The sequence below is a fragment of the Aquitalea sp. genome (assembly GCF_030150775.1).
Lineage (GTDB): Bacteria > Pseudomonadota > Gammaproteobacteria > Burkholderiales > Chromobacteriaceae > Aquitalea > Aquitalea denitrificans.
In genome coordinates, this window is record NZ_JASLFG010000025.1 from 1 (window position 1) to 57671 (window position 57671).

Annotated in this window: 49 protein-coding genes (1 of these 49 running past the window's edge); 21 read left to right on the plus strand and 28 right to left on the minus strand. The window is 58.8% G+C overall.

Translation table 11 applies throughout. From position 1 onward, the window contains the following. The first annotated feature begins 171 nt into the window (after positions 1-171). The 4 genes from panB to QVF59_RS07930 all read left to right on the plus strand — a co-directional run bounded on the left by panB (position 172) and on the right by QVF59_RS07930 (position 2788). On the plus strand, positions 172-963 hold the full coding sequence (gene panB / locus QVF59_RS07915; protein ID WP_045847077.1) for a 3-methyl-2-oxobutanoate hydroxymethyltransferase: 792 nt from the start codon (positions 172-174) through the stop codon (positions 961-963). Between the two features lie 17 nt (positions 964-980). After that, the gene (gene panC / locus QVF59_RS07920) at positions 981-1814 is read left to right on the plus strand and encodes a pantoate--beta-alanine ligase (protein WP_159878599.1); all 834 of its coding nucleotides are present in this window, start codon (positions 981-983) and stop codon (positions 1812-1814) included. Positions 1815-1838: 24 nt separating this feature from the next. Further along, positions 1839-2219 (plus strand): aspartate 1-decarboxylase, encoded by a 381-nt coding sequence (gene panD / locus QVF59_RS07925; protein ID WP_287878670.1) that lies wholly within the window; start codon positions 1839-1841, stop codon positions 2217-2219. 155 nt (positions 2220-2374) lie between these two features. After that, a complete protein-coding gene (locus QVF59_RS07930) occupies positions 2375-2788 on the plus strand; it encodes a GFA family protein (RefSeq protein ID WP_240902499.1) in 414 nt (137 codons plus the stop codon). Positions 2789-2796: 8 nt separating this feature from the next. Here QVF59_RS07930 and rraA read toward each other — a convergent pair whose 3' ends face one another. The 8 genes from rraA to QVF59_RS07970 form a co-directional block, all read right to left on the minus strand. Further along, complete coding sequence (rraA, locus tag QVF59_RS07935) at positions 2797-3276, minus strand: ribonuclease E activity regulator RraA (RefSeq protein ID WP_287878674.1); 480 nt, start codon at positions 3274-3276, stop codon at positions 2797-2799. Between the two features lie 272 nt (positions 3277-3548). Further along, a complete protein-coding gene (locus QVF59_RS07940) occupies positions 3549-5027 on the minus strand; it encodes a DegQ family serine endoprotease (RefSeq protein ID WP_159878593.1) in 1479 nt (492 codons plus the stop codon). Positions 5028-5126: 99 nt separating this feature from the next. Next, the gene (gene nth, locus QVF59_RS07945) at positions 5127-5759 is read right to left on the minus strand and encodes an endonuclease III (protein WP_287878677.1); all 633 of its coding nucleotides are present in this window, start codon (positions 5757-5759) and stop codon (positions 5127-5129) included. Positions 5760-5868: 109 nt separating this feature from the next. After that, positions 5869-6636 (minus strand): RnfABCDGE type electron transport complex subunit D, encoded by a 768-nt coding sequence (locus QVF59_RS07950; protein WP_287878680.1) that lies wholly within the window; start codon positions 6634-6636, stop codon positions 5869-5871. Next, entirely contained in the window at positions 6633-8540 is a 1908-nt protein-coding gene (locus QVF59_RS07955) for a 4Fe-4S dicluster domain-containing protein (RefSeq protein WP_287878683.1), read from the minus strand. The genes QVF59_RS07950 and QVF59_RS07955 overlap by 4 nt, the downstream gene beginning before the upstream one ends. Continuing rightward, positions 8537-9115, minus strand: coding sequence for an electron transport complex subunit RsxB (gene rsxB, locus QVF59_RS07960; protein WP_287878686.1), 579 nt, complete (start codon positions 9113-9115; stop codon positions 8537-8539). Before rsxB ends, QVF59_RS07955 begins: the two co-directional genes overlap by 4 nt. Further along, the gene (locus QVF59_RS07965) at positions 9112-9663 is read right to left on the minus strand and encodes a hypothetical protein (protein ID WP_159878585.1); all 552 of its coding nucleotides are present in this window, start codon (positions 9661-9663) and stop codon (positions 9112-9114) included. The genes rsxB and QVF59_RS07965 overlap by 4 nt, the downstream gene beginning before the upstream one ends. A 95-nt stretch (positions 9664-9758) precedes the next feature. Beyond that, positions 9759-11603 carry a putative nucleotidyltransferase substrate binding domain-containing protein gene (locus tag QVF59_RS07970; RefSeq protein WP_287878688.1) on the minus strand — a complete coding sequence of 615 codons (1845 nt, stop codon included), beginning with the start codon at positions 11601-11603 and terminating at the stop codon, positions 9759-9761. A gap of 425 nt (positions 11604-12028) precedes the next feature. Between QVF59_RS07970 and QVF59_RS07975 the strand changes: the two genes are divergently transcribed. Continuing rightward, positions 12029-12946 (plus strand): bestrophin family protein, encoded by a 918-nt coding sequence (locus QVF59_RS07975; RefSeq protein ID WP_159878573.1) that lies wholly within the window; start codon positions 12029-12031, stop codon positions 12944-12946. 139 nt (positions 12947-13085) lie between these two features. On the opposite strand, the gene acs is transcribed toward QVF59_RS07975, so the two are convergent. The 3 genes from acs to QVF59_RS07990 form a co-directional block, all read right to left on the minus strand. Further along, the gene (acs, locus tag QVF59_RS07980; protein ID WP_159878571.1) at positions 13086-15050 is read right to left on the minus strand and encodes an acetate--CoA ligase; all 1965 of its coding nucleotides are present in this window, start codon (positions 15048-15050) and stop codon (positions 13086-13088) included. A gap of 68 nt (positions 15051-15118) precedes the next feature. Beyond that, positions 15119-16798, minus strand: coding sequence for a cation acetate symporter (locus tag QVF59_RS07985; RefSeq protein WP_159878569.1), 1680 nt, complete (start codon positions 16796-16798; stop codon positions 15119-15121). Next, complete coding sequence (locus tag QVF59_RS07990) at positions 16795-17106, minus strand: DUF485 domain-containing protein (RefSeq protein WP_159878567.1); 312 nt, start codon at positions 17104-17106, stop codon at positions 16795-16797. The genes QVF59_RS07985 and QVF59_RS07990 overlap by 4 nt, the downstream gene beginning before the upstream one ends. A gap of 315 nt (positions 17107-17421) precedes the next feature. On the opposite strand from QVF59_RS07990, the gene QVF59_RS07995 reads away from it, so the two are divergent. From QVF59_RS07995 to QVF59_RS08030, 8 genes are all read left to right on the plus strand, one after another. Continuing rightward, a complete protein-coding gene (locus QVF59_RS07995; RefSeq protein WP_159878565.1) occupies positions 17422-18318 on the plus strand; it encodes a LysR family transcriptional regulator in 897 nt (298 codons plus the stop codon). 27 nt (positions 18319-18345) lie between these two features. Continuing rightward, positions 18346-18813: a hypothetical protein gene (locus QVF59_RS08000; RefSeq protein ID WP_159878563.1), complete on the plus strand. Its 468-nt coding sequence runs from the start codon at positions 18346-18348 to the stop codon at positions 18811-18813. A 46-nt stretch (positions 18814-18859) separates the two neighbouring features. Then, the gene (locus QVF59_RS08005) at positions 18860-20320 is read left to right on the plus strand and encodes a protein adenylyltransferase SelO (RefSeq protein ID WP_287878693.1); all 1461 of its coding nucleotides are present in this window, start codon (positions 18860-18862) and stop codon (positions 20318-20320) included. Positions 20321-20742: 422 nt separating this feature from the next. Beyond that, positions 20743-21957 carry a D-mannonate dehydratase ManD gene (manD, locus tag QVF59_RS08010; protein ID WP_287878696.1) on the plus strand — a complete coding sequence of 405 codons (1215 nt, stop codon included), beginning with the start codon at positions 20743-20745 and terminating at the stop codon, positions 21955-21957. A 15-nt stretch (positions 21958-21972) separates the two neighbouring features. Next, complete coding sequence (locus tag QVF59_RS08015) at positions 21973-22992, plus strand: Zn-dependent oxidoreductase (protein WP_287878699.1); 1020 nt, start codon at positions 21973-21975, stop codon at positions 22990-22992. Positions 22993-23039: 47 nt separating this feature from the next. After that, positions 23040-24416: an MFS transporter gene (locus QVF59_RS08020; RefSeq protein WP_287878701.1), complete on the plus strand. Its 1377-nt coding sequence runs from the start codon at positions 23040-23042 to the stop codon at positions 24414-24416. Between the two features lie 50 nt (positions 24417-24466). Then, complete coding sequence (locus QVF59_RS08025; RefSeq protein ID WP_287878703.1) at positions 24467-25957, plus strand: mannitol dehydrogenase family protein; 1491 nt, start codon at positions 24467-24469, stop codon at positions 25955-25957. Between the two features lie 151 nt (positions 25958-26108). Beyond that, the gene (locus QVF59_RS08030; protein WP_287878705.1) at positions 26109-26756 is read left to right on the plus strand and encodes a GntR family transcriptional regulator; all 648 of its coding nucleotides are present in this window, start codon (positions 26109-26111) and stop codon (positions 26754-26756) included. Positions 26757-26849: 93 nt separating this feature from the next. Here QVF59_RS08030 and QVF59_RS08035 read toward each other — a convergent pair whose 3' ends face one another. From QVF59_RS08035 to ppk2, 6 genes are all read right to left on the minus strand, one after another. Next, on the minus strand, positions 26850-28514 hold the full coding sequence (locus QVF59_RS08035) for an L-lactate permease (RefSeq protein ID WP_159878553.1): 1665 nt from the start codon (positions 28512-28514) through the stop codon (positions 26850-26852). 193 nt (positions 28515-28707) lie between these two features. Next, complete coding sequence (locus QVF59_RS08040; protein WP_287878708.1) at positions 28708-30294, minus strand: methyl-accepting chemotaxis protein; 1587 nt, start codon at positions 30292-30294, stop codon at positions 28708-28710. Between the two features lie 260 nt (positions 30295-30554). After that, positions 30555-31292 carry a UDP-2,3-diacylglucosamine diphosphatase gene (locus tag QVF59_RS08045; protein WP_287878710.1) on the minus strand — a complete coding sequence of 246 codons (738 nt, stop codon included), beginning with the start codon at positions 31290-31292 and terminating at the stop codon, positions 30555-30557. 104 nt (positions 31293-31396) lie between these two features. Continuing rightward, complete coding sequence (locus QVF59_RS08050; protein WP_159878547.1) at positions 31397-31888, minus strand: peptidylprolyl isomerase; 492 nt, start codon at positions 31886-31888, stop codon at positions 31397-31399. Between the two features lie 81 nt (positions 31889-31969). Next, complete coding sequence (locus QVF59_RS08055; RefSeq protein WP_159878545.1) at positions 31970-32527, minus strand: peptidylprolyl isomerase; 558 nt, start codon at positions 32525-32527, stop codon at positions 31970-31972. A 114-nt stretch (positions 32528-32641) separates the two neighbouring features. After that, positions 32642-33499 (minus strand): polyphosphate kinase 2, encoded by an 858-nt coding sequence (gene ppk2, locus QVF59_RS08060; protein ID WP_287878918.1) that lies wholly within the window; start codon positions 33497-33499, stop codon positions 32642-32644. A gap of 310 nt (positions 33500-33809) precedes the next feature. On the opposite strand from ppk2, the gene QVF59_RS08065 reads away from it, so the two are divergent. Then, the gene (locus tag QVF59_RS08065) at positions 33810-35576 is read left to right on the plus strand and encodes a SulP family inorganic anion transporter (protein WP_287878713.1); all 1767 of its coding nucleotides are present in this window, start codon (positions 33810-33812) and stop codon (positions 35574-35576) included. Between the two features lie 8 nt (positions 35577-35584). Here the strand turns inward: QVF59_RS08065 and QVF59_RS08070 are convergent, their stop codons facing one another. Then, positions 35585-36925, minus strand: coding sequence for an HD-GYP domain-containing protein (locus tag QVF59_RS08070; protein WP_287878716.1), 1341 nt, complete (start codon positions 36923-36925; stop codon positions 35585-35587). A gap of 121 nt (positions 36926-37046) precedes the next feature. Further along, positions 37047-39329 carry a YgiQ family radical SAM protein gene (locus tag QVF59_RS08075; protein ID WP_287878718.1) on the minus strand — a complete coding sequence of 761 codons (2283 nt, stop codon included), beginning with the start codon at positions 39327-39329 and terminating at the stop codon, positions 37047-37049. Between the two features lie 297 nt (positions 39330-39626). Between QVF59_RS08075 and kdoO the strand changes: the two genes are divergently transcribed. The 6 genes from kdoO to QVF59_RS08105 all read left to right on the plus strand — a co-directional run bounded on the left by kdoO (position 39627) and on the right by QVF59_RS08105 (position 47440). Continuing rightward, complete coding sequence (gene kdoO, locus QVF59_RS08080) at positions 39627-40481, plus strand: Kdo hydroxylase KdoO (RefSeq protein ID WP_287878721.1); 855 nt, start codon at positions 39627-39629, stop codon at positions 40479-40481. A 142-nt stretch (positions 40482-40623) separates the two neighbouring features. Further along, on the plus strand, positions 40624-42309 hold the full coding sequence (locus tag QVF59_RS08085) for a glutamine--tRNA ligase/YqeY domain fusion protein (RefSeq protein ID WP_287878723.1): 1686 nt from the start codon (positions 40624-40626) through the stop codon (positions 42307-42309). A 236-nt stretch (positions 42310-42545) separates the two neighbouring features. Further along, a complete protein-coding gene (locus QVF59_RS08090) occupies positions 42546-43763 on the plus strand; it encodes a 6-phosphofructokinase (RefSeq protein ID WP_287878725.1) in 1218 nt (405 codons plus the stop codon). 164 nt (positions 43764-43927) lie between these two features. After that, positions 43928-45301 (plus strand): cysteine--tRNA ligase, encoded by a 1374-nt coding sequence (cysS, locus tag QVF59_RS08095; protein WP_159878531.1) that lies wholly within the window; start codon positions 43928-43930, stop codon positions 45299-45301. A 162-nt stretch (positions 45302-45463) separates the two neighbouring features. Then, positions 45464-45679 (plus strand): 50S ribosomal protein L31, encoded by a 216-nt coding sequence (rpmE, locus tag QVF59_RS08100; protein ID WP_045847109.1) that lies wholly within the window; start codon positions 45464-45466, stop codon positions 45677-45679. Positions 45680-45784: 105 nt separating this feature from the next. After that, entirely contained in the window at positions 45785-47440 is a 1656-nt protein-coding gene (locus QVF59_RS08105; RefSeq protein ID WP_287878730.1) for an ArnT family glycosyltransferase, read from the plus strand. 88 nt (positions 47441-47528) lie between these two features. Here the strand turns inward: QVF59_RS08105 and QVF59_RS08110 are convergent, their stop codons facing one another. The 9 genes from QVF59_RS08110 to QVF59_RS08150 all read right to left on the minus strand — a co-directional run bounded on the left by QVF59_RS08110 (position 47529) and on the right by QVF59_RS08150 (position 57420). Next, positions 47529-47933, minus strand: a complete 405-nt coding sequence (locus tag QVF59_RS08110; RefSeq protein WP_159878527.1) for a hemerythrin domain-containing protein — start codon at positions 47931-47933, stop codon at positions 47529-47531. 171 nt (positions 47934-48104) lie between these two features. Next, complete coding sequence (locus tag QVF59_RS08115; protein WP_287878733.1) at positions 48105-50066, minus strand: acetoacetate--CoA ligase; 1962 nt, start codon at positions 50064-50066, stop codon at positions 48105-48107. Between the two features lie 55 nt (positions 50067-50121). After that, entirely contained in the window at positions 50122-51015 is an 894-nt protein-coding gene (locus QVF59_RS08120) for a hydroxymethylglutaryl-CoA lyase (protein ID WP_287878736.1), read from the minus strand. A gap of 18 nt (positions 51016-51033) precedes the next feature. Next, the gene (locus QVF59_RS08125; protein ID WP_287878739.1) at positions 51034-53001 is read right to left on the minus strand and encodes an acetyl-CoA carboxylase biotin carboxylase subunit; all 1968 of its coding nucleotides are present in this window, start codon (positions 52999-53001) and stop codon (positions 51034-51036) included. Further along, positions 52994-53122 carry a hypothetical protein gene (locus tag QVF59_RS08130; RefSeq protein WP_287878742.1) on the minus strand — a complete coding sequence of 43 codons (129 nt, stop codon included), beginning with the start codon at positions 53120-53122 and terminating at the stop codon, positions 52994-52996. The genes QVF59_RS08125 and QVF59_RS08130 overlap by 8 nt, the downstream gene beginning before the upstream one ends. Positions 53123-53132: 10 nt before the next feature. Then, a complete protein-coding gene (locus QVF59_RS08135; protein WP_287878745.1) occupies positions 53133-53930 on the minus strand; it encodes an enoyl-CoA hydratase/isomerase family protein in 798 nt (265 codons plus the stop codon). 9 nt (positions 53931-53939) lie between these two features. Beyond that, positions 53940-55538 (minus strand): carboxyl transferase domain-containing protein, encoded by a 1599-nt coding sequence (locus QVF59_RS08140; RefSeq protein WP_287878748.1) that lies wholly within the window; start codon positions 55536-55538, stop codon positions 53940-53942. A gap of 168 nt (positions 55539-55706) precedes the next feature. After that, on the minus strand, positions 55707-56876 hold the full coding sequence (locus tag QVF59_RS08145) for an isovaleryl-CoA dehydrogenase (protein ID WP_287878751.1): 1170 nt from the start codon (positions 56874-56876) through the stop codon (positions 55707-55709). A gap of 139 nt (positions 56877-57015) precedes the next feature. Further along, a complete protein-coding gene (locus QVF59_RS08150; protein ID WP_159878513.1) occupies positions 57016-57420 on the minus strand; it encodes a MerR family transcriptional regulator in 405 nt (134 codons plus the stop codon). 196 nt (positions 57421-57616) lie between these two features. Between QVF59_RS08150 and QVF59_RS08155 the strand changes: the two genes are divergently transcribed. Beyond that, positions 57617-57671, plus strand: partial view of an AMP-binding protein gene (locus tag QVF59_RS08155; protein WP_287878755.1) — the start only. 1634 nt of this gene lie beyond the right edge of the window; the window shows 55 of its 1689 coding nt (coding positions 1-55); its start codon is at positions 57617-57619; its stop codon lies off the right edge, out of view.

Below are 57671 nucleotides of genomic sequence, written 5' to 3' on the forward strand. Positions count from 1 at the left end.
CCCTTGCTGATCGTCAATACCGACCATCTGGAGTTGGTTGATGGTAACGAGGATTTCGAGCTATTGTTGCGCTGCATCAGCGAGATGCGCGGACAGCGCAGCTACTTCAACAAGAGCGTCTGAATACAAGTGACGCCTTGCATTTCCCGACCACACCGAGGAAGTACAGGTATGAAAATTACCGTCAACACCCTGCAGAAGATGGCCGCCGAAGGCCAGAAGATCGTCATGCTCACCAGCTATGACGCAAGCTTTTCCACCCTCCTTGATCAGGCCGGGGTAGAGATTCTGCTGGTGGGCGATTCTCTGGGCATGGTGATCCAGAATCGTGATTCCACCCTGCCGGTGACCATGGAAGAAATGGTCTACCACACCCGTTGCGTTGCCGCTGGTGCTGGCGATGCCATGGTACTGAGCGACCTGCCGTTCGGCAGCTACCAGGAAAGCCCACAGCAGGCTTTTGCCAGTGCCGCCCGCCTGATGCAGGCCGGTGCCCATATGGTGAAGCTCGAAGGCGGCGGTTTCATGGCAGAAACCACCCGTTTCCTGGTGGAACGCGGCATTCCGGTCTGTTCCCACATCGGCCTCACCCCGCAGTTCGTCAACACCTTTGGCGGTTATCGTGTGCAGGGCAAGACCCAGAGCGATGCCGAGCGCCTGCTGGATGATGCCCGCAAGCTGGCTGATGCCGGTGCCAGCCTGGTGCTGATGGAATGTGTACCCGCCGAACTGGCCGCCCGCGTGACCGAGGCGGTTGCCGTGCCCACCATCGGCATTGGTGCCGGTGCCGATGTCAGCGGCCAGGTACTGGTATTGCACGACATCCTCGGCGTGTATCCGGGCAAGAAAGCCCGTTTCGTCAAGAATTTCATGAATGAGGCCGGCAGCATCCAGGGTGCGGTCGAAGCCTACGTCAAGGCAGTCAAGGCAGGGACGTTCCCGGCTGCCGAACATACCTTCTAAGCCAAAAGGGTAAGGAAATGGAAATCATCCGCAGCGTGGCAGCCATGCGTGCATGGCGTCGCCAGGCCGGTAAGCTGGCCTTTGTTCCCACCATGGGTAATCTGCACGAGGGACACCTCGCGCTGGTTGCCGCCGCGCATGAACATGCCGACAAAGTGGTGGTCAGCATTTTTGTCAATCGCCTGCAGTTTGGTCAGGGCGAGGATTTTGATGCCTATCCGCGTACTTTCGATTCCGACTGCGCCAAGCTGGAAGCCGCAGGTGTGGATGCACTGTTCTTCCCCACTGAGCAGGAGTTGTACCCGCGTGTGAAGCAGGATTTCAACGTAGAACCGCCGCACATCCAGAACGAGCTGTGCGGTGCCTTCCGTCCCGGCCATTTCCGTGGCGTGGCTACGGTGGTGAGCAAACTGTTCAATATCGTGCAGCCTGATGTGGCCTGTTTCGGCAAGAAGGACTTCCAGCAACTGCATGTCATCAAGGCGATGGTCGACGACCTGAACATCCCGGTGGCTGTTATCCCGGTGGATACTGGTCGCGCCGAAGACGGCCTGGCGTTGTCCTCACGCAATGGCTACCTGACGGCGGAGGAACGTGCCGAAGCGCCGCGCCTGTACCGTAACCTGTCGGCCATGCGTGATGCGTTGCAGGCTGGAGACAGCGACTATGCGGCGCTGGAAGCCAAAACCAGTGCTGATCTGCAACAGGCAGGCTGGACGGTGGATTATGTCGAGGTACGCCATGCCGATACCTTGGAAGTGGCCCATGCCGGCGAGAAGCGCCTGGTGGTGCTGGCGGCAGCCCGTCTGGGACGTACCCGTCTGATCGATAATGTGGAAGTGTCCCGCTAAGCCGGGCAAGGAAAGACCAGAACCATGCAACGTATCATGCTCAAGTCCAAGCTGCACCGCGTCACCACCACGCATGCAGAACTGCATTACATCGGCTCCTGCGCCATCGACGAAAACCTGCTGGAAGCCGCCGATATCCGCGAGTACGAGGAAGTCCAGATCTGGAACGTCAATAACGGCGAGCGTTTTGCCACCTATGCCATCAAGGCCGAACGCGGTTCCGGCGTGATCTCGGTCAATGGCTCGGCCGCGCGCCGTGCTGCGCCGGGCGATTTGCTGATCATCGCTTCCTTTGCCCAGTACGAGGATGTCGAACTGGCCAATCACCAGCCCAAGCTGGTGTTTGTGGACGAAAACAATCAGATGACGGCGTTGGATAACAAGACACCAACCCAGCCGGCCTGAATACAGACTGAGCCGGACCAAAACGATGCTGCGGCATCGTTTTTTTTGGTCATGTGACATTTTGCAAGATTGCTTATAGCTGTCTATAGTTCCTGAACGAGCCAATCAAGTGTCGGTGCATGGCCAGGCCACACACCTGGCCGCAGGAGACCAGCATGAGCAGCATTCTGAACGGCGGCTGCCTGTGTGGCGCGGTGCGCTATCGGGTAAATGGCCAGCCTTTTCATGTTACACACTGCCATTGTCAGAGCTGCCGCAAGGCTAGCGGTGCCGCCTTTCTCACTTGGTTTACCGTACGCTTGATCGAATTGGAATGGCTTAGTGAAAAACCGATGTACTACCATTCATCTGCTGCCGTGCAGCGCGGCTTCTGCCCGCATTGCGGGGCGACACTCAGTTATCAGCATGAGTCCGATCCGGACGATATCGACATCACGGCGGCTACGCTGGACGTGCCGGAGCAGTTGACTCCAGAGTTCCATACCTGGTGGCAGGAACATCTGGGCTGGGGCGAACCGGCCGAGCAGGCAGCCCTGCCGGTACACGCCCGCAGCCACGATGGTGTCTGACCGCCTGCTTACAGCAGTGCTGCGGACGAGACGATCACGCCATCTTCATCGGCATACAGCCACTCACCGGAGGTAAAGGTGACACCGCCAAAGCAGACTGGCAGATCACGCTGACCTTCGCCGCGTTTAACCGACTTCAGCGGATGAGTGTTCAGCGCACGGATTCCCAGCGGCAACTGGTTCAGTGCCACGGAGTCACGGATGCAGCCGTAAATCACTACCCCTTCCCAGCGATTGGCTACCGCCAGGTCGCCGATCTGGTCACCCAGCAGCGCACAACGCAGCGAACCGCCGCCATCCACCACCAACACCTTGCCATGGCCGTCCTGAGCCAGGGTTTCGCGCACCAGGGTGTTGTCTTCAAACAGCTTGAGGGTGACGATTTGTCCGGCAAAGCGGGCATGGTTGCCATAGCGCTGGAACATGGGCTCGACCACGCGCACCCGGCCTTCATTGGCATCACACAGATCAGTTGTCAGAAAACTCATTTTCTCTCCTTTGCTTTTGCTGGTTTATTGGATGTCGGCAGCCGTGAAAAAGCCGCCTTGCGGCGGCTTTGGTTTGTTGACAATACCCATCTCGCTTTCAGACAGGAAAGCGAGGCTCCCTTGCAGGGCAAGGGCGGGGGGATTGGGAATAAACGGTAAGGCTGCCAACGCAATCACTTCCTCGAAAGGCCCGGCTTTGCCGGGTCCGGAGGAGATTCATCAAATTATGATGTTAGCAGCCTGAAGCCGCCTTGCGGCGGCTTGTCGGCATATCAATCGAGGCGGAGCGGTACGAACAGCGTGTTGTCCTGGCGCCGTACCAGCAAGGCTATCTTGCCATGTGCACTTGACAGGGCTTTTTCGAAACTTTTTACCGTGGTGATTTCATTCTGGTTCAGCCCCATGATCACATCACCATGTTGCAGGCCGGAACGGGCCGCCGCGCCTTGCGCTTTCTGTACCAGCAAGCCGCCGTTGAGGCCCAGCTCGGTACGCTGGCGCGTGGTGAGTTCGGTCACCGTCAATCCCAGCTTGCTGAACTGGTAGTTCTGCGGCGCGGCTTCATCTTGCTGCTTGGCTTGCGGAGTGGCTTCGGGAGCCAGTTCACCCAGCGTGGCCTGGATGGTTTTTTCTTCGCCCTTGCGCCACACCGACAGCTTTACCTTGGCACCTGGTTGTAGCGAGCCAACCATCATCGGCAGGTCTTTGGAGCTTTCGATGCTGCGGTCATCCATTTTCAGGATGATATCCCCGGTCTGCAGGCCAGCTTTGCCGGCAGGGCCTTGCGGATCTACTCGCACGACCAGCGCACCGCTGGGGCGCGGCAGGCCGAAGGACTGTGCCAGCTCTTGTGATACTTCCTGGATATTGATGCCCAGCTGACCACGGCTGACCTTGCCCTTGGCCTTGATCTGCTCGGCCACATTCATGGCCAGATCAATCGGGATCGCAAAGGAAATGCCCATGAAGCCACCAGAGCGGCTGTAGATCTGTGAGTTGATGCCAACCACTTCACCGCGCAGGTTGAATAGCGGTCCGCCGGAGTTGCCTGGATTGATGGCAACATCGGTCTGGATGAAAGGAACGTAGTTTTCATCGGGCAGACTGCGGCCCTTGGCCGACACAATGCCTGCGGTGACGGTGTTTTCAAAGCCAAAGGGTGCGCCGATGGCGGCTACCCACTCGCCCACTTTCAACTGGGACGGGCTGCCCACCTTGACCACCGGCAGGCTGGATGCATCCACCTTCAGCAGGGCCACGTCGGTGCGCTTGTCCAGGCCCACCAGGCGCGCCTTGAGTTCGCGCTTGTCGGTCAGCATCACCTTGATCTGGCTGCCGCCGCTCACCACGTGGGCATTGGTCATGATGAAGCCGTCATCGCTGATGATGAAGCCGGAACCATAGGACACGCTTTCTTCCGGTGTTTGGTCCTGCTGGTTAGGCTGATTGGGAATGAAGCGCTTGAAGAAGTCGAACAGCGGGTCGTCTTCCGGTACCGGGAAGGGCAATTCACTTTGCTGTGGTGCTGCCTCTGTGCGGTTGGCCTGAATGTTTACCACTGCGGGGCCGTCACGTTCGACCAGCTGGGTAAAGTCGGGCAGCAACATGGCGACACGCCCGTCCGACTGTGCAGGCACGGCTACCGGGGCCGGCTGGCTCTGCTTGTGGAACAGGCTTTCGATCTTGTCGCAACCCGAGAGCAACGACGCAGCCAGAAGGGCGCCGACAATGGGGCGAAGATACGGAGTCACAGAATTATCCTTTCGGGGAAGCTTTCAGACCGATATAGGGACGATCCGCTGTATTTCCAGGGAACTGCGGCCAGACTGCAGCAGGCCGCATTGATTCAATCATACCGGTTTTGCCGGGTATTCACACAGATCGGCAATCACGCAGCGATGGCATTCCGGCTTGCGCGCCTTGCATACATAGCGACCATGCAGAATCAGCCAGTGGTGGGCGTCTACCTTGAATTCAGCCGGTACGTAGCGCACCAGTTTGTCTTCAACCTCACGCACGTCCTTGCCCGGTGCCAACCGGGTGCGGTTGGCTACGCGGAAAATATGGGTATCCACCGCAATGGTGGGGTGGCCAAACGCGGTGTTTAGTACCACATTGGCGGTTTTACGGCCAACGCCGGGCAGGGCTTCCAGTGCTTCGCGGTCATCCGGAACTTCGCCGCCATGCTTTTCCAGCAGCAAACGACAGGTGGCGATGACATTCTTGGCCTTGGTACGGTACAAGCCGATAGTCTTGATGTAATCGGCCAGGGTTTCCTCACCCAATGCCAGCATGGCTGCCGGGGTATTGGCCACCGCATATAGCGGGCGGGTGGCTTTGTTGACGCTTACATCGGTTGCCTGGGCTGACAGCAATACGGCAATCAGCAGCTCGAACGGTGTGCGGTATTCCAGTTCCGTGCTGGGCTTGGGCGTGTGCTCGCGCAGGCGGCGGAAGATTTCGTAGCGCTTGGTGGCATTCATGTTGGTCGGCCTGGGGCGGGTTTGGTACTTGGGCTGCCGGTGCAAGTGAGGGGCGGGCAGGCCTGCTATTGTAGCGCAGGCCATGCCAAGCCCGAACAGCCTGCGGTTTCTACGTGCGGGATGGCGGCGACAGCAGCAGCCGGTCAAGCAGCGGCGCACACGCGCTGAGCAAGAGCAGGCTGGCTGCCAGCACGCTGCCGATGTTCATCCAGCTGTCTTGCAGACTCAGACCTCCGCAGAGCAATCCGGCGGCCACGCCATGCAGTAGCCGGCCACGCGGGGTAATGGGGGTGCTGTTGCCGTCAGTCATCACCCAGCCGGCCAGCAGCCACAATGCCGGCTGCAGCAACATCCAGCCGGTTCCCTGCGGCAGGCTGAGCAGCAGTACCAGCACCACGCCCGTCGGAGCCTGCCAGGCAAGCAGATGTCGCCAAGCCAGCCATAGACAGCCCATCAGCAAGGCCAGCGACAGCGGCAGATTGGTAACCGGCAGGGCCGTCGGCAGCCACGGTGCCAGCAGAAGCAGGCTGACCGTTACCGGATGAAAGGGACCGTTGCTTAACTGGCGCAGCAGGACGGCTGCCATACAGGCAGCGATCAGCACTACAGGAGAGCTGGCCGCAGGGAACAGCAGGCTGAGCAGTACCCCGCTCAGCAGGCTGCTTGCTTGCTGCCAGGCTTGGGAGATGGTCTGTTTGCGCAGGTAGAGACAGGCGATTTCCCCAAGCAGGCTGCAGGATAGGGCCAGCAGCAGGCTGAATAGTGCCGGCTCGCCTTGCTGGGCCAGCCAAACCAGTACGGCAGGCAGCAAGGCCAGCAGCGTCTGGCGTTGGCGGCAGGCCAGGGTAGGGGCAAGACGTATCGTGGTGGATATCATGGGTTCTCCGGTCCGTTTGCCTTGTCTGTCGGGGCTGTATTGTCTTCTTGTTGCGCAGCCTGCTGTGCGGTTTTTTGCGCGGCGGCACGCTGCATGGCGGCTGCGATCAGGGCTTTCTTGTCCGCATCCATGCTGGTGGGGGCGGTGGCGGCCTGTGCTGATTTCTGAGCGGCGGCACGCTGCATGGCAGCTTCAATCAGTGCTTGCTTGTCGCTGATTGCGTTGGCTGGCACTGACGGATGGTGCGTATCAGTGCTGACAGCCTTGGCGGCATCCTGCGCAGCCTTGCGTGCTGCCGCACGTGCCATGGCGGCATCGATTGTCGCCTGACGGCTGGCGGCAATGGCGGCGGCGCGTGCATCCGGCTGGCTGTCGTCACGGTGGCCAGTGGACTGCTTTTCCTGATGCTGGCTGTTGCGCTGCGCAGCCCGTGCCATGGCGGCAGCGATGGCCGCCTGTTTGTCTGCGCTATCGGTGGTGGCCTTGGCGGCTATTTGTGGCGTACTGGCTGCCTGCTCGCGTTTTGCTGCCTGTTCTGCCGCCCGTTCTGCCAGTCGTTGGGCTTTTTCCTGCTTGTCCCGTTCCAGACGGAGCTGGCGAAAACGATGCCGCTGCCGGGCCTGGTCTGCCACCTGTTGTTGTTGCTGTGCGCTACGGTATTGCAGTGCACTGTGGCGGAACTGCTCCAGCAAAGGCAGTTGACTGGGGCAGACTGCGCTGCACAAACCACACAGGCTGCAATCTGGCAGGCCCCATGTCAGTGCCTGTGCCGTGTCCTGCTGGCGGCAGTGCCAGTAGAGTTCCTGCGGCTGTAGCTGACTGGGGCAGATGCGTGCGCAATCGCCGCAACGGACACAGTCTTGAACGGAGGGCGCGCTAGCCAGCGCAATTGCTTGCAGGCAGTTGCTGTGCCAGTGCAAGCCAAGCGCATCGGCTTGGGCGGCAGGCAGGGTATAAGCGCGCAAGCTACCGCCGTGGCCGATGTCCTGGCAGGCAGCTGCGCCGGCAAACGCCATCACATGGCTGAGTGGAGTGCCCAGTAGTGCCAGTACATTGCTGGGGCGGGCTAATTTGCCGCCCAGGCTGACCATGCGGCTGATGCAGGGCTGTCCTTGCAGGATGGCGGCACCGGCGGCGGCAACTGCATCCACCGGCAGGCACAGGCTGAAACGGGACTCTTCCGGCCGGGCCAGCAGTGTGCACAGGCTAGCTTCATCCGCCGCCGGGTAGGGTGCGGTAATGGTTGCGATATGCCAGTTGCGTCCGGCTGCGGCGGTGTGCATGGCCTTGAGAGCCGCATGCTGTTGTTGCTGGATGGCAATGGCAATACGTGTTGGCTGCAATACCTGTTCCAGCATGGCAATTGCGGCCACAACCGCGTCTGCCTGTGCGCTCAGCAGTGTGCTGACGGCAGCAAGGCCGGGTTCGTCTTCGACGGCATTGATTATCAGCAAGGGCAGGGCTTGCTGCTGTGTGGCCCACTCCAGTGGCAGCAGCGGACCGTGGTTGCCAGTTACTCCCATTTCCTGCAGTTGCAGGGCAAGGTCGAGCCGGGTCAGTTGCGCTGGGGAGGCCGGGTTCAGTGGCAAAGCTGCGTCGTGGCCGTCCACTTCCAGTATCAGGCTGCTGGCCAGCGGTGTACCGGGCAAGGCCTGTACTTGCTGGCGGATGGCAATGATGCGGCCGGATGTCGGCGCATGCAGGGCGGTGCCGTATTGGCTGTCGGCATTGGCCAGCTGCTGGTATTTCAGCACTTGTTGGCCAATGCTCACGCAGGGCTGGCTGTCTTGCAGCGCCAGCACCAGCTGCGAAGGAAGCGGCAGGGTGCTCAGCGGCACGGAGGGGTGATCCTCTGCCTGCAGGGGCAGTTTGAAACCACCTGATAAGGAGACAAAGTGCCTCATCTCATGGCCTCGCTCTTTACTGCCTTGATGGCAATCACCGGGTAGCCCCAGCGCCAGTCTGCCGGTGTTGTGGCGGGGCGCATGCTGATGCAGTCCACCGGGCAGGGTGTCAGGCAGAGTTCACAGCCGGTGCATTCATCAGCCAGTACGGTGTGCATCTGTTTGGCCGAACCCAGAATGGCGTCGACCGGACAGGCCTGGATGCACAGGGTACAGCCGATACAGGTGCTTTCATCGATCAGGGCGACGGCCTTGGGTTTGCCGGGCGGAGCATCGGCGGCAAATGGCAGATAGTCCACGTGCAGCAGGGCGGCCAGTTTGTGGATGCCTTCCTCACCGCCGGGTGGGCAGCGGTTGATGCGGTCTTCGCCCTTGGCCAGGGCATCGGCATAGGGTTGGCAGCCGGGATGGCCGCACTGGCCACACTGGGTTTGGGGCAGGATGGCGTCAATACGTTCAGCCAGAGAACGTAGATCGTCAACTGCGGGTTGTTGACGGGCGGCAATGTGGCGCAACAGGCGTAGCAGCAGGATGCCGGCCAGTAACAGCAGGGTGAACTGGATGGCAATACTCATGACAGATGGGCTCCTAGACGGTGCAGGGCCAGCGCCAGCAGCAGCGCGCATGCCAGCAAGGCGGGCTGGCCACGCAGCGCTGCTGGCAGATTGCAACGCTCCAAGCGTTGCGGCAGGGTGGCAAACTGCGCCAGCAGCAGGCTGAACAGCAGTACCGGCAATAAGGTTAGCAGGCTGCCAGCCAGCGTGCCGGAAGGGATGGTAGAGCTGAACAGGGGCAGGCCTAGCAGCAGATTGTCCAGCAACAGCCAGTACCAGCGCAGGCCGAGCCAGCGTGCCTGGGTGGCAGCAACTTGCAGCAGCAATGCATTCAGCAGTAGCGGACAGACTGTGCCGACCAGCAGCGCCGGCCATAGGGAGTGGCCGCTGCCGTTTAGCTGGCCAGCCATGGCTAGCAGGATTGTACCCAGTAGCAGGCTGATCAGGCAGGCAAGACCGGTGGCGGCTGCACTCAGCAGCAAACGGCCAACATCATTGGCCTGCCGCTGGCTGAGATGCTGGCAAAATGCCAGTGCGACCAGCAGCGGCAGATAAAGCCCAGAATTCATGGCTGGAAAACCCGGAAAGCAAAACCGCAAAATTATCCGGGTTTCGTGGCTGCTTCACAACCTTGCCCGCCGCGTAGTGGGGCGCAATCTGTTGTTCAGGGCAGATGCTGACCCAACCAAGCCTGCAGTTTACGGGCCTGGCGCAGTGTTTCCTTCAGGATGCGGGCGTCCAGAGTCCCCAGTTGCTGCGGATCGATCAGGTTGTCCAGGCGTTCGCCATTTTCCTGGCATGCAAGTTGATGTCGCAGACGCAGATCCTGCAGGAAACGGGCGCTGTCGGCGAAGCTCTGGCAATCGCTGCTGCTCAGTCCAGGCAGATCTGCAGCTGCAGCAAAGCGCTCGCAGGTGCGGCTGGCCGCCGAGCCGGCCTGTAATGCCAGAATGCGGGCACCGTCGACAAACAGGTCCAGCGCTGGCTTGAGGTCGAGCTTGTCATCCTGGTTGGTTTGCAGGCGACCACTCCAGCCTAGCGGCGGCTGATAGCTGCGGGCATTGCGGCTGAGTGCCCGCAGCACGGCAGGGTCGGTGGCACGCTGACGTAGTGCGCTGGCCAGCTCCAGACCCAAGGTATGCTGCCCCCAGGCAGGGCGCATATCCAGATACAGACCGACATGACCGGCACTATCCGGTGACAGCATCAGCTGGCTGAGAAAGGTATCGCTCCAGTCCTCAAGCGACAGGCAATGGCTGGGGTTGCCAGCCATGACGCCATGACGGCACAAGGGAATGCCGCAGGCGCTAAGTGCCGAACAGATGCGCTGGGCAATAGCTGGCAGCTGCTGGGAAAGCTGCTGCTGGCGCAGCGGGCTGCTGCTGCGAAATACCAGCCCGCTGTCCTGATCCGAGGTCAACGTGTTCTCTTGGCGGCCACTGCTGCCAAATTGCAGCCAGCAGACTTCCACGTCTTCCAGTCCGGCCTCGGCCAGATGCAGCTGGCACAGCCGTGCCAGTAACTGGTCATTGAACAGGCTGAGCAAGCGGGTGCTGGCATCTGCATCCATGCCTTGCTTGAACAGGGCGACTACCTGACGACGAAAGGTGGCCGCTACGCCGGCCAGCGCCGCAGTGCTGTCACAGCGGCTCAGGCGTTGCAGCATCTCCTTCATGTCCAGCCGCGACAGGCGATACAGGTCGTGCTCGGAAACAATACCCACCAGCGTGCTGCCCTCGCACACCATCACATGGCGTTCACCACTTTGCACCAGTGCCAGCATCGCTTCGCTGGCCAGGGCGCTGGGGGGAAGGATGCAGCCAGGCTGGCGCATCATGTCTTTTACCGGGGTGTCGTCTCCCCGGCCTGCCAGATGCGCACTCAGTAAGTCACGCAGGGTAAACAGCCCGAGCAGGCGCTGTTCAGGGCTGGTGATCACGACCGAGCCCACCCCCTCAGTCTGCATCTGCTCCAGCAGGGGGCGCAGGGGGGTATCTGGCCGGCAGGTGACCGGTGGCCGCTGGATGACAGCAGACAGCGGTGTATGCAGGCTGAGTCCCTGTCCGCCCAGTGCCGAGGGGTGCAACTGTCTGGCGCGGGACAGCAGGTTGGCCAGGCGTTGGGTACAAAACAGTTGGAAAGCTGGTGCTTCTGCACAAAGCGCGACAAAGGCTGCGCGTGGCAGTTGCAACACCATGCAGTCGCTGTCGACGCGGTAATGATTGCTTACCGGTCGCTGTGCCAGCAGGGCACCTAGCGGAAACATGTCGCCCTGACCCAGCATGGCAAAAGGCTGGCCGCTATAGATGTCTTCTGCCAGTACCTGGCCGTCCACCACGATGAACAGCTGGCTGGCTGGCCCGGCCTGCGGGCTAGTCAAGCTGCTGCCGCGTGAAAAATGTTGTCGGCGTGCATGACTGGCCAGTAAGGCTAGCTGTTCCTCTGTCATGGCGGCAAAAGGTTCGTGCAGGAGCAGTGCCTGCCAGTCGGCCGGGAAGGGGGTGGGCATGGTTGGGCTCCGCAGTTGGCCAAAACGGCGTTCAATATAAAGATGGCATACCGGGTCGGATATTGGGGAAATCCGCTTTCTCCTGGTATCGACCTTGGCCACACGGGTACCGGCGGGCGCTATGGTGCCGCAGCGCTCTGGGGGCAATCGCGTTATCCACGCAGTTTGAGATTTCTCGGAATAAGACCCGTATGGGCAGTAGGTTTTACCGCCCGTTCATACTGGCAGGCAAATTAAGCTGCTTGCTCTCGTGGTAGATGGCTAAGTGCCTTGGCGCAATGCCTGCCTCGCAATATGGCGTGCTTAGCATATTGGCAGATTATGTTAGCCGACATTGAATGCCAGGGTGAGTGAATGTTTTGCACTGCAACATAAACGGCAATGTCTTATCATGACAGCTTCACCACCTTTTACTGATATTGCCCATGATTGTCCGTTCCTCCCTCAGCTGGTTCCGTCTGCTGTTTGTCTGGCATGGCTCGGTTTTGCCGCGCATCCTGCCACGGCTGTTGCTGGTCTTGCTGATTGCGGTGCTGGCGGCATCGGTACGCCATTGGTGGCTCAGCAGTTTCGGAGACTCTGCGCTCAGCATTCCCACCTTTACCCTGCTGGGCGTGTCGCTGGCTATCTTCCTTGGTTTTCGCAACTCGGTCAGTTATGAACGCTTTTGGGAGGCGCGCAAGCTGTGGGGCGGCTTGCTGATTGTCAATCGCTCGATTACCCGGCAACTGCTGTCGGCGGTGCCGCGCCATCCGCTCACTGCCGAGGCCGCAGACTTGCTGTGTGCCTTTGCCTATGCGCTGAAAGCACAGCTGCGACTGGAGCACGATTGCCAACACCTGCTGCGGCTGCTGCCTGCCAGTCTGCAGGACGAAGTGCTGGCTGCGCGTTTTGCACCTGCCATCATCCTGCGACGCCTGGGAGAGCTGATCCAGCAATTGCAGCGCGAAGGCTGCATCAGCGAGTTGCAGTGGCATGCGCTGGACCACAAGCTGAACACCATGTCGGAAATCCTGGGCGGTTGCGAGCGCATCGACACCACACCGATTCCTTATACATACCGCGTTCTGTTGAACCGTACGGTCACCATTTACAGCCTGCTGCTACCGATGGGGCTGGTCAGCAGCATAGGCTGGCTGACTCCGCCCATTGCGGTATTCATTGCCTACACTTATCTGGCACTGGAGGTGATAGGGGAAGAGCTGGAAGAACCGTTTGGCCGTGAAGGCAATGATCTGCCACTGGCTGCGCTATGTCATACCATCGAATCTGCAGTACGGGAGATGCAGGGTCTGCCGGTTGGGGTGGAAGCGCCACAGCCAGAAGGGGTTTATCTGCATTGAGTGATGCACTATGGCTGGCTTGCATGCCGGTGGGCAAAATCTCTGCTAGTGATGTACTGTGCTGTGCGGCCAGTTCTGCACAATAAAAAAAAGCCCGGTGAAATCACCGGGCTCAAGGTCAGTGTGCTCCTGAACTGATTCAGATGGGGTTTTGCAGCTGGCCCAGAATCTGCGGGTTTTCCAGCGTGGAAACGTCCTGTGTGATTTCCTCGCCCTTGGCGATCGAGCGCAACAGACGGCGCATGATCTTGCCGGAGCGGGTCTTGGGCAGGTTTTCGCCAAAGCGGATGTCGTCCGGCTGGGCGATCTTGCCGATTTCGTGGGCCACCCAGTTCTTGAGTTCGGCCGCAATCTTCTTGGCTTCATCGCCTTCCGGACGGGCACCCTTCAGTACCACGAAGGCCACCACGGCTTCACCCTTCACTTCATGCGGTTTGCCCACCACGGCGGCTTCGGCCACCAGCGGGTTGGCCACCAGTGCCGATTCGATTTCCATGGTGCCCAGACGGTGGCCGGATACATTCAGCACATCGTCGATACGGCCCATGATCCAGAAGTAGCCGTTTTCGTCGCGGTTGGCCGAGTCGCCAGCCAGGTAGTACTGGCCGTTGAACTCGTCCGGGAAGTAGGTTTTCTTGAAGCGGTCCGGGTCGTTCCAGATGGTACGTACCAGAGACGGGAAGGGCTTTTTGATCACCAGGAAGCCACCGCGGCCCGGTTCCACCTGCGCGCCCGATTCGTCCACGATATCGGCAATGATGCCCGGTAGCGGCAGGGTGCAAGAGCCCGGCTTGGTGGGTACGGCACCCGGGATCGGCGCAATCATGGCCGAGCCGGTTTCGGTTTGCCACCAGGTGTCCACGATAGGGCAGCGGCCACCGCCCACCACTTCGTAGTACCACATCCAGGCTTCCGGATTGATCGGCTCGCCCACGGTGCCCAACAGGCGCAGGCTGGACAGGTCGAACTGCTTGGGCAGGTCGTTGCCCAGTTTGATCAGCGAGCGGATGGCGGTCGGTGCCGTGTAGAAAATGCTGACCTTGTGCTGCTCGATCATGCGCCAGAAGCGACCGGCATCCGGGTAGGTCGGTACACCTTCGAACACCACCTGGGTGGCGCCGATGCCCAGCGGGCCGTAGCAGATATAGGAGTGACCGGTGATCCAGCCCACATCGGCGGTGCACCAGTACACATCATTCGGTTTGTAGTCAAAAGCCCAGCGGAAGCTGTTGATGGCACCCAGGAGATAGCCAGCGCTGCTGTGCTGGATGCCTTTTGGTTTGCCGGTAGAGCCGGAGGTGTACAGGATGAACAGCGGGTCGTCAGCCAGCATCCATTCCGGTTCGCAGGCTTCGGCCTGGCCTTCCACCAGCTTGTGCCACCATACGTCGCGGCCTTCGGTCCACTGTGCGCCGCCATTGGTGCGCTGGTAAACCACTACGTTCTGTACAGATTCGCAGCCTTCCAGTGCCAGGGCTTCGTCCACGGTGGCCTTCAGCGGAACGGTTTTGCCGCCGCGCAGGCCTTCATTAGCGGTAATCACCAGCTTGGCACCGGCATCCTGGATACGGTCGCGCACGGCACCTGCTGAGAAACCACCGAATACCACAGAGTGGATGGCACCGATACGGGCGCAGGCCTGCATGGCCACGATGGCCTCAATCACCATCGGCATGTAGATGACCACACGGTCGCCCTTGCCAATGCCCAGGCTCTTCAGGCCATTGGCAAACTGGCAAACGCGGCGGTGCAGTTCGGAATAGGTAACCCGGGTCACTTCACCATCATCAGCTTCGAAGATCAGGGCGATCTTGTTGGCGTTGAGCGGCAGGTGACGGTCCAGGCAGTTGTAGGAGACGTTCAGAACGCCATCGTCAAACCATTTGAAGAAAGGTGCGTTGCTATCATCCAGAACCCGCGAGAAGGGCTTTTTCCAGGTGATCAGTTCGCGGGCAAGGTCCCCCCAGAACGACAGGTAGCTGTCATCAGCCTGTTCGCACAGTGCGTTGTAGGCTTCCATGCCCGAAACCGTAGCCTTGTGGCGGAAGTCGTCGGACGGCGGAAAGCTGCGGGTTTCTTTCAGAATGGACTCGAGGGTGGACATTACCTTCTCCTTTTATGTTTTGTCGTGCTGTAGCCGCATCCCGCAGGATGCGGCCCAGGGTGAAACGATTAGTGCTTGGAAGCGCCGGAGGCACCAATGCCGGTCATGGAGCGGACGAACTGGGCATCGAACTTGGCTTTTTCTTCAGCAGCAGACTTGGAGTTGTCGGTCACCGAGAACAGCCAGGTGGTTACGAACGCCAGGGTGATGGAGAAAATGGCCGGGTTCTTGTACGGGAACAGGGCGGCTTTGTGTTTCATCACATCCACCCATACTGCCGGTCCCAAGACAATCAGCACCACGGCAGTAGCCAGGCCGATGAAGCCGCCGATTACGGCACCGCGAGTGGTCAGACCTTTCCAGAACATGGACAGGAACAGTACCGGGAAGTTGGCGGAAGCCGCGATCGAGAAGGCCAGACCCACCATGAAGGCAATGTTCTGCTTTTCGAACACCAAGCCCAGCACGATGGCGATGACGCCCAGTGCCACGGTAGTGATCTTGGATACACGGATTTCGTCAGCTTCGTTAGCCTTGCCCTTCATGATGACGGAGGCGTACAGGTCGTGCGAGACAGCAGAGGCACCGGACAGGGCCAAACCTGCTACAACGGCCAGGATGGTGGCGAAAGCAACCGCAGAGATGAAGCCCAGGAACATGTCACCGCCAACAGCATTGGCCAGGTGAATGGCGGCCATATTGCTGCCACCAACCAGTTGGGTGATTTGCTTGCCATCTTTGGTGATGGTTTCCATCATGCCCGGCTGGTTCAGCACCAGCATGATTGCGCCAAAACCGATGATGAAGGTGAGGATGTAGAAGTAGCCGATGAAGCCAGTTGCGTAGAATACCGACTTGCGTGCTTCCTTGGCGTCAGACACGGTGAAGAAGCGCATCAGGATGTGCGGCAGACCGGCAGTACCAAACATCAGCGCCATGCCCAGCGAAATGGAGTCAACCGGATCAGCCTTGCCCGGTGCCATGATGGCGGCGTGCTTGGCGTGAGCGGCAACTGCCTTCTCGAACATCAGTTCCGGGCTGAAACCCACGGTGGATAGTACCATGAAGGCCATGAAGGACGCGCCACACAGCAGCAGCACAGCCTTGATGATCTGTACCCAGGTGGTAGCCAGCATGCCGCCGAACAGCACGTAGCACACCATCAGGATGCCCACCATCACCACGGCGGAAGAGTAGTTCATGCCGAACAGCAGCTGGATCAGCTTGCCGGCACCAACCATCTGGGCAATCAGGTACATGGCAACCACGACCAGGGTGGAAGTGGCAGCAAACATGCGTACCGGAGTCTGTTGCAGGCGGTAGGACGCTACGTCGGCAAAAGTGTATTTGCCCAGGTTACGCAGACGTTCGGCTACCAGGAACAGGATGACCGGCCAGCCAACCAAGAAGCCCATGGAGTAGATCAGGCCGTCATAGCCCTTGTCGAACACCATGGCGGAAATACCCAGGAAGGAGGCTGCCGACATGTAGTCACCGGCAATAGCCAGGCCATTCTGGAAGCCGCTGATACCGCCGCCTGCGGTGTAGAAGTCCGAAGCGGAACGGGTACGGCGTGCTGCCCAGTAGGTAATGCCCATGGTAAAGGCCACGAACACCACGAACATGATGATGGCGTGCCAGTTGGTGGCCTGCTGTTTGACATCACCTTCGATGGCGCCGGAGGCAAAAGCCAGGGCAGGGAAAAGCGTTAATGCTGCCAGAGCGAGAGAGCCAGTGCGTTTTGTCATTGTTGTGCCTCCTCTACAATCTCGCGGTTGAGCTGGTCAAACTCGCCGTTGGCTTTGCGCACGTACAGGCCGGTCAGCACGAAAGCAGAAAGAATGATCAGAATCCCTACCGGGATGCCTACAGTCATGGTCATGCCGGGGCCGAGCGGTGCGCCCAGCGTAGACGGCGAAAATGCCAGTATCAGAATGAAGCCATAGTAAATGACCAGCATTACGATGCTGAGCTGCCAACCCAGGCTTGTCTTCTTGTGAACAAGCTCTTTGAACTTCGGGTTGGACTGTACTTTCTTGAGTACGTCCTCGTTCATTGCATCCTCCTTTGTCGTAACGATCGTCTGACCGCTGGAGGAAACATAAGGGACGAAAGGCTGCGCCTGCTAATCGCTTTTTTTGATTGATTAAATTTGCCAGACGGATGCTGCAATGCAAAAAATAATAATAAACAATGAGTTATAGTGGTATTTTTACTCGATTTACCATGTTGTGGTTACGGTTTTTTTTGAAAAAAATACGTGAAAATGTTGTGGAACAGCGTGTAATGACCGCAAAATGTTGTCCACGATAAGGTCGGTAAAACAGACGAATGTAGTCCGCTCGCTACAGGCAGGGAGAACAGGCCGTACATGGAAATCTATCAGTTGAGGACCTTTGTCACCGTAGCCCAGCAAGGGCACCTGACGCAGGCCGCAGAGTTACTGCATTTATCCCAGCCCGCCGTGACCGCACAGATCAAGGCACTGGAAGAAGAAGTGGGCATGCCCTTGTTTGAACGCACTGCCGGCGGCGTCACCATGACACGGGCAGGGCAGGAGCTGCTGCCCCAGGCTCAGTCCATCCTGGCTTCGGCGCGGGAAATCATCAACCATGCCAAAAGCCTCAAAGGTCAAACCGGAGGTAAGGCGCAGATCGGCCTTACCCTGACGCCAGCCACCCTGAAAATGGGCGAGTGGGTAGCGGCGCTGGTGGAAAAATACCCGCTGCTCGATTTGCGTCTGCAGCACGGGGTGACCGGTGAAGTCCTTAACCTGGTACGCAAGAAAGAGCTGGATGCTGGCTTCTATCTGGGTAAAAACCCCTACGTCAACGTCAATACCGTACTGTTGACCAATCTCCCCTTCCGTATCGTCATCCCCAAAAACTGGGATAGCCGAATCGATCTGACCAATCATAAAGATCTGGGGCGTTTGCCGTGGATTGGCCTGTCTCAGTTCTCCAGCCTGTCCAAAATTACAGCTGAACTCTGGCGCGAACTGAATATTTCACCGAAGAAAGTCGCAGAAAGCGACAATCTGGCCTCCATTCTGGAACTTGTCGCCTGTGGAGTGGGCATTGCGCTGGCCCGTGAAGAGGAAGCGCTGGAGTGGGAAGCCGCCGGGCGATTGACGGTTGTCCCCGGTGTGCGCAAACTGGCCGAGTTGCAGTTCGTCTATCCCTCGGACCGGGTGGGTGACCCGATTCTGGAGGCGCTGCTGCAGGAGTTGATCCGTGTCTGGGCACTCAGCCCGGGCGCGGCACATTGAGTGTTGTCCAACAGACAAGGACGATTCATGGCCTACGAGTGGTTTGCCAGCGCTTTCCAGCGTTACCTTAGCACCATGGAGTTGAGCCAGCGCCGCTTGCTGGATGCCCAGCAGGATGCCTGTCTGAGCTGGACTGCCGCCTGGCTGCCCGGTTACCCGCTGGCCGATGCCGATTTGCAAGGCCGGATTGATGGCAGCCTGCTGGGCGGTGTGTCCCTGCTGCAGGCTCAGGCCGACAATCAGCGCGACCTGATGCTGGCAACGGAGAAGTCACTCAATGACATGCACCGCCGCCTGCTGCAGCAACTGGAACAGTCAGGCAACCACCCATCTTTCAGCGTGATGAAGCAGGCTTTGCAGCTGGGACAAAGTTCTGGCAGCGCAGTCAGCAAAATGAGCCGGCAAGTCGGCCACTTTGCTGCCACCAGCTTCTCCTCGGCCTCGCTCAATGCTGCCCGTGACATGCGTCGGGTCTGGCGTCGGCAAAAACCCTGATTGCCTTCTGGTGTTTATCTGCCCGGCTCACGTCTAGAATCGGGCCATGCAAGCCCTTTCTTCTCTGGCCTTTGGCCAACGCTTTCTGGAACTGCCGCCGGCCTTCTATCGCCGGGTACAGCCCCAGGCGCTCAGTCAGCCGTATCTTGTTGCGGCAAATGCTTCCCTGTGTGCAATGCTGGGCATCCAGCCGGATACGCTAGCTCAGCCAGCAGCGCTCGCGTTGTTGTCCGGCAACCGGCTTGCCGACGACATGCAGCCCACTGCTGCCATGTATGCAGGACATCAGTTTGGGGTGTATGTACCCCAGCTGGGTGATGGCCGCGCGCTATTGCTGGGTGATACATCAGATTCCCATGGGCAGCGCTGGGAATGGCAGCTCAAGGGAGCCGGGCTTACCCCGTTTTCACGCATGGGAGACGGGCGAGCCGTATTGCGCTCTACCATTCGTGAATACCTGTGCAGCGAAGCCATGCATGGCCTGGGCATCCCCACCACCCGGGCGCTGGCCATGATCGGCTCGCCAGATCCGGTTTACCGGGAGAGGCCGGAGACGGCGGCCGTGCTCACCCGTCTGGCGGAAAGTTTTGTCCGCTTTGGTAGTTTCGAGGTGTTCTACCATCGCGGCCTGCACGATGAAATCCGGCTGCTGGCCGACTTCATCATCCGGCATCATTTTCCTGACTGTGCGCAGCAAGAACAGCCCTATGCAGCACTGTTCGCCGAGATTGTCAGCAAAACGGCGCGGATGATTGCTCAGTGGCAGGCTGTCGGCTTCTGTCACGGCGTAATGAATACCGACAATATGTCCGTGTTGGGGCTGACGCTGGATTACGGCCCGTTTGGCTTTATGGATGGTTTCAACGCAGCACATGTATGTAATCACAGTGACCATGCCGGGCGCTATGCCTACAACCAGCAACCCCAGGTTGGTTTATGGAATCTGCATTGCCTGGCCTCGGCATTCCTGCCGCTGGTGAGTGAAGCGCAATTGCTGGAAGCACTCTCCGGCTATCGGGAGCAGTACTCACAACACTGGCAGGAGCTGATGCGCAACAAGCTGGGCCTTGCTGTGCCGGATGAGGGTGATGACGCACTGATCGAAGCGCTACTGTTGGCCATGCATGCGCATCAGACCGATTACACCGTATTCTTCCGCCGGCTGGCCGACTTTGACAGCGCGGGCGACAACCACGCATTGCGGGACATGTTCCTGGATCGCAGCCTGTTTGATGACTTGGCTGCACGCTACACTGCGCGCCTGCAGCTGGAAACCAGGCCGGCTGCCGAGCGCAGGTCTGCTATGCTGGCGGTCAACCCCAAATATATCCTGCGCAATTATCTGGCCGAGCAGGCGATTCAAGCCGCTCAGCAGGGGGATTTTTCACAAATCGCCAGCCTGCATCACTGTCTGCAGCACCCCTTTGACGAGCAGCCGCAGTATCAGGCTTACGCCGCCGAGCCTCCTGCCTGGGCGCAGGAAATCAGCGTTAGCTGTTCCAGTTAAACCGGCGCTCGGTTTTCATCCCGATGCTTGTCAGGTGCCGTGCCATACCTGGCTGTCACTCTTTCCTCTTTTTAGCGCCCTGTTACCAGCTCTTTTCCTGATACCCGCGGGTAGCAGGGCGCATAGCCCCCTCCAGTATTTTTCTTATCGGTTTGCTCAGTATGTCATTCATGCCAAGCAGCTAATTCACCGCAGAAGCTATTGATCTCACTAGTCATCGCACCATCAATCGGAAATATCAAAAAAATCTCTTTGATATTTTGATATTTCCGATTGTAATAATTTCAAAAAATATATTTTGAAATTATTTTCAATTTTTAAATTATGGTCTGGTATTTTGGGCAGTGTGAAATACTTGTATGGCAGATGCTTGTGTATTAATTTTCATTGCTGCGTTTTGCTAATGGCTGCTGGAGCATTCAATGAAAATAATCAAGGCAGATGTGTTCGTAAGTTGCCCTGGGCGAAATTTTGTTACGCTAAAAATAACAACGGAATCTGGGTTGAGCGGTGTGGGCGATGCTACCCTGAATGGGCGGGAACTCTCCGTTGCTGCGTATCTGCGTGACCATCTGTGCTCACAGCTTATTGGACGGGATGCGCAGAAAATAGAAGATATCTGGCAATATTTTTATAAAGGCGGCTACTGGCGACGTGGTCCGGTAACCATGTCCGCTATTTCTTCTATTGATATGGCCTTGTGGGATATCAAAGGAAAAGCAGCAAACATGCCAGTGTATCAACTGCTGGGTGGTGCTTCACGCGAAAAAGTCATGGTGTATGGCCATTGCACGGGAAGTACCATTGATGCCGTGCTGGATGATTATGCCAGGTTGCTTGAAATAGGATTCCAGGCGATACGTGTGCAATGTGGAATTCCTGGTGTGTCATCTGCTTATGGGTTGGCAAAACAAAAAGGTGGTAAGTATGAGCCGGCAACTAAAGGGGTTTATCCTGAAGAGCAGTTGTGGTCAACGGAAAAGTATCTGAATTTTATACCAACAGTATTCGATAAGATTCGTAATAAATTTGGCATGGATTCTTGCCTATTACATGATATACATCATCGCCTGACACCGATAGAAGCTGCACGTTTCGGTAAAGATGTTGAGCCATATCATTTATTCTGGATGGAAGATCCTACGCCGGCAGAGAATCAGGAATGTTTCCGCTTGATAAGACAGCATACCGTTACGCCAATTGCGGTTGGGGAAGTGTTCAATAGTATATGGGATTGCAAACAATTAATCGAGCAGCAGTTGATTGATTTTATTCGCACGACAGTGACGCATGCGGGTGGGATCAGTGGTATGCGCCGTATTGCTGATTTTGCTTCACTTTATCAAATACGCACCGGCTCTCATGGCGCGAGCGACTTGTCTCCGATCAGTATGGCAGCCGCTTTGCACTTTGATTTATGGGTTCCCAATTTTGGTATTCAGGAATATATGGGCTATTCGGAAATCATGCTGGAAGCATTTCCTCGAAACTGGATATTTAATAATGGTTATATGCACCCAGGAGATGCGCCGGGTTTGGGGGTGGATTTTGATGAAAAGATTGCTGAGAAATATCCCTATGAAGCAGCTTGTCTACCGATAGCCAGGCTGGAAGATGGCACGATGTGGAATTGGTAACGAAGGGGAGCCGTGATGAAAAGCATAGTCATTAGTCAGCCTGGTGTGCTGGAAATACAGCAGCGCGAGATGCCACAACCTGCCGATGATGAGGTAAGAGTAAAAGTCATCTATGCCGGGGTGTGTGGTTCTGATGTCCATATTTATCATGGGCATAACCCATTTGCCAGATATCCACGGGTAATCGGGCATGAATTTTTTGGTGTTATTGACCAGGTCGGGAGTGACGTGATGCCAAGCAGGATTGGCCAGCATGTAGTTATCGATCCGGTGGTCAGTTGTGGGCAATGTTATCCCTGCTCGGTTGGACGACCTAATGTCTGTCTGAATTTACAGGTGATTGGGGTACACCGTGATGGTGGATTTAGTGAGTTTGCCTGTGTGCCTGCCAGCAATGCCCATATTGTTCCAGAAACAATCCCTGCACTGCATGCGGCGCTGGTTGAACCATTCAGCATCGCGGCCAATATCACCGCACAATTAAAGCCAACAGCGCAGGATGTCGCCTTGGTTTATGGTGCCGGTCCCATGGGGCTGGCGGTGATTCAAGTATTGAAAAAAGTATTTGGTGTGGCACATCTTGTTGCGACTGATCGTATTGCATCAAGGTTGGATCGTGCCATCGAGTGTGGTGCAGATCAGGTTGTGACTAATCAGGATGCTTATTTATTGGACTATTTTCAGGAGTATGGACGCACGCCTACCCTGATTGTGGATGCAGCATGTCATCCAGCCATTTTGCAGCAGTCTATCGAATTGGCTTCGCCTGCAGGGAGGATTGGAATAATGGGTTTTTCTGATGTGCCATGCATGATCAGCCAGAAAGATCTGACCAGCAAGGAACTTTCCATTTTTTCATCACGCTTGAATAGCGCGCGTTTTCCTCAGGTGATTTGCTGGATGGGTGATGGAAAGTTAAATCCTGATGCTTTAATTACGCATAAGCTTGATTTTAATCAGGTGGGTGTGGCATTGCATTTGTTTGAAAATGAGCCAGCGGAGTGTTGCAAAATCTTATTGGAATTTCCTGGTTAATTCAATTTACCGATACATGATGGTAATGATGTTTTGGAGTAAATGTAATGAATACGGCAAAAGTGTTGGAGCAGGATCTGGATGGAAAAGAGACATCTGGTTTGGTCAAGGCTGCAGTTTCGGGTTGGTTGGGTACTGCATTAGAGTTTATGGATTTCCAGCTGTATTCGCTTGGTGCTGCATTGGTTTTCCATGAAATTTTCTTTTATGGCCAGAGTAAGGCCATGGTTCTCATTCTGGCAATGGGTACTTATGGTGCTGGTTATCTGGCCCGTATTGTGGGCGCTTTTGTGTTTGGCCGGATGGGCGATTCAATTGGCAGGAAAAAAGTATTATTCATTACAATTACCATGATGGGAGTGTGTACCACACTGATTGGTGTGTTGCCCACCTATGCGCAAATTGGCATTATGGCGCCAATTTTATTAGTATTGCTGCGAATTGTACAAGGTCTGGGTGCCGGTGCTGAAATATCCGGTGCTGGCACCATGCTGGCTGAGTTTGCCCCGGTGGGGCGGCGCGGTATTATTTCCTCTTTGGTTGCCATGGGAACCAATTGCGGTACTTTGGCAGCTACTGCAATTTGGGCTCTGGTATTTTATACCTTGGATAGACAGCAATTGATGGAGTGGGGATGGCGTATTCCCTTTCTATCCAGTGTTGTTGTCATGATTTTTGCTATCTGGTTGCGTGCCAATCTGAAGGAGAGCCCGGTATTCGTTCAGGAAAAAGAAAATAATATCCAAGTTGCTGCCGCTACTGATCATGTTGTGGCTGATGATCGTTTCGTTTCCATGTTTCGTAGTCGATCATTTTGGATTGCTACCGGCCTGCGTTTTGGCCAGGCGGGTAACTCTGGGCTGATACAGACTTTCCTTACGGGTTATCTGGTTCAAACATTGTTATTTGATAAAAGCATTCCTACTGATGCCTTGATGATTAGTTCCGTGGTTGGGTTTTTTAGTATTCCACTATTGGGTTGGCTTTCTGATAAATTTGGTCGGCGGCTGCCTTATATTGTGTTGAATGTAATGGCTATTTTTCTCATATACCCCTTGCTCTCTTTGATAATGGAGCCGAATCATGGGGTCGGGCTAGTCATGGTATGTATTATTGTGATTCACAATATTGCGGTGTTGGGCTTGTTTGCGCTGGAAAATATCACGTTGGCAGAGTTGTTCGGTGCTCGTCAGCGTTTTACCCGTATGGCAATTTCTAAAGAAACGGGCGGGCTGGTTGCGGTAGGTTTTGGCCCCTTGCTGGCAGGTATTTTCTGTCATCTTAGTGGTAGTTGGTGGCCGATTGCCGTGATGGTGATGGCTTACTCTGCGATTGGCTTGCTTGCGGCACTGCTGATGCCGGAGGTGAAGGATCGCGATTTGAATCTGCTTACGGACGCTGCAGACTTACATGGCAGGGGCTAGGGCTGGTGCCGTGCAGTTTGGTCTCATCATCCTATTCATTGGGTAATCTCATGAGTCAGTCGATTGCGACAGCATTAGTCCCGCAGCCTGGATATCCTCGGCAGGATCTGCGTCCGCGGCTCTTGCACCTGGGGTGCGGGGCATTTCATCGTGCCCATCAGGCAGTTTATGCAGATGAGTTAGCTGCTCGGCATGGCAGTGATTGGGGGTATTGTGAAGTCAGCTTGTCGGATAGCAGCGGTACCATTCGCGCGCTGAAGCAGCAGGATTTACTGTATTCGGTGTCTGATATTGATGGGCAGGGCTGGCATTGCCGCGTTGTTGGCATTGTTTGCCAGGCACTATCGCGGACTGAGGATGGCCTGCTGGCGGTGCTGGAGGCGCTAGCACATCCGGAGCTGGCGATCGTGACCTTGACCATTACCGAGAAAGGCTATTGTCACTTGCCGGCTACGGGGCAATTGCAGCTGGACCATCCCACCATCTTGCATGATGCGGCCCACCCATTGCAGCCTCAGTCGGCACCTGCGGTATTGCTGGCTGGATTACGTCTACGTCGCCAGCGTGGTTTGCCGGCCTTTGCGGTGTTGTCCTGTGACAATATGCCGGCCAATGGTGAGATTACCCGTCGGGTATTAATGCAATTGGCGGCGCTGCAGGATGATGCAGAAATGGTGGACTGGGTAGCGCAGCATGTGGCCTGTCCGTCCAGCATGGTGGATTGTATTGTCCCCATGGTCAGCGATGCGAGCCGCAGCCAGATCCGGGCGTTGCTGGGGGGCGTGGATGACCCGGCCGGGGTGACATCGGAACCATTCCGACAGTGGGTGATCGAGGATCACTTCCCGCAAGGCCGGCCAGCGTGGGAGCGGGTGGGGGTGCAGTTGGTTGCCGATGTGAGCCCATTCGAGGAAATGAAGCTGCGTATGCTGAACGGCAGCCATTCTTTTCTGGCGTATCTGGGCTATCTGGCGGGCTATAGCCATATCAGTGATTGCATGCAGGATGCAGCGCTGGCGCAACTGGTGCATCACCTGATGCTGCAGGAGCAAGCGGTGACGCTGGTGAATTGTCCACAGCCGGCAGAGGATTATGCTGCCAGTTTGTTACAGCGTTTTCGCAATCCGGCGCTGCAGCATCGAACCTGGCAGATTGCCATGGATGGTTCGCAAAAACTTCCGCAGCGCCTGCTTGATCCCATCCGTATTCATCTGGCACGAGGCAGTCGCTTTGATTGCCTGGCGCTGGGGCTCGCCGCCTGGATGTACTACGTGTCCGGTATTGATGAACAGGGGCGTGCGATTGAGGTGTGTGACCCGTTGGCCGCCGAGATAAGCATGCTGCTGCAGTCGCGAGGGCCTGCGATGTCGCCTGTGCAGGCCTTATTGCAACTGGAGCAGGTGTTTGCGACGGATCTGCCACGCAATGCACATTTCGTGGCGGTACTCAGCCAGTATTTCCATCAACTGCAGCAGTTCGGTGCCAAAGCGTGTGCGGCACAGCTTTGTGCTCGGCTTGGCTATGCCGGGGTTGTTGACTGATTAGGCTGAGGTAGCCGGCCACCACTGCGCAGTGCTGCTGAATACCGCCATGGCGTGGGCGTGGCGGTTCACTCTGTTAGTATGCGGTGCTTATCGATCTGGATGGCTGTCTTGCATGACCATACCTCCGTTATTAACCGGCATGCTGCCCGTGAATCAACAGATTTTCCGTCTGTTGCGGCAGGATATCGTGACCGCCAGAATTCCCCCTGGTGTGTTGTTATCCGAAAAGGAAATTTCCAGGCGGTTTGCGGTGTCGCGCCAGCCGGTGCGCGAAGCTTTCATCAAGCTGGCGGAAGCCGGACTGGTGCAGATTCTGCCGCAGCGTGGCACCTTGGTGGTAAAGATTTCGGTGCGTGAGGTGGCGGAAGGCAGCTTTATCCGGCAGGCGGTGGAGTGTGCGCTGGCCCGGAGACTGGCTGAGCAGATCAGCCCTGCGCAGTTGCTGGCATTGGAGCACAATCTGCACCAGCAGCGTTTGGCCGCGCAAGAAGGGCAGGCCGATGCTTTCTTGATGCTGGATGATCAGTTTCATCAGTTGCTGGCCCGCTTTGCCGGGTGTGAGCTTGCCTGGCAAACCATTGAAAGCATTAAGGCAACCATGGACCGGGTGCGTTTTCTTAGCCTGGAGGCGGTGTCGCCACCGGAAGTTCTGATTCAGCAGCATGCGCAGATTATCACCTCCTTGCAGGCACAGGATGCTGATGCGACCGAAGCGGCAATGACGGTGCATCTGCAGGAGATTGGGCGTTCGGTTACGGCGATTGCCCGACAGAACGGTGATTGGTTTATTGACTGAACGATCAGATTTTTATTTGAAACATCATGCAAAAGCCCCGCCAGGTATGTCCAGAGGGGCTTTTGTGTCTAAACAGACTGCTAGCAAATTATTTTAGTGCACTACCAGCAATGTAAATGGCGGCAGGTAGGCCATCGCCGTTACCACCAGGCCGACCAGGCAGGCCAGGGCCAGCGAGTGGAAGAACACATAGCGCAGGATCACGCCTTCCTTGCCGTAATACTGGGTTGCTGTCGAAGCCACCACGATGGACTGGGCGTCGATCATCTTGCCCATCACACCGCCAGCCGAGTTGGCAGCTGTCATCAGTACCGGGGACAGGCCCAACTGGGTGGCAGAAGCCTTTTGCAGACCACCGAACAGCACGTTGGCGGCGGTGTCTGAACCTGTCAGCGCCACACCCAGCCAGCCCAGCAGGGTGCCGAAGAAGGGGTAGAGTACGCCAGTGTGCGAGAAGGCCAGGCCCAGGGTGATGTCCACGCCGGAGTAACGAGTCAGGTAGCCCAGTGCCAGCATGGCCACGATGGTGATCAGCGAGTAGCGCAGCGACCAGAAAGTCTGACCGTACACTTTCACCAGTTCACTCGGGCGGTAGCCCATGATCAGGCCGGACAGAATGCCGGCTACCAGAATGCCGGTACCGGTGGTGGACAGCAGGTTCAGCTTGTAGACGGCGGCTTCCAGGTGCGGCTTAGCCACGACTGGCGGCATCTTCTGTACCAGGTTATGCAGGCCGGGCCACTGAATGTCCAGGGTGAAGATGGCGTCCAGCGCCTTTTTCACGCTAGGCGAACCCCAGGCAAATACCAGTACCGACAGGATCAGCCATGGCAGCCAGGCGCGAATCACGTCGCTGGTGGAATAGCCATGCTTGGGTTGCAGTTCGGTCTTGCCGGCTGCTTCGGCAGCAGCACCGGCCATGGTGCCGGCAGTTGAGGTGTAAACCTCTTGCGGGTGCCACACCTTCAGGAACAGTACCAGCGCAGCAATGGAGCAGACCGAGGCGATCACGGCCACCAGCTCAGGCCCCATGGTATTGGAGACGATCAGTTGCGGAATGGCGAAGGACAGGCCGGCTACCAGGGCGGCAGGCCAGATGCGCATGGTGTTTTTCCAGCCGCAGAAGGCAATCAGCAGCCAGAATGGCACGATGACAGCGAAGATGGTCATCTGGCGACCCACCATGGAGGAAATCAGCATCACGTCGATGCCGGTTACCTTGGCCAGGGTGGTGATCGGGGTTCCCAGCGCACCGTAGGCTACCGGTGCGGTATTGGCAATCAGTGACAGGCCCGAGGCCGCCAGCGGCGAGAAGCCCAGGCCGATCAGCATGGCACCGGTTACGGCTACCGGGGTGCCAAAGCCGCCAGCACCTTCGAAGAAGGCACCAAAGCAGAAGGCAATCAGCAGCAGTTGCAGGCGGCGGTCTTGCGTGACGCCGGTAATGCTTTCACGCAGGATGGCGAACTGGCCTTTACGTTCTGTCAGCTGGTACAGGAAGATCACGTTCAGAATGATCCAGCCGATCGGCAGCAAGCCGTTGGCCGCACCCATCAGGGTGGCACTGACTGCCATGCTGCCGGGCATGCCGAAGATGCCGATGGCAACCACGAGGGAAGTAATCAGGCCCATCAAGGCAGCAATGTGAGCCTTGATATGGAAAATGCCGAGCGCGCCCAGCAGCACGATGACCGGCAGCGCTGCGCACAGCGTAGACAGCCACGGGTTGCCCAGTGGGTCGTAAACGTGGGACCACATGATGGTTCTCTCCAATGATTGTTGGCGTTGATCGGGCTTGGCAGTTGTTGCCGTGCCCCTTATCGAGCGTTCCGCCTGTTTTTGTACTGGTGGCGGATGGCGCAACTGTAGTGATCACGCATCAAGTCGTCATTTAGGGCTTGCCCTTGCGGGTTTACCCTGTATCGGGCCGGAGCAAACGGAGAGAGCAGTTTCAGGCCGGGCTTGTCCTGGTGACAGTGCCTGCATTTTGCGTTGGAATTTGCAGGTAGTCGTTGTGTTGTTCCCGCAGACGGAAAAAGGCAACCCGTTGCTGCAAGGCTTCGGCATGTTGCAGCATCTCCCGGGAAAGTGTGACCAGATTGAGTGACTCTTCGGCATTTTGTACCGAGGAATAGCTTAACTGGTTCAGTGACTGCGATATCTGGTTGATACCGAGATTCTGTTCCTGACTGCTGCTGGTAATGTGTTCCACCAGACGTCGCGTCTGGATGATGGTGTCCTCCAGCATGCACATGGCGCTGCCGGCATGTTCGGCCCTGGCTTTGGTCTGTTGAGATAATTGCTGGATCTCCTGTGCTACATCCTTGCTGCGCTGTGCCAGTTTGCGAACTTCCTGTGCGACCACGGCAAAGCCCTTGCCATGGTCTCCGGCTCTGGCGGCTTCGATGGTGGCATTCAAGGCCAGCAAATCAGTCTGGTAAACAATATCGTCGATCTGCTCTATGCACCGGATGATATGGTGCAGAGCCTGTACCGTATTTTCTACCAGCAGGCGGCCTTCACGGGTGGCCTCAACCGCTGCAACTGCTTGTTGTTCGGTTTGCTGGGCGCTATGCATGGTGGCATCCAGCGTGGATGAGAACTGCTGCAAGGTAGTGGCAATTTCCTCCAGATGTGCCGCTTGACTGCTGGTTTGGTCCCCAACATGGCTGGCCGCATGTTCTACCTGTCCTGTCAGAGTGCGCATGTCTGTTGCAGTCTGGCGGATTCCCTGCATGACAGCGCTCAGACGGCTGATCATGCTGTCTAGTACGCCACTCATGCTGTCTGGACTGGCTTGTGGCAATTGAGTCTGCCACTGCCCTTCGGCCAGCTTACCGATATGCTGCCGGGTTTGTGCCGGTTCGCTGCCCAGCAGGGCAATCAAACGGCGATAGTTCCAGCGTAACAGCAAGGCGACAACGGCCAGGGTCAGTAACAGCGCCAGTGTCAGCAGCTGCCAGTTACGCATATTGCTGGCGGCGGCCTCGTTTTCCAGTTGTGCCTGATGGCGCTGTGCCAGGATGACGGCTTGATCAATGGCGTGACGGTGTTGACTGTATACCTGCTGCATCTGGGTGAAGATGGCATTCAGCTTGCTGCTTTGCTGTTTTTGCAAGGCGGGTATCAGTTGTTGGTTTAGCAGGGTAAAAAATTCACGGCCATATTCTTGCGCCTGTCTAGTCAGCATCTCGTGCAAGCCAATTGGTAAAGCCTGCTGCTGCCAGTATTGATAGTGCTGATGGAATGCCTGTTCGCTAAGTTGCAATTGGCTGATCAAGTGGGCTTGCTGTGCGGCAGGAGCCATGCGGAGCTGGTGAGCCAGCAGGTTGGCCTCAATGATGTAGGAAGGCGGAGGCAGAATGTCTGCTACCAGATCCTTTGCCTGGATAATGCGCTGGTATTGTGGGCCGCCAATGGTGATCTGCCGTATCAGCAGGCTGGCCGCCATGGCTACGCAGGCCAGCAGGCTGGCCAGGATAATGGTGAGCCAGACAAAGCGCTGGCGCACCGAAAACATACGGTGTTGCTTAAGCATGGATGACATTCCCCGATTTGTGCGCATGGCTTCTGCCTGGCTGGCACGGCGCGCTACGCTATTGTTGTCGGGCAAGGTACGGCAGCAGATGCTTGCCGTACTGGAGGCCCATTAACAGAGATAGCACACGTCAGAGGTGTCTTTTAGATTAATACTGGCCGTTAGTATGGTTATTTTGAATTGGCGTGAAATAGCCAAAACTTTGGCTGAATTTGCACTAAGTAGCAGTTTCAGCATGCACTTGTGCTACCGGCAAGGTTTTAGCCTGCTTGCCCTTGCAGTGGCAGGGCTGTCAGCGTGCCGTTGGCATCCAGGCGCAGATAGCCGCCACTGTTGCCGTGCCAGTCGCGGATCACCCAGCGCTCTGCTGTTTGGTCAGCCTGCTGATAGCAGTGGGTGGCCGGGCGGTGGGTGTGACCGTGAATCAGCGTGGGCCAGTGATGGCTATCCAGCAGTTCCAGTACGGCACTATCGGTAACATCGGTAATGGCACTCAGGCCTTGCTGCTGTTTGGCCGCCTCGCTTTGCATGCGGGCCTGCGCTGCAATGGCGTGGCGCTCGGCCAGCGGCCTTGCCAGCATGGCGGCCTGCCAGGCCGGATTGCGGCTCATGGCGCGGAATTGCTGATAAGCGGTATCTGCGGTACACAAGGCATCGCCATGGCTGAGCAGATAGCGGTGACCGTATGCTTCCAGCAGGTAGGGGTCTTCCAGCAGCTGCGCACCGGTGCGGCGGGTGAAACCTGCTCCCAGCAGGAAGTCGCGGTTGCCGCGCATCACATAGAGCGAGGTATGGCGGGAGAACTGCTGCATGGCCGCCAGCATGGCTTGCAAGAACGCCGAGTCATCATCATCCCCCACCCAGTATTCGAACAGGTCCCCCAGGATGAACAGACTGTCAATCCGCCCCTGCCATTGCTGCAAGGTGTCTACAAACAGCTGGCACAGCGCCGGGGTGTCTTCGCTCAGGTGCAGGTCGGAAATGAAGTGATGGCTCATGATGGTTCTATAGCAGCAACAAACGTCAAAAAGATAAAGCAAAGCCAGCCCACCCGAAGGGAGCTGGCTTGCAGGCCGGGCTGCTGTCGGCAGCCCTTGCCGGATCAGATGATCTCGGCTTTTTCCAGAACCACGGCTTCTACCGGTACGTCCTGGTGGCCACCGCTGCGACCGGTGCGTACGGTCTTGATGCGGTCAACCACGTCCTGGCCTTCCACTACCTGGCCGAAGACGGCATAGCCCCAGCCCTGGGTGGATTCTGACTTGAAGTCGAGGAAGTCGTTGTCAGCCACGTTGATGAAGAACTGGGCCGATGCGGAGTGCGGGTCCATGGTACGGGCCATGGCAACGGTGTAGGTCTTGTTGGATACGCCGTTGTTGGCTTCGTTCTTGATCGGATCCCGGGTGTCCTTTTGCTTCATGTCGGCATCGAAGCCACCGCCCTGGATCATGAAACCGTTGATCACGCGATGAAAGATGGTGCCGTCATAGTGGCCGCTCTTCACATATTCTTCGAAGTTGGCGGCAGTGGCCGGGGCCTTGTCGCTGAACAGTTCCAGTACGATGTCGCCGAAGTTGGTGGTCAGTTTGATCATGGGTATTCCTTTATTGGTCTGAAGCGTGGGCTTGATGCTGTGTACTGCCAGCCTGCAGATGGCAGGCTGATGAAGTGGGGGTCAGGGCTTGACCACCACCTTCTGGATCACGATGGGCTCGAAGGGAACGTCATCCATGCCCTTCATGCTGCCGGTGTGGGTTTTGGCAATGCGGTTGACTACATCCATGCCCTTGCTGACCTTGCCGAATACGGCATAGCCAATGCCTTGCGGGCTGGAATTCTTATAGTCAAGAAATTCGTTGTTGGCCACGTTGATGAAAAACTGGGCAGTGGCCGAGTTGGGGTCGGCGGTACGGGCCATGGCAATGGTACCGATGCTGTTCTTCAGTCCGTTGGCGGCTTCATTGGGGATGGGCGCATTGGTTTTCTTCTGTTCCAGCTTGCCGTCAAAACCGCCACCCTGAATCATGAAGCCGTCGATGATACGGTGAAACACCGTGCCGTTATAAAAACCAGCCTTGGCGTAAGTGACGAAGTTGGCCACGGTTTTGGGGGCTTTGGCCGAATCCAGGGTGATTTCGATCACACCTTTGTTGGTGGTCATTTCCACAACCGGGGCCGCGTGTGCCAGCAGGGGCAGGGCGCACAGGGCGAGACTGGAGAGCAGTTTTTTCATGGGCGTGTCTGATGCTATCGGCAGGAACAAAGCCGGATTCTAGCACAGCAGCCGCAATCACGGATGCGGCTGCTTTTATCGCCTTTTAGCCTCAGGATGGCCTGCTCAGGCGGCTCAAACGTCGAAACGCAACGACTTGTCCTCGTCCGCATTCAGCATGTGCTTGGGGGCACCCACGATCAGCGGATCAGCCGCATGGGCAACGCGCGGGTCCTTATTGGGGTAGTCCAGGCTGGCCAGAAAGTGACGGATGCAGTTTAGCCGTGCCCGTTTCTTGTCATCGGATTTCACCACCACCCAGGGCGCATCACCGGTATTGGTGTGGAAGAACATGGCCTGCTTGGCAGATGTGTAGTCATCCCATTTGTCCAGCGACTGAATGTCGATGGGGGAGAGCTTCCAGTGCTTGAGCGGGTCGTCACGGCGCGAGATGAAGCGGCGCAGCTGTTCTTCGCGGCTGACCGAGAACCAGAACTTGAACAGGTGGATGCCGCTGTTGACCAGCATGCGTTCCAGCTGTGGTGTCTGGCGCATGAATTCCAGATATTCGTCCAGATTGCAAAAGCCCATCACCCGTTCCACGCCGGCGCGGTTATACCAGGAGCGGTCGAAGAACACGATTTCGCCGGAAGACGGCAGATGTTCGATATAGCGCTGGAAATACCACTGGCCACGTTCGCGTTCGGACGGTTTTTCCAGTGCCACCACCCGCGCACCGCGCGGATTGAGGTGTTCCATATAGCGCTTGATGGTACCGCCCTTGCCGGCTGCGTCACGGCCTTCAAACAGGATGACGATTTTCTGCCCGGTTTCCTTGACCCAGTTTTGCACCTTCAGCAGCTCGATCTGCAGCTCCATCTTGATCTTTTCGTACTCGGCCCGGCGCATGCGGGTGCGATAGGGAAAGCTGGCTGGCAGTTCTGCGGTGCTGCTGTCCTCGCTGGTGCCGCGCGGCGCTTCAGCCACCTGCAGGGCAACCGGCTGCTGGCTGATGGTTTCGATGGCCTTGACCGATTCCTGATGCACGCGCTTGACATTGCTCTGGCGACTGCTGGGGCTGCGGGCAGGCTTGCGGCTGGTGGTCGGGCTGGCCGTGGTTTTGCTCTCGGTGGCAGTTTCTGTATCGGTAAGCGCAGTGATGGCGGGATCGATATTCTTGTCTTGCGTCATGTTTTCCCCTCATGCTGAAGTGGTCTTGAAACCATGCTACGCCTGTTGAATAGGGGTGTCGATATGCCTCTGCCATGGCTGCACAGGCCGCAGAAGAGTGCCTGAATGGCACGTGTCACTTGCACTGCGCGAGGCCGGCGTCGATGATGGCAATACAAACGCGCAAGCACGGCACTCTTTGCTGCAGCTTGCCATCACTGAAAGTCGCACCATGTTAAGTACGGGTTTTCGCCCTCGTCTTGTTGATACCCTGAAAAGCTATAACCGCCAGTTGCTGCGCGATGACATCATGGCTGGCATTACTGTCGGCATTGTCGCCTTGCCCTTGGCCATGGCCTTTGCCATGGCTAGCGGCGTCACACCGCAGGCGGGCATTTTCACTGCCGTGATTGCCGGTTTTCTTGCTGCAGTGCTGGGGGGAAGCCGCTTGTCGGTCACCGGGCCTACCGGGGCCTTCATCGTCATCATCTACGGCATTGTGGCCAAGTATGGCGTGGCCAACCTGCTGATCTGCACCTTCATGTCCGGCGTGATGCTGGTGTTGATGGGCATTTTCCGGCTGGGGCAGGTGATCCGCTTTTTTCCGTTACCGCTGATTACTGGTTTTACCAATGGCATTGCGGTGCTGATTTTCCTCACCCAGCTGAAAGACTTTTTTGGCCTGCCGGTGGAAAAGATGCCGGCGGGCTTCTTTGCGGTGATGCAGGTATTGCGTGAGCAACTGGGCAATTTCCACTGGCCGACCTTGCTGCTGTCTGCGGCCAGCTTGCTGCTTATCCTGCTATGGCCAAAGAGACTCAACCGCCTGTTGCCCGCACCCTTTGTCGCACTGATTCTGGCGACGCTGGCCACGGCCTTGTTCAGCCTGCCGGTGGCCACGCTGGGCAGCAAGTTCGGTGGCATTCCGCAAGGCTTGCCCAGCTTTGGCGGGCTGGATCTGGACCCGACCCATCTGTCCGACCTGCTGGCACCGGCCTTTACCATTGCCCTGCTGGGGGCCATCGAGTCACTGCTGTGTGCCGTGGTGGCCGACAGCATGACGTCTGACAAGCACGACTCCAATCAGGAGCTGATCGGTCAGGGCATTGCCAATATGGTGGCCCCGTTTTTTGGCGGCATTCCGGCGACCGGAGCGGTGGCGCGCACTGCCACCAATATCAGCAACGGGGGCAAAAGCCCGGTGGCTGCCATGGTGCATGCCTTGTTGCTGTTGTTGATTTTGCTGGTGGCTGCACCCCTGGCGGCCAGCATTCCCCTGGCGGTGCTGGCGGCCATCCTGATTTCGGTGGCGCTGAAAATGGGGGATTGGGATATCCGCAAGGCCTTCCAGTTTCCCAAGCGCGATACCGCAGTGTTGATTGTCACCTTTGTGCTGACCGTGGTGTTTGACCTGACGGTGGCGGTGCAGATTGGTCTGTTGATGGCGGCGGTGTTCTTCATCCGCAGCATGGCCAGCCACACCTCGGTCAACCGTTTGTTGCCCGAATATGCGCAGTTGTTCGAGCGCCACACCATAGCCGGCAAGCATGTGCCGGATGGTTGTGCGGCTTTCCGGGTGGAGGGTGCACTGTTTTTCGGCGCGGCGGACAGTGTGGAAATCATTCACCAGCAGGCCGAGCAGGCGCGCGTCATCATTTTGCAGTTGCACCGGCTGGTGATGCTGGATACCACCGGTCTGCTGGCGCTGGACAGTCTGAACGACAAGCTGCGGGTGCAGGGCAAGACGCTGATTTTGTGTGGTGCGACCGATGAGGTGCTGGACATGCTCAAGGGGTCGCGTCTGGTGGATGATCTGGGCGCGGACAATCTGCAGCCGGACCTGGCAGCCGCCTTGCAGCGTGCCGAACAGTTGCTGACCAGCGGTGTGGTGTGGGGCTAGCCGCAGGCTTAGAGCTGACCCTCTTCGCGCAGCACCTGTTGCAAGGCCTCGAAGCAGTGCGGATCGATGGCGACATGCAGGTTCTGCTGCATGATCTCTAGTGTTTTGGCCACTGGTGTGGCCGGGTGGTAAGGGCGCTCGGCATTGATGGCGTCAAAAATGTCGGCGGTGGTGATGATGCGGGTTTCCAGTGTGATGGCGTCCCCTGCCAGACCGCGTGGATAGCCCTTGCCATCCAGTCGTTCGTGGTGGGCGGCGGAAACATCGGCCAGCTCGGCAAACACCTGCATGCGGCCAAGAATGGCATGGGTGTAGCTGGCGTGTTTTTGCACCGCGGCCCATTCCTCGGCATCCAGCTTGCCGGGTTTGTCCAGAATGCGGTTGCTCACTCCCAGCTTGCCTACATCGTGTAGCAGGGCGCCGCGTTTGAGCCAGCGGCGGCGCGCATCATCCAGGCCCAGGGTGGCGGCGATACGGTCGGCATAATGACCCACCCGCTGGCTGTGACCGGCGGTGAAGGGGCTTTTCGAGTCGACCACCTGGCCGAAGCCCTCGGCGATTTCATCCAGATAGTCTTCATCCACCTCGACTTGATGCTGCGCCGGCTCCAATGCCAGCACCGCCTGATCGACTGCAGCAGATTCCAGCACCTGCCAGAAGGTTTCGTCCTGGGCCACACTGGCAAAGCAGGCCACCAGCGTGGGATCAAACCAGTGGCCGGCGCGCTGCTGTGCCTCGGCCACGGCACCGTCGCGGCCGCTGGTGATATGGAATACATCGATGACCTGCGCCAGCAGGGCAATGCGGGCATTCAGCGGAATGGCCTCACCCTGCAAACCCAGCGGCCGGCCAGAGCCGTCCCAGTGCTCGTCCAGTGACTGGATGCCGCGTGCCACGTTTTCATTGAAGCGCAGTTGGCGGGCGATATCCGCGCCACGGTAGCAGCGGGTCTGGATCAGTTCGTCGGCAATTTCCTTGCCATGGCGCAGGATATTGGTGATGGAGGCCAGCCGCTCCGACCAGCCGGCATGGCGGCCGGTATGGTTGAGCACAAAACCCAGCTTGTCCGGCAGGGTATTGCCGACCCGTTTGAAATCCTGTTTGAACTGGCGGTCGTCCACCAGGTACAGCGCGCTGATGCGGGCGGCATTGCTGCTGCAGCCCAGGTCCTTCAGCAAGATGGCGTAGTACAGCTCCCACAGCGACTGGCTGTCCAGCCCGATGGCACGGCCAATGTGCATGCCTATCCAGCAGCTGCGTACGCAATGGCCTTCTGGCTGGCCTTCGGTGATATCCAGTGCGTAGCTGAGCGAGCCCAGTAGTTCCGCCAGCTTGAGTGAAGCCCCCATGCGCCTGTCCTGTATTGAATGCGTTTGGCTGCTACTTTAGCCTTTGTGTACGGGCTCTGCCCAATAAAAAACGGCATCGTCAGATCACGATGCCGTTGTTGCAAGCAAGGGTGCGCTGCTGTCAGCGCTTGTTCTTGCTGCGGGGGTTGCCTGTGCCAGTACCTGTCGGCTTGCTGCCCGGCTTGGCACCCGGACGGCCAGTGGCTTGCGGACGGCCACCCATCGGCTTGCCGTGTGTTGCCGCCGGCTTGCTGCCCGGGCGTCCTGCTGCCGGTTTGCCGGTTTGCGGGCGTGCTCCCGGCGCACCCATGCGATGGCGGATGGCTGCCGCCTTGTCACCCGGCGGGGTGGGCGGAATCAGGCAGTGCTTGCTGTGGCCGATCAGGTCGCTGCGGCCCATGTCGATCAGCGCATCGTGGATGATCTGCCAGTTGTCCGGGTGGTGATAGCGCAAGAAGGCCTTGTGCAGCTTGCGGCGATAGCCGTCGCGTACCACGTCCACCTTTTCCGAACTGCGGCTCAGTTTTTTCAGCGGATTGCGGCGGGTATGCCACATGGTGGTGGCCATGGCCATCGGGGTCGGGGTGAAGGTTTGTACCTGATCCAGGCGGAAGTTGTTCTTCTTCAGCCACAAGGCCAGATTCATCATGTCCTCATCGCTGGTGCCGGGGTGGGCGGCGATGAAGTAGGGAATCAGGTACTGCTCCTTGCCCGCCTGGCGGCTGAAGCGTTCGAACAGCTCCTTGAACTTGTCGTAAGCGCCCATGCCCGGTTTCATCATCTTGGACAGCGGGCCGTCTTCGGTGTGTTCCGGGGCAATTTTCAGATAGCCGCCCACATGGTGCTGCACCAGTTCCTTGATGTATTCGGGCGAACGCACCGCCAAGTCGTAACGCAGGCCGGACTGGATGTTGATCTTTTTCACGCCCGGCAAGGCACGCGCCTTGCGGTACAGCTGGATCAGATGGCTGTGGTCGGTACCCAGGTTCTCGCAGATGTCCGGGAATACACAGGACAGCTTGCGACAGGAGCGCTCGATGTTCGGGTCCTTGCACGACAGGCGGTACATATTAGCCGTTGGGCCGCCCAGGTCGGAGATGTGGCCGGTAAAGCCCGGCGTCTTGTCGCGGATTTCCTCGATCTCGTGCAGGATGGATTCTTCCGAACGGCTCTGGATGATGCGGCCTTCGTGCTCGGTGATGGAGCAGAAGGTACAGCCGCCAAAACAGCCGCGCATGATGTTGACCGAGTACTTGATCATTTCCCACGCCGGAATATGCGCATCGCCATAGCTGGGGTGCGGATTGCGGGCGTAGGGCAGGCCGTAGACGAAGTCCATTTCCTCGGTGGTCAGCGGAATGGGCGGCGGGTTTAGCCACACATCGCGGCTGCCGTGCAACTGTACCAGTGCACGGGCATTGCCGGGGTTGGATTCCAGATGCAGGGTGCGGCTGGCGTGTGCATACAGCACCGGGTCGTGCGCCACGGCTTCATAGGCCGGAATGCGGATGACGGTTTTGGCGCGTTCGGCGCGGCGTTTGGCCAGGCGCTCTTCGCGCGATTCGATGCGGATCACCTGCGGCGCAGTCGGGTCGCTGTCCTTGGTTGCTTCGGCGGCCTGCTCCGGGATTTCCTGGTACGGGTTCAGGTGTACGTCAACCTTGCCCGGCGTATCCACCACGCTGGAATCCATTTCCTGCCATTCTGCATCCGGCAGCCAACCTTGCTGTACCACAAAGGCGGTGCCGCGGATATCACGCATTTCCGAGAGCTTTTCGCCCTTGGCGGCGCGATGGGCGATTTCCACCAGTGCCCGTTCGGCATTGCCATACAGCAGGATGTCGGCCTTGGAGGTGATCAGCACCGACTGACGGACCTTGTCGCTCCAGTAGTCGAAGTGGGCGATGCGGCGCAGGCTGGCTTCGATGGAACCAATCATCACCCCCACGCCGGGATAGGCTTCGCGGCAGCGCTGGGCATACACGGTGACGGCACGGTCCGGGCGCTTGTTCGGTTCGGCATTGGGGGTGTAGGCATCATCCGAGCGCGGACGACGATCCGCCGTGTAGCGGTTGATCATCGAATCCATATTGCCGGCGGTGACGCCAAAAAACAGATTGGGCTTGCCCAGCGCGCGGAAGGGTTCGGCCGACTGCCAGTCCGGCTGCGCGATGATGCCGACACGGAAGCCCTGGGCTTCCAGCAAACGGCCCACCAGCGCCATGCCAAAGCTGGGATGGTCGATATAGCAGTCGCCGGAAATCAGGATGATGTCACAGGAATCCCAGCCCAGCTGGTCCATTTCGGCGCGGCTCATCGGCAGGAAAGGGGCAGTGCCAAAGCGGCTGGCCCAGTACTTGCGGTAAGAGGTAATCGGTTTGGCGGCGGCTGGCTGTGTCGTCATGCTGAATGAAAGCGGCTGGTGGCGCAGGTGGATAAGCAACCGGGCATTATGCCGTACTTTTGGATTTTTATCAGTATAAATTGTTGTTTTTAATGGCGAATTGCCATGATGGGAGTAGGGGTGGAGGGCAATATTTTCCGTTGAAATCAGTTGTTTGGCGGTTTTACCGCCCTGCAAGCGCTGCCGGAGTGTGACCTTGGCCGCAGTTTGGCGTAGGCTTGCGGATTGTCTTGGTTTGTCATGCTGATGTGTTGTATTGCTTCACATCAGCCACATACAGCACAGGAAACATTGCGCATGAGCAGTCAGATCATCCATCTGGACGGAAAAACGTCTGAATCCCAAGTAGCTGAGCTGGAAAGCGGCAAGGTACTGTTTCTGCCGCAGCTGGACTTTGCCATCCAGCCTGCCGAACTGGCCTTGCTGAACCCGGCCATTGCCGACCCTAAACGCAAGAACATCAGCCTGGAGCCGCAAGATGGTGGCAAGTTGCATGGCGTGGCCGACCCGGCCAACGAAGCCGCAGTGCGCGCCTTGATTGCCCGCTATCGCGACAGCGCCTTTGCCCTGGTCGATCAGTTGCTGCCGGAATACCGTGGCAAGCTGCGCGCCGCACCCACCAGCCTGCGCCTGATGCGGGTGGAAAATCGCCAGACGTCCTGGCGCAAGGACGACAGCCGCCTGCACGTGGATGCCTTCCCGTCCCGCCCCACCTATGGCGAGCGCATTCTGCGCGTGTTCTACAATGCCAATCCCAATGGCGAGCCGCGCGTATGGCGGGTGGGCGAGCCGTTTGCCGACATGGCACGGCGCATGCTGCCACGGGTGCCTTATCAATGGCCGGGATCGGCGGCGCTGATGGCGGCGCTGAAAATCACCAAGCGCAAGCGCAGCGCCTACGACCACCTGATGCTGCATCTGCACGATGCGATGAAGGCGGACATGGACTACCAGCGCACCTGCCCGCAGGAAACCATGCCGTTTCCGCCCGGCTGCGGCTGGGTGTGTTTCTCCGACCATGCCTCGCATGCGGTGATGTCCGGCCAGTTCATGCTGGAGCAGACATTCTGGCTGGCCGCGCAGGACATGGCCGACCCGGCACGCTCACCACTGGCCGAATTGCAGGCCATCACCGGGCGCAAACTGCTGTAAACCCGGCAGGCGGACGGCAGCGCCAAACGCCAGTCTGCCTGCTTTTCTCCGGCAAAACCGGCCATGCCGGGACTGCTACTCCCCAGCAAGGGCAAATCGGTTACAATCACCGATTGCTTTCAATCAGTCTGCAGCCAGAATCATGAGCACGGAAAACAACGCGCCAGTAGTCAGCAACTTCATTCGCAACATCATTGACGAGGACCTGGCTTCGGGCAAGCACAGCGCCATCGTCACCCGCTTCCCGCCGGAGCCCAATGGCTACCTGCACGTGGGTCATGCCAAATCCATCTGTCTGAACTTCGGTCTGGCCGAAGACTATCAGGGCAAGTGCAATCTGCGCATGGACGACACCAATCCGGAAAAAGAGTCGGACGAATTCGTGCAGTCCATCAAGGACAGCGTGGAATGGCTGGGTTTCAAGTGGGATGGCAATGTCCGTTTCGCCTCGGATTACTTCGATGCGCTGTACGACTATGCCGTCGAGCTGATCAAGTCGGGCAAGGCCTTTGTCTGCGACCTGAACGCCGAGGAAATGCGCGCCTATCGCGGCAGCCTGACCGAGCCTGGCAAGAACAGCCCCTTCCGCGACCGTAGCGTGGAAGAGAACCTCGACCTGTTCACCCGCATGCGTAACGGCGAATTCCCGGACGGCAACAAGACCCTGCGCCTGAAAATCGACATGGCCTCCGGCAACGTGAACCTGCGCGACCCGGTGATCTACCGCATCCGCCGCGCGCATCACCACCGTACCGGCGACAAGTGGTGCATCTACCCGATGTACGACTACACCCACTGCATCTCCGATGCGCTGGAAGGCATTACCCACAGTCTGTGCACGCTGGAATTCGAAGACCATCGCCCGCTGTACGACTGGGTGCTGGACAACATCACCATTCCTTGCCACCCGCGTCAGTACGAATTCTCCCGTCTGGAGCTGCTGTACGCACTCACCTCCAAGCGCAAGCTGCAGGCGCTGGTGACCGATGGCCTGGTGGATGGCTGGAACGACCCGCGCATGCCCACCATCGAAGGCATGCGTCGCCGCGGTTTCAGCCCGGCCGGCATTCGCCTGTTCGCCCAGCGCATTGGCGTATCCAAGGGTGAAAACATCATCGACATGAGCGTGCTGGAAGGCGCCGTGCGCGAGATGCTGGAAAACGAATCGCCGCGTGTGATGGCCGTGCTGGACCCGATCAAGGTGACCCTCAGCAACTTCGATGCCGCCGTGACTGCCAGCCGCAGCGCGCCTTTCCATCCGCATCACCCGGAATTCGGCGAGCGCGAAGTGCCGATCGCCCGTGAAATCTGGATTGAACGTGATGACTTTGCCGAAGTGCCGCCGCCCAAGTGGCAGCGCCTGACCGCCGGTGGCGAAGTGCGCCTGCGCTACAGCTATGTCATCAAGTGCGATGAAGTGATCAAGGATGCCGACGGCAAGGTGGTGGAACTCAAGTGCTCCATCGACCACGACACCCTGGGCAAGAACCCGGAAGGCCGCAAGGTCAAGGGCGTGATTCACTGGGTATCGGCCGAACATGCCATTGAAGCTGACGTCCGTCTGTACGACCGCCTGTTCACCGAGCCGCGTCCGGATGCGGTGCGTGGTGAAGATGGCGAATATGTCGACTTCCGCCAGTTCCTCAACCCGGAATCACTGAAAACCGTCACCGCCTATGTGGAAGATGCCGTGCTGAAGGCAGCCCCGGAATCGCGCTTCCAGTTTGAGCGCCTGGGTTACTTTGTCACCGACCGTTACGACCATCAGCAAGGTGTGCGTGCGGTGTTCAACCGTACCGTCGGTCTGCGCGATAACTGGAGCAAGTAAATTTTGCCCAAACAAGCAAGTCAGTACTGACTTGCTTGGCGCGGTAGAACGCTGAAGCGGGCCAGACGGCCCGCTTTTTTCATGTCTGCTGCGCGGGCTACACCGTTAGGCGGGCACTGACAAGCTTCGCCAGCGCAGCATTTGATGCGCGTCGACTATGGCACGATGTAATTTGCCTGCTACACCTGTCCTGCTTAGCATTAAAACCATTCAGTCTTGCTTTGCGGAGAAGTGTGATGAACCAGCCTCGCCTGCTGTATCTGCAATCCGGCGGCCCCACCGCCGTACTCAATGCCTCGGCCCAGGGCGTGATTGAAACCGCCCGCAAGCTGGGCATCTCGGTGTATGCCGCCCGCGATGGCCTGGCCGGCCTGCTGGAAGACCGGCTGGTGAATACCGATGGCGTGTCCGATCACGACATCGCCCGGCTGGGTTTTCTGCCCGGCGGGCATTTTGGTGTCAGCCGCCGCATGATAGGCAGTTTCGACGAATCTCCTGAAGACTGGCTGCGCATGAAAGCGGTGCTGGCACGTCATGGCATTCATTATCTGCTGATCAATGGCGGCAACGGCTCGCTGGGCTGTGCCGCGCGGCTGGCGGATTTCCAGCGTCATACCGGCCACGCCCTGCATGTGATCGGCATTCCCAAGACCATAGACAACGATCTGGTCGGGACTGACAACAGCCCGGGCTATGGCTCGGCGGCCAAGTTCCTGGCCAGCACCATGCTGGAAGTGGGCATGGACATGATCAGCATGGGCCGCGGCCGGGTATTCATCATGGAGGCCATGGGCCGCCATACCGGCTGGCTGGCGGCGGCACCGGCTGCGGCGCGCATTCACGGCGGGCAGGCACCGCATATCGTGTTGCTGCCGGAAGTGCCGTTTGATCAGGACAAGTTTCTGGCTGCGGTGGATGCCAGTCTGGCGGCACATGGCCAGTGCGCCATCTCGGTGGCAGAAGGCCTGGTGGATGCTGCCGGACGCTTTGTCACCGAGGCCAATGCTTCGGCCATTTATGGCCATGAGCAACTGGGCGGGGTGGGGAGCTGGCTGGCGGCGCTGCTCAAGCGTGAGCGCGGCCTGTCCGCCCATGTGGCGCAGGTGGATTATCTGCAACGCGCGGCCGGGCATCTGGTGTCGGCCACCGATGCCGCGCAGGCTTACCAGATGGGGCAGCAGGGCGTGGAGTGGCTGCAGGCCGGCCGCAGCGGCGTGATGGCCGGTATCCGCCGCCTGTCCGATCACCCATACCGCTGGGAAGTGGCCGACTTTCCGCTGGCCGAAGTGGGAGACATGGAAAAGGCCTTTCCGCCGCATTTCATTGCCGCCGATGGCTATGGCGTGACCCAGGCTTTTCTGGATTACTTGCTGCCGCTGATGGAGGGCGAGCGCATGCCGCCTTTCCGTCAGGGGGTGCCGGATTACCGGCGTATTGAATGGCCGCCGGTGTGACCCCATTTACTGGCGGCAGATGTCACCAGATGTCACTCGGGACCGGGCACTGGCCCGGTTTTTCATTTTCCGCGCAGCAGGACGGGCAGTGTGCAGGCGCTTCGCGGGGGCTTGACGACTCTGCTACAATTTCCCCTTTTACCCAAGCACAGGTTATCTAGATCATGCTGAACGTGTACAACACCCTGACTCGCCAGAAAGAAGAGTTCCATCCCATCGAACCGGGCAAGGTGCGTATGTATGTGTGTGGCATGACGGTGTACGACCTCTGTCATATCGGCCATGCTCGCATGCTGGCGGCCTTTGACGTGATCTACCGCTGGCTCAAGGCCTCCGGCTACGATGTCAACTACGTGCGCAACATCACCGACATCGAGGACAAGATCATCAAGCGTGCGCTGGAGCGTAGCATTACCCCGGACCAGTTGGTGGCGGAAACCATCGCCGACATGCACCAGGATGCCGCTGCGCTGAATCTGCTGCCGCCAACGCACGAACCGCGCGCCACCCATCATGTGGGCGGCATGATTGCGCTGATCGAACAACTGATTGCCAATGGCAAGGCCTATCCGGCCCCCAATGGCGATGTGTATTACGCGGTGCGTGAATTTGAAGGCTACGGGAAGCTGTCCGGCCGTACGCTGGACAAGCTGCGCGCCGGTGAGCGGGTGGAAATCGACCCCAACAAGCGCGACCCGCTGGACTTTGTGCTGTGGAAAGCAGCCAAGCCGGGCGAGCCGTCCTGGGACAGCCCGTGGGGTGCTGGTCGTCCGGGCTGGCATATCGAATGCTCGGTGATGAGTTGCCACCATCTGGGCGAGCATTTCGACATTCACGGTGGCGGTGAAGACCTGCAATTCCCGCACCATGAAAACGAAATCGCCCAGTCCGAAGGCGCGCATGGCCACCAGTATGTGAATTACTGGCTGCACAACGGCTTCATCAATGTCGATGGCGAGAAGATGTCCAAATCGCTGGGTAATTTCTTCACCATCCGCGACGTACTGCAGCATTTTGACGGCGAAGTGGTGCGTTTCTTCATCGTGCGCAGCCACTACCGCAGCCCGGTCAACTACACCGACAGCATCCTCAACGATGCCAAGCAGGGCCTGACCCGCCTGTACACCGCGCTGCGCGGTCTGGCGCTGCCGGAAAGCACGGGCATTGACTGGAGCAACCCGTACGCTGCGCGCTTCAAGGCAGCGATGGACGACGACTTCAGTTCCTCCGAAGCCGTTGCCGTGCTGTTCGAGCTGGCCGGTGAAGTCAACAAGAGCCGCGATGTGCAACTGGCTCGCCTGATGAAGGACCTGGGCGGTGTGCTGGGCCTGCTGCAACGTGAGCCGGAGGAATTCCTCAAGGCCGGGGCTGGTGAGGGCGAATTGACCGCAGAGCAGATCGAAGCCCTGATCCAGGCGCGTCGTGATGCACGTGCCAACAAGAACTGGGCCGAGTCCGACCGTATCCGTGACGAGTTGATCGCCAAGGGTGTGGTGCTGGAAGACAATGCGCAGGGCACCAGCTGGCGTCGTGCCTGAGCCTGCATTGCTGACCGGCTGAGCCCAGGGCGGCAGTCTGATAAAGGCTGTCGCCATTTTCGTTTCGGGCGACTTGTCAAGTGCTGATAAAGGGCGGATAATGCTCCGCTTCACCAAGTAGTACAGGCAAAACCCCTGTACCCGTAACCAAGGAAGCTCATCATGCGCGCTGATATTCACCCGAACTACAAAGAAGTTGCGGTTACCTGCTCCTGCGGTAACACCTTCACCACCCAGTCCACCATGGGCAAGGACGCCTTCCACATTGAAGTGTGCTCCAGCTGCCACCCGTTCTACACTGGCAAGCAGAAGATTGTTGATACCGCCGGCCGTATCGACAAGTTCAACCAGAAGTTCGGTGGCTTCTTCAAGCGCTAAGCTTGTAAGCTTTGGAAAAAAGGCAGCCTTGGCTGCCTTTTTTCATTTCCGCTGCGTGTGCTTGCACATTAAAATAACGCTTTCTCCAGACTGGCGCGCGCCTCGATGCTGACGTACTCCCCGCAAAACGCCACCGTTCCCGTTCCCACCGAAAAACCCTGGGTGCTGCTATTGCTGTGTTTTGTCTGGCTGTGGCCAGGCATCATCGGCCATGATCCGTGGAAGCCGGACGAACCCTATGTGATGGCGGTAGTGGAAGGCATGCTGCGTAGCGGCAACTGGCTGCTGCCTACCATCCAAGGTGTGCCTTACCTGGAGTCGCCGCCGCTGTATTACTGGGTGGCCGCCGGGCTGGCCCGGCTGTTTTCCCCCTGGTTGCTGCCGGCGCACGATGCAGCCAGGCTGGCTACACCGCTGTTCATGGCACTTGGGCTCACCCTGGCCGGCATGACCGGGCGCGATCTGATTGGCCGTCGGCATGGCCGTAGCGTGGTGATGATATTGATTGGCTGTCTGGGCCTGATTGTCACCGGCCACCAGATGACGCCAATGGTGGCTAGTTTTACCGGCTTTGCCGCTGCCTTTTATGCCTTGTCGCTCACCCTGCGCTCGCCGGGACTGGCCGGGGCCATCCTGGGTGCAGGCAGTGCTACACTGTTCCTGAGTGCCAGCCTGCTGGAAGTGATGCTGGTGTGGGCGGTGGTACTCTTCCTGCCGGCTTTCACTGCCTGGCGTAACAAGCGCTATGCCATCACCGTGTTCATGGCTTTGCTGGTGGCCTTGCCGGTGGCACTGATCTGGCCGCTGGAGTTGTCCCGCAGCTATCCGGCGCTGTTCCGCCTGTGGTGGGAACACCATGCGCTGGGCCCGCTGGATGGCTTTGGCAAGGTAGGGCTGTTTCACGGTTTTGGCTACTACACCTTCAATACCATCTGGTTTGCCTGGCCGGCCTGGCCGCTGGCAGCCTGGACGCTGTACCGCAACCGCAAGTACGAGCTGCCCATGCTGCAGCTGCCACTGATGTTCTTTGCCGTGGTGCTGATCATGCTGACGCTCTCTGTGCGCAAGAGCATGGATTACGCCATGCCGCTGCTGCTGCCGCTGTCCCTGCTGGCTGCGGTGGAGCTGGATAATCTGCGCCGTGGCGCGGCTGCCTTTCTCAACTGGTTCGGCCTGATGGCTTTTGGCGTATTCGGCTTGCTGATCTGGGCGGGCTGGGCGGCGATGAACTATGGCTGGCCGGAGCGACTGGCCGGGCGCGCACAGTATTTCAGCCCCTACTATGTGCCGCATGTGTCGCTGGTGGCCGCCATCTTTGCCATTCTGGCTACCATGACCTGGATCTGGGCGGTAACCCGCAGCCATGTACGTGGTCGGCAAGCCATTACCAACTGGGCTGCCGGGCTTACCTTGTGCTGGGGGCTGGCACTGTCCCTGTGGCTGCCGTGGCTGGATGCGGCCAAGAGTTACCGCCCGGTGGTGGAAAGCATGCGCCGCGCCTTGCCCGCTGTACTGGCCGACAACACGCAGTGCATTGCCACCGACCGGCAAAACATGATGGCGCGTATCAGCTGGCACTACTATGCCGGGATCGATCTGGTGGCGTATCCAGCCGGGGAGAGCAGCCCTTGCGACTACCTGTTGCTGATGCGTTCGCGCAGTGAGGGCCTGGCCGAACCGGGTTGGGCCTTGTTGTGGCAGGGGGCAAGACCGCGGGAGAAATATGAGTTGTTCGGCCTGTTCCGGCGTTCAGCCCACTAGGCCTGTAGCTGGCTGGCATGGCGTAATCAAACAGCAGGCCGGAGATTATCCGGCCTTTTTCATTTGCAGGGCATGCTGGAGCTTGGGGTCAGGACTGCAATGCCGCCATGACCTCAGGCAGGTTCTCGGCCAGGGCAAACAGCTCGCGCTCCTCGAAGCGGACATGGGCAGTCATGGCATCGGCAAAGGCCTGCAGGATGGCCGGGCTGGCCAGCGCGGCATGCTGCATCAGTTGATGCAGGTGGGCATGCTCATCCAGCGTGCGTTGTACCAGCCCGGTGTTGCCGGCCTGGGCCAGTGCCGGCAGTAGCGCGCGTTCTTCCTCGGCAAAGTGGGCTTGCAGGGTTTGCTGATAGTGCAGTCTGATGCTATCGGCTACATGTTGCCATTGCGCCTGGTCATCGCTACGCGCTGCCTTGCCCGCCTGCATGGCCAGCGACAGGGCGTGGTGGTGATCGCGGGATAGGGGGGTAAGGGCTGCGCTGCGTTTCATGCTGTAACCTGTTGCTGATATTGACGATAGTTTACAACCATTGCGGCAAGCTGCCTTGATGGCTCTCAATTCTGCCGGGCTTGCCGTGGGCTGTACATTATATTGTCCGGTATTTGCGACAAGGGCTTCCCACCGGGAAGCCCTTGTTCTGCTCAATCCTGCGGCATTGGGTCAGCTTTGCAGCTGCGGCAGATCGGCAAACAGCCTGAGCGCTTCCGGATTGGCCAGTGCACTGAGATTGTTTACTGGCTCACCGTGAATCACGTTTTTGACCGCCAGCTCGACAATCTTGCCACTGATGGTGCGCGGGATATCCGCCACTGCAATGATGCGGGCCGGAACATGGCGCGGGCTGGCACCACGTTTGATCTGCTCGCGCAGGCGGGCCGCGAGCGCTTCATCCAGCTGGCAACCTTCACGCAGTCGTACAAACAGCACCACGCGTTCGTCGTCCTGCCAGCGCTGGCCTACGGCCAGGCTTTCCAGAATTTCGGCAAAGCCTTCTACCTGGCGGTAGATTTCTGCCGTACCAATGCGCACCCCACCCGGATTGAGTACGGCATCGGAGCGGCCATAAATCACCAGCCCGCCGTGTGCGGTGATTTCGGCATAGTCACCATGGCACCAGATATTGTCGAAGCGGCCAAAATAGGCCTGGCGATATTTGCTGCCCTGCGGGTCCTGCCAGAAGCCCACCGGCATCGACGGGAAGGGGCGGGTGCAGACCAGTTCGCCTTTTTCCTGCCGTACCGGCCGGCCATGGCTGTTATAGATGTCCACGGCCATGCCCAGGCCACGGCATTGCAGCTCACCGCGGTATACCGGCAAGGTGGCGCATCCCAGCGCAAAGCAGGAGACGATGTCGGTGCCGCCGGAGATAGAAGCCAGATTGATGTCCTGCTTGATGTTGGCGTACACCCAGTCATAACTTTCTGCCATCAGCGGCGAGCCGGTGGAGAATACGGCGCGTAGCGCATCCAGCCGGTACTCCCGCGCCGGGACCAGGTCTATCTTGCGCAGCCCGTCGATGTATTTGGCCGAGGTGCCGAAATGGCTGAACTGCCATTGTTGGGCGTAATCCCACAGCACGCGACCGTGGGCGGCAAACGGGGAGCCGTCATACAGCATCAGCGCCGCGCCGCTGGCCAGGCCGGATACCAGCCAGTTCCACATCATCCAGCCGCAGGTGGTGAAGTAGAACAGGTGATCGCCCTGATGCACATCGCCATGCAGCTGATGTTCTTTCAGGTGCTGCAGCAAGGTACCGCCGGTGCCATGCACGATGCACTTGGGTTTGCCGGTGGTGCCGCTGGAGTACAGGATGAACAGCGGATGGTTGAATTCCACCCGGACAAACTGCAAGGGACGCACAGCGAAGCGGGCAATGAAATCGTCCAGCGTGATGGTGCGCGGCAGGCTTTCGGCAAAGGCAGCGGTTTCGCCCAGATAGGGGACGGCAATGAACTGCTGTACCGAAGGCAGACCGGCTGCCAGCGCCTGCATCTTGTCGCGGATGTCGATCTCTTTGCCGCCATACCAGTAGCCATCCGGACAGAACAGCAGCTTGGGTTCGGTCTGGCCGAAGCGGTCGATGGCTCCGTCGATGCCGAAGTCGGGCGAACAACTGGTCCACACCGCACCCAGGCTGGAGGCAGCCAGCATGGCGGCCACGGTTTCCGGCATATTGGGCAGGAAGCCGGCCACGCGGTCGCCTGCCACAATGCCGGCGGCCTGCATGCCCTGCTGCAAGCGGGACACCAGTTGGCGCAGCTGCTGCCAGCTGTAGCGGGATTTGACCTTGTCTTCGCCCCAGAACACCAGGGCGGTGGCATCGCCATCGTGACGCAGCAGGTTTTCAGCGTAGTTGAGGCGGGCCTGGGGGAAAAAGCGTGCTGCCAGCATATCGTCGCCGTGCTCCAGCACGGTATCGCCCTTGTCGCCGATTACGCCGCAATAATCCCAGACCAGTCCCCAGAAGCGGGCCGGGTCGTTCACACTTGCTTGCCACAGGCTGTGGTAGTCAGGCAGCGGGCGGTCATATGCGGCCTCCGCCAGTTTGCCAAAGGCATGCAGGTGGGAGCCTGCCACGCGCCGGGGGGAGGGTTGCCAGATCGGGGGGGTGAGCTGCTCCATGATTCTCCTCTTTATCTTGTTCCGCGCGGCATTGCCTGGCGTGGGACGGGCGGCTTCAGCGTGCTGCGGCCAGCGCCTGCGCCACCTTGGAGCCGGGCTGGCGGCCCAGCAGACCGGCGGCAAACCAGGCGGTTTGCACCAGTGTCGGCAAGTCTATGCCACAGTCCACGCCCAGGCCATGCATCAGGTACACCACGTCTTCGGTGGCGACATTGCCGGATGCCCCACGAGCATACGGGCAGCCGCCCAGCCCGGCAATCGAGGAATCGAATGTTCTGATGCCAGCCTGAAAAGAAGCATGAATATTGCTGATGGCCATGCCGTAGGTATCGTGGAAGTGACCTGCCAGTTGTGCAATTGGCACAAGCTTGCTGACTGCTTCCAGCATGTCCAGTACCCGGTTGGGTGTGCCCGTGCCTATGGTGTCGCCCAGTGAAATCTCGTAACAGCCCATGTCCAGCAGACGGGCAGCCACTTCTGCCACCTTGGCCGGGGCAATCGGCCCTTCATAGGGGCAATCCACCACGCAGGACACATAGCCGCGCACGCGGATGCCCTCGCGCCGTGCTGTAGCCATCACGCTGTCAAAGCGGGCCAGGCTTTCGGCAATGCTGGCATTGATGTTTTTCTGGCTGAAGCCTTCACTGGCGGCACCAAACACAGCGATTTCACGCACGCCAGCTGCCAGAGCCTGTTCCATGCCTTTGTCGTTGGGCACCAGCACCGGGTAATTCACCGCACCAGACAGCTCCAGTGCTTGCAGTACGTGCAGGCTGTCGGCCATTTGCGGCACCCATTTGGGCGAGACAAAAGCCCCGGCCTCAATGGTGGTAAGGCCGCTTGCAGCCAGGCGGCGGATCAGTTCCAGCTTGCTGGCGGTATCCACCTGCTGTTTTTCGTTCTGCAGCCCGTCACGCGGGCCGACTTCGACGATTTTCACGGTTGGCATATCGTGTTGTCCTCCGGATCAGGCGGCGTCGAAGTCGAGCAACTCGTCGCCATCACACACTTGTTCGCCAGCGGCGAAATAGAAGGCATGCACCACACCATCGGCTGGGGCATGGATGGTGTGCTCCATTTTCATGGCTTCCAGAATCAACAGGGGCTCCCCCTTGCTCACCTGCTGCCCGCTGCTGGCCAGCAAGGCCACCACCCGGCCGGGCATCGGCGCTTTCAGGTGGGTGGCGCCATGTACTTCTTCCGAGCTGGCGGCGTAGGGGTCCACCCAGCTCACTTCCAGCCGTTCGCCTTGCAGGAACAATACCCGTTGCTGCCGCTGGCTGACGACCGTGGCCCGCAGTTGTTGTCCGTCCAGCGTGACATGCCATTCACCGTGTTGCAGCCGTGCCATGGCATGATATGTCTGTCCTGTCACCGTCACGGCAAAACCGTGGTCCAGATGGCGCACGCTGACACTGTGCAGGGTGTCGCCGTGCATGAATTGCTGGATGGTTTCCAGCTGACCATTCAGTCGCCAGCCTGCGCGCACCGGGAAGTCCGTCTGCGCGCCCAGCGTCTGGGCCAGCGCCAGCACGGCCAGCTGCTCGCCACTGGCCGGGGCGGCTGGTGGCAGCAAGGTGTCCTGATAGCGAGCGATCAGGCCGGTATCCACCGCACCGCTGGCAAAGCTGTGGTGCTGCACAATGCGGCGCAGGAAGGCGATATTGGTGGTGACACCGGCCACCTGGTATTGCGCCAGTGCTGCATCCAGCTGTTGCAAGGCGGCAGCCCGGTTTTCGCCCCACACGATCAGCTTGGCAATCATCGGGTCGTAGAACGGGCTGATGCTGTCGCCTTGTTCCACCCCAGTATCGATGCGTACCTGTGCGCTTTCGGCAGGGGTGGCCAGGTGAATCAGCTGGCCGGTGGCCGGCAGGAAGCCCTTGTCCGGGTCTTCCGCATAAATACGCGCCTCGATGGCGTGGCCGTGAATCTGCAGTTCGTCCTGCCGCAGCGGCAGCGGCTGACCGGCGGCCACTTGCAATTGCCAGGCCACCAGGTCTTGCCGGGTGATCATCTCGGTCACCGGATGTTCTACCTGCAGGCGGGTGTTCATTTCCATGAAGTAAAACTCACCGGGGCGGCCATCGTCCTTTACCGCCATGATGAATTCCACTGTCCCCGCCCCGACATAGCCCACCGCACGGGCGGCGGCGCAGGCGGCTTCGCCCATGGCCTGCCGGGTGCTGACCGGCAAATCCGGTGCCGGGGCTTCTTCCAGTACTTTCTGATGGCGGCGCTGCACCGAGCAGTCACGCTCGAACAGATAGACACAGCCTCCCAGGCTGTCGGCAAACACCTGGATTTCCACATGGCGCGAACGCGGCAGGTATTTCTCCACCAGCACCTTGTCGTCACCAAAGCTGGCGGCTGCTTCGCGCTGGCAGGAGGCCAGCGCAGCGGCGAAATCCTCGCTGCGCTCGACAATGCGCATGCCCTTGCCACCGCCACCGGCGCTGGCCTTGATCAGTACCGGATAGCCGATACGGTCGGCCTGCTGGTGCAGGAAATCCGGCTCCTGGCGCTCGCCGTGATAGCCGGGCACCAGCGGTACGGCTGCTTGTTCCATCAGTGCCTTGGCGGCGGACTTGCTGCCCATGGCGGCAATGGCGCTGGCCGGCGGGCCGATGAAGGCGATGCCGGCAGCAGCGCAGGCGGCGGCAAAGTCAGCGTTTTCCGACAAAAAGCCATAACCGGGGTGGATGGCCTCGGCACCGCTCTGGCGGGCAATGTCCAGAATCAACCCGGCCTTGAGATAGGATTCCGCCGCCGGAGCCGGGCCCAGTCGCCAGGCTTCGTCGGCCAGTCTGACAAAGCGGGCATCGGCATCGGCATCGGAATAAACGGCAACAGTGGCAATGCCCAGCTGGCGTGCGGTCTTGATCACCCGGCAGGCGATTTCTCCGCGGTTGGCAATGAGGATTTTCTTAAACATGGCAGTCTCCCGCGGCGAAATCGCCACGGCGCAGGCGCGCCGCCATGCGATGTTGCTGCGCAGCTGCGTAGCCTTGCGGCTGCTGGTCACCATGGTTGGCGATGAGGATTTTCGTGAACATGGCAGCGTCCTTATTGTTCTTGTTGCCAGGCGGGCGGGCGTTTGTCGAAGAAGGCGGCCAGGCCTTCGCGGGCTTCCTGTCCGCTGCGGGTACTGGCAATGCGGCTGGCGGTATCGGCCAGCAGGTCGTCATCCCAGGGTGAGCCTTCATGCAGTTCGGCCAGCAGGTCTTTGGCGGCCCCCAGTGCACGTGGTGCGCCTTTGGCCAGTTCGCTGGCGATGTCGGCGATGCGCTGGTCCAGCATGTCGGCCGCGACAACTTCATGCACCAGGCCGATACGGGCGGCGGTGGCGGGGTCAATGCGCTCGGCCGACAGGAAGTAGCGCCGCGCCTGCCGCCAGCCGATGGCATCGGCCACATAAGGGCCGATGGTGGCCGGAATCAGGCCCAGCCGCACTTCGGTCAGGCCAAAGCGGGCGGCGTCGGTGGCAATGGCAATGTCACATACGGTAGCCAGGCCGGTGCCACCGGCAATGGCCGGGCCGTGGATGCGGGCGATTACCGGCTTCTGGCTGCGGTAAATGGCCTTGAGCATGGCGGCCAGGCGCTGGGCATCGGCCAGGTTTTCTGCTTCGCTGTAGCCGGCGGCGCGGCGCATCCAGTCCAGGTCAGCCCCGGCGGAAAAGCTTTTGCCATGTCCGGCCAGCACGATGACGCGCACGCTGTCGTCCAGTTGCAGTGCCTTGAAGGCGGCGGTCAGCTCGGCAATCAGCATTTCGTTCAGCGCATTGTGCAGTTCCGGGCGGTTCATCCAGACAGTGGCGGTGCTGCCGCTGCGATGGATATCGAGAGTCTGATACTGGCTCATGGCGCTTCCTTACATGCGGAACACGCCAAAGCGTGTTTTTTCGATGGGCGCGGACAGGGCGGCTTCCAGTGCCAGGCTCAGTACATCGCGGGTCTGGGCCGGGTCGATGATGCCGTCGTCCCACAGCCGTGCGCTGGCGTAATAAGGGTGGCCCTGGCGTTCGTATTGTTCGCGTACCGGTGCTTTCAGCGCTTCTTCCTGCTCGGCGGTGAAGGCCTCGCCCAGTTGTTCCTTCTTGACCTGTGCCAGCACCCCGGCGGCCTGTTCGCCACCCATCACCGAAATGCGGCTGTTAGGCCACATCCACAGCATGCGCGGGCTGTAAGCGCGGCCACACATGCCGTAGTTGCCAGCCCCGAAGCTGCCGCCAATCAGTACGGTGAACTTGGGTACGCTGGCGCAGGCCACGGCGGTAACCAGCTTGGCGCCATCCTTGGCGATGCCGCCGTTTTCATACTTCTTACCCACCATGAAGCCGGTGATGTTCTGCAGGAAGATCAGCGGAATGCCACGCTGGCAGCACAGTTCGACAAAGTGCGCTCCCTTGAGGGCCGACTCGGAAAACAGGATGCCGTTATTGGCGATGATACCCACGCGCCAGCCATTGAGCCGGGCAAAACCGGTGACCAGCGTCGTGCCGTAGTTCTGCTTGAATTCGTCAAAGTCGGAGTCGTCCACCAGTCGGGCGATGATTTCACGCACATCAAACGGCTTTTTCGGGTCGGCCGGAATCACGCCGTAGATTTCCTCGGCGGCATGGCGTGGTGCTTTGGGTTCGGTGCGGTCCAGCACGCCTTGTTTGTGCCAGTTGAGGTCGGCCACGATGCGGCGGGCAATGCCCAGGGCGTGGGCGTCATTCTGCGCCAGATGGTCGGCCACACCGGAGATGCGGGCGTGTACATCGCCACCGCCCAGTTCTTCTGCGGTGACGACTTCGCCGGTAGCGGCCTTTACCAGCGGCGGGCCGCCCAGAAAGATGGTGCCTTGTTCCCGCACGATGACGGTTTCATCCGACATGGCCGGCACATAAGCGCCGCCTGCAGTGCAGCTGCCCATCACCACGGCAATTTGCGGAATGCCGGCGGCAGACAATTGGGCCTGGTTGTAGAAGATGCGGCCAAAGTGTTCCTTGTCGGGAAACACTTCGTCCTGCAGTGGTAAAAAGGCTCCGCCGGAATCCACCAGATAGACGCAGGGCAGGCGGTTTTCCTTGGCAATTTCCTGCGCGCGCAGATGCTTTTTCACCGTCATCGGGTAATAAGTACCACCCTTGACGGTGGCATCGTTGGCGATGATCAGGCAGTCCACCCCGGCAATACGGCCGATGCCGCTGATCAGGCTGGCCCCGGGGGCATCATCGTTATACATGCCAAAGGCGGCCAGCTGGGACAGTTCCAGAAAGGGCGCGCCGGGGTCCAGCAGCAGGTTGATGCGCTCGCGCGGCAGCAGCTTGCCACGCGCGGTATGTTTTTCACGGGCTTTGTCGCCGCCGCCCAGCGCCGCCTGGGCGACTTTCTGTTTCAAGTCATCCACCAGCGCACGCATCTTGTCGGTATTGGCCTGGAAGTCTGGCGCGCGGGGGGAGAGTTTGGATTCGATGACTGGCATGGAGAGCCTCTTGTTTTTGTGCCGATCCGTCAGGTTTTTTCAAAGCCAAGTAAAGCAAGGCAAGACGAAGAGCGTGGAGAAAGCGGCTGAGGCAAGGCGCGCCGCCGCAGTCAGTACATTGGGTACGGCCAGGCGGCGCAACGCGGCTTCAGGCGTTTTATCCCGCTCTTAACGTGTCTCGGCCATCAGTTCGCGGCCTATCAGCCAGCGGCGGATTTCACTGGTGCCCGCGCCGATTTCATACAGCTTGGCATCACGCAGCAGGCGGCCGGTGGCGTATTCATTAATATAGCCATTGCCGCCCAGGCACTGGATGGCGTCCAGCGCCATCTGGGTGGCGTTTTCGGCGGCATACAGGATGGCCCCGGCAGCATCCTTGCGCGTCTGGCGGCCGGTATCGCCCCGGTCCAGTGCCTGGCCCACGGCATAGACATAAGCACGGCTGGCGGACAGCTTGACGTACATGTCGGCCAGCTTGCCCTGCATCAGCTGGAAGTCGCCGATAGCCTGACCAAACTGTTTGCGGTCATTCAGATAGGGGACGACGATATCCATGCAAGCCTGCATGATGCCCAGCGGGCCTGCCGACAGTACGGCGCGTTCGTAGTCCAGCCCGCTCATCAGCACTTTCACGCCATTGCCTTCGCCGCCCAGCACGTTTTCGGCCGGGATTTCACAGTTGTCGAAGAATAGCGGGTAGGTGTTGGAGCCGCGCATGCCCAGCTTGTCCAGCTTGCTGCCATGCGAGAAACCGGCAAAGCCCTTTTCCACGATGAAGGCCGTGATGCCTTTGGGCCCGGCGTTGACGTCGGTCTTGGCATACACCACCAGGGTGTCGGCATCGCCGCCGTTGGTAATCCACATCTTGCTGCCGTTCAGTACATAACGGTCGCCTTTTTTATCGGCGCGCAGCTTCATGCTGACCACATCGGAACCGGCATTGGGTTCGGACATGGCCAGCGCGCCCACGTGTTCGCCGGAAATCAGCTTGGGCAGGTAGCGGGCTTTTTGTTCGGCGGAGCCGTTCTTGCGGATCTGGTTAACGCACAGATTGGAGTGCGCGCCGTAGGACAGGGCGACCGAAGCCGAGGCACGGCTGATTTCTTCCATCACGATCATGTGGGCCAGATAACCCATATTGGCGCCACCGTATTCTTCTTCGGCGGTGATGCCCAGCAAGCCCAGGTCACCAAACTTGCGCCACAGGTCAGCTGGAAAGAGGTTGTCACGGTCGATGTCGGCGGCGCGCGGGGCGATTTCGGCGTCGGCAAAATCCTTCACGCTCTGGCGCAACATGTCGTAAGTGTCGCCGTGGTCAAAACGCAGGCTGCTGTACATGGTGTTTCTCCTCGGTGCCGGTCGTGGCGGCTGTGCCTGACAGGCTATTGTGATGGTCGCGTTACTGCTTTGAATATTGAATTACGTTTACGTAAGCGTCAATATGGTGTGGTAAAAAAACCTGCACGAGGGCAGGTGTTCAGGCGGGGGTGTCGGCCTTGGTGGTCATCTGGTCGATCACGCCGCGGCAGTGTTTTTCCAGCGCATCGATTTCCGCCAACACCACGTCGATGTCACGGCGTTGTTCTTCCAGCTGCTCGCGTCGCGCCACCAGTAAATGCAGCAGCTTGAGTGACTGGCTGGCTTCGTCGCGGGCCAGATCATACAGATCAATGATTTCGCGTATTTCCGACAAGGACAGGCCAATACGCTTGCCACGCAGGATAAGCCGCAGCCGGGCACGGTCGCGGCGGGTGAACACACGCTGGCGGCCATCGCGTTGCGGCTCGATCAGCCCTTGTTCCTCGTAAAAGCGGATGGTGCGCAGTGTGACGTCAAAATCACGTGCCAGATCCGAAATGGTGAAGACTTCCTGTTCTGTCATGGTATCTGCTTTCAGTATTTATACGGATTGTAGCGTTTTTCCCACGGCTTCTCATCATGATAGACGTATTACGTTTACGTAATCGTAAACTTGTGGGATTAATGCCAGAAAAATGGGCCGCGCCATGCAGCGTGGCTGCCGTCGCCAAGGGAAGCGACGCATTCCGGATAAAGAGACCACACCTAGGAGACTCACGATGCAGCACGCCAGCTATGTTCACGGTGCCAGCCAGCAGCCGCTGATTGGCAAAA

What these genes read in the sequence shown, in the direction of transcription:
- panB (WP_045847077.1), top strand. Translation starts at nt 172, where the DNA reads ATGAAAATTACCGTCAACACCCTGCAGAAGATGGCCGCCGAAGGCCAG.
- panC (WP_159878599.1), top strand. Translation starts at nt 981, where the DNA reads ATGGAAATCATCCGCAGCGTGGCAGCCATGCGTGCATGGCGTCGCCAG.
- panD (WP_287878670.1), top strand. Translation starts at nt 1,839, where the DNA reads ATGCAACGTATCATGCTCAAGTCCAAGCTGCACCGCGTCACCACCACG.
- QVF59_RS07930 (WP_240902499.1), top strand. Translation starts at nt 2,375, where the DNA reads ATGAGCAGCATTCTGAACGGCGGCTGCCTGTGTGGCGCGGTGCGCTAT.
- rraA (WP_287878674.1), bottom strand. Translation starts at nt 3,276, where the DNA reads ATGAGTTTTCTGACAACTGATCTGTGTGATGCCAATGAAGGCCGGGTG.
- nth (WP_287878677.1), bottom strand. Translation starts at nt 5,759, where the DNA reads ATGAATGCCACCAAGCGCTACGAAATCTTCCGCCGCCTGCGCGAGCAC.
- QVF59_RS07950 (WP_287878680.1), bottom strand. Translation starts at nt 6,636, where the DNA reads ATGATATCCACCACGATACGTCTTGCCCCTACCCTGGCCTGCCGCCAA.
- QVF59_RS07955 (WP_287878683.1), bottom strand. Translation starts at nt 8,540, where the DNA reads ATGAGGCACTTTGTCTCCTTATCAGGTGGTTTCAAACTGCCCCTGCAG.
- rsxB (WP_287878686.1), bottom strand. Translation starts at nt 9,115, where the DNA reads ATGAGTATTGCCATCCAGTTCACCCTGCTGTTACTGGCCGGCATCCTG.
- QVF59_RS07965 (WP_159878585.1), bottom strand. Translation starts at nt 9,663, where the DNA reads ATGAATTCTGGGCTTTATCTGCCGCTGCTGGTCGCACTGGCATTTTGC.
- QVF59_RS07970 (WP_287878688.1), bottom strand. Translation starts at nt 11,603, where the DNA reads ATGCCCACCCCCTTCCCGGCCGACTGGCAGGCACTGCTCCTGCACGAA.
- QVF59_RS07975 (WP_159878573.1), top strand. Translation starts at nt 12,029, where the DNA reads ATGATTGTCCGTTCCTCCCTCAGCTGGTTCCGTCTGCTGTTTGTCTGG.
- acs (WP_159878571.1), bottom strand. Translation starts at nt 15,050, where the DNA reads ATGTCCACCCTCGAGTCCATTCTGAAAGAAACCCGCAGCTTTCCGCCG.
- QVF59_RS07985 (WP_159878569.1), bottom strand. Translation starts at nt 16,798, where the DNA reads ATGACAAAACGCACTGGCTCTCTCGCTCTGGCAGCATTAACGCTTTTC.
- QVF59_RS07990 (WP_159878567.1), bottom strand. Translation starts at nt 17,106, where the DNA reads ATGAACGAGGACGTACTCAAGAAAGTACAGTCCAACCCGAAGTTCAAA.
- QVF59_RS07995 (WP_159878565.1), top strand. Translation starts at nt 17,422, where the DNA reads ATGGAAATCTATCAGTTGAGGACCTTTGTCACCGTAGCCCAGCAAGGG.
- QVF59_RS08000 (WP_159878563.1), top strand. Translation starts at nt 18,346, where the DNA reads ATGGCCTACGAGTGGTTTGCCAGCGCTTTCCAGCGTTACCTTAGCACC.
- QVF59_RS08005 (WP_287878693.1), top strand. Translation starts at nt 18,860, where the DNA reads ATGCAAGCCCTTTCTTCTCTGGCCTTTGGCCAACGCTTTCTGGAACTG.
- manD (WP_287878696.1), top strand. Translation starts at nt 20,743, where the DNA reads ATGAAAATAATCAAGGCAGATGTGTTCGTAAGTTGCCCTGGGCGAAAT.
- QVF59_RS08015 (WP_287878699.1), top strand. Translation starts at nt 21,973, where the DNA reads ATGAAAAGCATAGTCATTAGTCAGCCTGGTGTGCTGGAAATACAGCAG.
- QVF59_RS08020 (WP_287878701.1), top strand. Translation starts at nt 23,040, where the DNA reads ATGAATACGGCAAAAGTGTTGGAGCAGGATCTGGATGGAAAAGAGACA.
- QVF59_RS08025 (WP_287878703.1), top strand. Translation starts at nt 24,467, where the DNA reads ATGAGTCAGTCGATTGCGACAGCATTAGTCCCGCAGCCTGGATATCCT.
- QVF59_RS08035 (WP_159878553.1), bottom strand. Translation starts at nt 28,514, where the DNA reads ATGTGGTCCCACGTTTACGACCCACTGGGCAACCCGTGGCTGTCTACG.
- QVF59_RS08040 (WP_287878708.1), bottom strand. Translation starts at nt 30,294, where the DNA reads ATGCTTAAGCAACACCGTATGTTTTCGGTGCGCCAGCGCTTTGTCTGG.
- QVF59_RS08045 (WP_287878710.1), bottom strand. Translation starts at nt 31,292, where the DNA reads ATGAGCCATCACTTCATTTCCGACCTGCACCTGAGCGAAGACACCCCG.
- QVF59_RS08050 (WP_159878547.1), bottom strand. Translation starts at nt 31,888, where the DNA reads ATGATCAAACTGACCACCAACTTCGGCGACATCGTACTGGAACTGTTC.
- QVF59_RS08055 (WP_159878545.1), bottom strand. Translation starts at nt 32,527, where the DNA reads ATGAAAAAACTGCTCTCCAGTCTCGCCCTGTGCGCCCTGCCCCTGCTG.
- QVF59_RS08070 (WP_287878716.1), bottom strand. Translation starts at nt 36,925, where the DNA reads ATGGGGGCTTCACTCAAGCTGGCGGAACTACTGGGCTCGCTCAGCTAC.
- QVF59_RS08075 (WP_287878718.1), bottom strand. Translation starts at nt 39,329, where the DNA reads ATGACGACACAGCCAGCCGCCGCCAAACCGATTACCTCTTACCGCAAG.
- kdoO (WP_287878721.1), top strand. Translation starts at nt 39,627, where the DNA reads ATGAGCAGTCAGATCATCCATCTGGACGGAAAAACGTCTGAATCCCAA.
- QVF59_RS08085 (WP_287878723.1), top strand. Translation starts at nt 40,624, where the DNA reads ATGAGCACGGAAAACAACGCGCCAGTAGTCAGCAACTTCATTCGCAAC.
- QVF59_RS08090 (WP_287878725.1), top strand. Translation starts at nt 42,546, where the DNA reads ATGAACCAGCCTCGCCTGCTGTATCTGCAATCCGGCGGCCCCACCGCC.
- cysS (WP_159878531.1), top strand. Translation starts at nt 43,928, where the DNA reads ATGCTGAACGTGTACAACACCCTGACTCGCCAGAAAGAAGAGTTCCAT.
- rpmE (WP_045847109.1), top strand. Translation starts at nt 45,464, where the DNA reads ATGCGCGCTGATATTCACCCGAACTACAAAGAAGTTGCGGTTACCTGC.
- QVF59_RS08105 (WP_287878730.1), top strand. Translation starts at nt 45,785, where the DNA reads ATGCTGACGTACTCCCCGCAAAACGCCACCGTTCCCGTTCCCACCGAA.
- QVF59_RS08110 (WP_159878527.1), bottom strand. Translation starts at nt 47,933, where the DNA reads ATGAAACGCAGCGCAGCCCTTACCCCCCTATCCCGCGATCACCACCAC.
- QVF59_RS08115 (WP_287878733.1), bottom strand. Translation starts at nt 50,066, where the DNA reads ATGGAGCAGCTCACCCCCCCGATCTGGCAACCCTCCCCCCGGCGCGTG.
- QVF59_RS08120 (WP_287878736.1), bottom strand. Translation starts at nt 51,015, where the DNA reads ATGCCAACCGTGAAAATCGTCGAAGTCGGCCCGCGTGACGGGCTGCAG.
- QVF59_RS08125 (WP_287878739.1), bottom strand. Translation starts at nt 53,001, where the DNA reads ATGTTTAAGAAAATCCTCATTGCCAACCGCGGAGAAATCGCCTGCCGG.
- QVF59_RS08130 (WP_287878742.1), bottom strand. Translation starts at nt 53,122, where the DNA reads ATGTTCACGAAAATCCTCATCGCCAACCATGGTGACCAGCAGCCGCAA.
- QVF59_RS08135 (WP_287878745.1), bottom strand. Translation starts at nt 53,930, where the DNA reads ATGAGCCAGTATCAGACTCTCGATATCCATCGCAGCGGCAGCACCGCC.
- QVF59_RS08140 (WP_287878748.1), bottom strand. Translation starts at nt 55,538, where the DNA reads ATGCCAGTCATCGAATCCAAACTCTCCCCCCGCGCGCCAGACTTCCAG.
- QVF59_RS08145 (WP_287878751.1), bottom strand. Translation starts at nt 56,876, where the DNA reads ATGTACAGCAGCCTGCGTTTTGACCACGGCGACACTTACGACATGTTG.
- QVF59_RS08150 (WP_159878513.1), bottom strand. Translation starts at nt 57,420, where the DNA reads ATGACAGAACAGGAAGTCTTCACCATTTCGGATCTGGCACGTGATTTT.